Raw genomic sequence first — 56,410 nt, 5'->3', positions numbered from 1 at the left:
CCGGTGTGAAGTGGACAACGCTCGTACCACGTACAGCCGTTGGCGGGCACGCGGCCAACGGCTTCGTCGTCGCGGCCGAGCAGCGTGTCACCCATCTGCGGGTCAATCAGCACCCCGACGGCGGGATCGCCCGACTCCGGGTGTACGGCGAGGTCGCCCCCGACCCCGCCTGGCTGGCCGCCCTCGGCACCTTTGATCTGGTCGCCCTGGAGAACGGCGGCATGGTCGAGGACGCCTCCGACCGCTTCTACTCCCCGGCCACCAACACCATCCAGCCGGGCAGGTCCCGCAAGATGGACGACGGCTGGGAGACCCGCCGCCGACGCGACAAGGGCAACGACTGGATCCGCTACCGGCTCGTCGAGCAGGCGGAGATCCGCGCCGTCGAGATCGACACCGCGTATCTGAAGGGCAACTCGGCAGGCTGGGCGAGCCTTTCCGCATGCGACGGGGAGAGCGGCGAGTGGACCGAGGTGCTCCCCCGGACGCGGCTGGAGCCCGACACGAACCACCGCTTCGTCCTGCCGGCGGCGGTGCGGGCCACGCATATCCGGATCGACATCTTCCCCGACGGCGGCATCTCCCGGCTGCGGCTGTTCGGCTCACCGACAAAGGAGGGTGCCACGCGACTGGCCGCGCGCCACCGCGAGCTCGGCGGTTAGGGCCGCTGGTCCGCCCGAGAGCCGGACGGGCCGATATCCAGCCCGTCCGGCTCCATCCGGGTGTGCCCGATCGGTCCGCAACCAAGGCATATGGGACCCTAGGGGCATGATCTTCATCGCCGTCAAATTCACCGTCCACAGCGCCGACCGCGACAACTGGCTCCCGGCCGTCGAGGACTTCACCCTCGCCACCCGGAAGGAGCCCGGCAATGTGTTCTTCGAGTGGTCGTACAGCGTCGAGAACCCGGACCAGTTCGTCCTGCTGGAGGCCTTCGCCTCCCCCGAGGCCGGGGAGGCCCATGTGAAGTCGCAGCACTTCGCCGCGGCGATGGACACGATGGCGGATCTCGTCGCCCAGACTCCGGAGATCATCAACGTCGAGGTGCCGGGCGAGGGTTGGTCCCGGATGGCGGAGCTCACCCCGCGCGTGCGGTGATCCGCACGTTCGGTGTGTCCGTGCCGAGTGGCGCGGACACGGCGGCACGGACACACACCGACGCGACAAGCCCCTCAGAACTCCTCGTGGACCTCGGGATCCCCGCCGAACCGCTGCCGCGGCCCGGCCGAGATGCGGGCCAGCTCGTCCGCCGTCAGCTCGAACCCGAACAGGTCCAGGTTCTCGCGCTGCCGCCCCGGATCGGCCGACTTGGGGATCGGTACGGCACCGAGCTGGGTGTGCCAGCGCAGCACGGCCTGAGCGGGCGTCACACCGTGCGAATCGGCGACGGCGACCAGCTCCGGGGCGGCCATCAGATCGCGTCCGCGGCCGAGCGGGCTCCAGCTCTCCGTGACGATGCCCTTGGCGGCGTGCGCGGAGCGCAGTTCGTCCTGCGGCAGGCGCGGGTGCATCTCGATCTGGTTGACGGCCGGCAGCACCCCCGACTCCTGCTCCAGCCGGTCGATCTGGGCCGCGGTGAAGTTGGAGACGCCGATCGAGCGCGCGAGACCGTCCTCACGGAGCCGGATCAGCGCCTTCCAGGTGTCGACGTACAGATCGAGCCGGGGCAACGGCCAGTGGATGAGATACAGGTCCACGTACTCCAGCCCGAGATTGCGCCGCGACTCCTCGAACGACGCCAGCGTCGGCTCGTAGCCGTGATGCCGGCCCGGGACCTTGGTGGTGACGAAGACGTCCTCCCTCCGCACGCCGCTGCGGGCGATCCCGCGTCCGGTACCGGTCTCGTTGCCGTAGCTCAGTGCGGTGTCGACGAGCCGGTAGCCGAGGCCCAGGGCCCCGGCGACGGCCTTCTCCGCCGCGTCGTCGCCCAACGGCCAGGTGCCGAGCCCGACGGCGGGAATGGCGCGGCCGTCGTTCAGGGTGTGAACCGGGGTCTCGGTCATGATCTCCCTTTTCGTTCGGAAACCTCACTCGCCAGGGTAGGGCGGACCGGGGCGCGAGACACGGACCGTGTGGGTGAGCCCGGCTCGCAGCCCCATGGGCCCTGCGCAGTTGGGTGATAGACCTCGTCGCCCCGGTCGTGGCCACAGCCCCGCCGGATCGGACCGAGGACCGGAAGGCCGGCCGGCGGGTTGCCGCTGCGAAGCCGGGTCAAGCGGCGTGGCCCCCGTCCACCGTCACCTCCGTACCCGTGATGTACGCCGCCTCGTCACTGGCCAAGTAGGCGATCAGGGAAGCCACTTCGTCCACGGTGCCGAACCGGTCCAGTGCGGTAGCGGACAGCTGTCCGGCGGCGAACGGGCCGTCGGCCGGGTTGAGGTCCGTGTCGACCGGACCCGGCTGGATCAGGTTGACCGTGATGCCGCGCGGGCCGAGTTCGCGGGCGAGCGGCTTGGTCAGGCCGGCCAGCGCCGACTTGCTCATCGTGTAGAGGGTGGAGCCGGGACCGCCCGCGTGCCGGCTGAGAGCCGTGCCGAGGGAGATGATGCGGCCACCGTTCCCCATCAGTCCCGCCGCCGCGCGGCAGGCCAGGAAGACCGCCCGTACGTTGACCGCGAGCACCCGGTCGACGTCGGCGGGGGTGAGGGTTTCGATGGGGCCGAGGACGCCGATGCCCGCGTTGTTGACCAGGATGTCGAGCCGGCCGAACGCGTCGGCGGCACGGCGCACGGCCGCGGGGGCGGCATCCGGGTCGGCCGAGTCGGCGCGCAGGGCGATTCCGCGACGGCCGTACGACTGGATCCTCTTGACGACCGCCTGCGCGCCGTCCTCGTCCCGCACGTATGTCAGCGCCACATCGGCGCCGTCCCGGGCCAGCCGCAGGGCGGTCGCGGCACCGATGCCCCGGCTGCCGCCGGTGACGAGTGCGGCCCTGTTCGAGCCGGTGGGCGTGGTGGTGCTGGTCGTGGTCATGGTGGGTCTCCTGGTCCGTGAGGCCGGGTCCTGCCCGGCGTCGGGTCCTGCGGCGCCCGTGTCTTTCGGCGCCCGGGTCTTTCGACATGGACAAGGAAAGATCTTCTGCGCAGCGGAAACCGGCGGGAATCGGACGCCCACCCCGATGCGCCCGGGAGCGGGGGCTTCTGCCGGGTGGACCGATGAGTTCCGGACCAGAGTGAGGTCAGAAGAGGGAAGCGATCGATTTCCGGACCAGGAGAAGGACCATGACGAAGCTGACTCTCACCACATTTCTCTCGCTCGACGGAGTCATGCAGGCGCCGGGTGGCCCCGACGAGGACACCAGCGGCGGGTTCGAGTACGGCGGCTGGCTCGTACCGTTCGCGGACGAGGGCATGGGGCAGTTCATGACCGAGGTGTTCGACCGGTGCTCCGCGTTTCTGCTGGGCCGCCGTACGTACGACATCTTCGCCGCGCACTGGCCCAAGGTGACCGACCCTGACGACCCGGTCGCCGGCCGCCTCAACCGGTACCCCAAGTACGTCGTCTCGACCACCCTGGAGAAGGCGGACTGGCAGAACACGACCGTCATCTCCACCGACGTCGTCGAGGAGGTCGCCCGGATCAAGGAGCGGACGGATGGCGGCGAACTCCAGATCCAACGAGCAGCAACCGCCAAGGTCACCCATTCGGCCCCAGAACCCCCGTTCCCACCACCACGTACCCACCGACAGGACTCACCCCCACTCACTACAACGCACTTCAACGCAGCAAACCGACAGCAGCTCGCAACCCCTGCGGCCCGGATCGTCGACTCGGTGCGGCGGGTGGCGGCCGGTGATCCGGTGCTGTCGCCGGCGGTGACCCGCAGGCTCATGGCCCGAGCCGCCGGGACCGGGCCCGGGGGCGGCCGGGACGGCCGGGTGGACCGCGCCGACCGGGCACGACGGCGGATCGCCACGCTCGCCGACCGGGAACGCGAGGTCGCGATCGCCGTCGGACGCGGCCGTTCCAACGCCGAGATCGCCGCCACGCTCTATCTGAGCGTGGCGACCGTGAAGACACAGGTCTCCCGGATCCTGGCCAAATTCGATTTCAACAACCGTGTCCAGATCGCGCTGTTGGTGCACGACGCGGGCCTGCTGGACGACGACGGCGCAGGCCCGGCGGCATAGGCTGAACCGTCGATCGCGAGCGATCGAGTCGATCAGACCGGGAGGGGCGATCCCATGTCCGATGCCAGCAGCCACGTCGATGTCGATCTGCGCGGGGTCAAGGACTTCACCGCGAATCCGTATCCGTACTACGAGAAGCTGCGCGCCGCAGGACCCGTGCACACCATCCGTACCGACGAATTCGAGCGGATCTGGCTCGTGGTCGGGTACGGCGAGGGCCGCGCGGCCCTCGCCGACCAGCGGCTCGGCAAGGAGTGGCAGGGGCTGGTGGACCGGCCCGAGGGGAACGATCCGATCTTCGCCAACATGCTGGAGCTGGACGCACCCCACCACACCCGGCTGCGCAAGCTCGTCACCCGGGAGTTCACCGCACGCCGTGTCGAGGCCCTGCGCCCGCGCGTCCAGCAGATCACCGACGAGCTCCTCGACGCGATGGTGCCCAGCGGGCGCGCCGATCTCGTGGACGCGCTCGCCTTCCCGCTGCCGATGACCGTCATCTGCGAACTGATCGGTGTGCCGGACCTGGACCGCGACACCTTCCGCAAACTGTCGAACGACGTCGTCACCCCCTCCACGCCGGAGCAGGAGCGCGAGGCGGTGACCGCCATGGGCGTGTATCTCGCCGAGCTCATCGAGGACAAGCGGTGCTCGCCGGGTGACGATCTGATGAGCGCCCTGGTCAGGACACGCGACGAGGAGGGGGACGGGCTGTCGCCCGACGAGCTCGTGGGCATGGCCTTCCTGCTGCTCGTCGCCGGCCATGAGACCACGGTCAACCTGATCTCCAACGGGGTACGGGCATTGCTTCACCACCCGGACCAACTGGCCGCACTTCGCGCGGACTTCGGTCTGATCGGCGGCGCGGTCGAGGAGATGCTGCGCTATGACGGACCGGTGGAGACCGCCACGTTCCGCTTCCCCCGCGAACCGGTCGAGATCGGGCAGAGGGTCATTCCGGCGGGCGAGCCGGTTCTGATCTCTCTGGCGGGCGCCGACCGCGACCCCGGCCGCTACCCGGAACCGGACCGCTTCGACATCCGCCGCGACACCCAGGGGCATCTGGCCTTCGGGCACGGCCTGCACTTCTGTCTGGGTGCGCCGCTGGCCCGGATGGAGGGCCGGATCGCGATCCGTACGCTGCTGGAGCGGTGCCCAGGTCTCGCACTGGACGCGGACGCGGGGGAGCCGGACTGGCTCCCGGGGATGCTGATCCGTGGGGTCCGCGAGCTGCCCGTCCGCTGGTGAGGTAAGAAGCTCTGTCATGACCGGACTTGATTTGCAGATGGCGCAGAAGGTCCTCGACAGCCAGCCGTTCAGCGGGCTCGTCGGGGCGCGGATCACCGCCTTCGGGGACGGCGCCGCCACACTCGAAGTGGACATCCGTCGGGAACTCCAGCAGCAGAACGGCTTTCTGCACGGCGGAGTCCTGGCCTACGCCGCCGACAACTCGATCACCTTCGCCGCCGGGACTACCCTCGGCCCAGCCGTGCTGACCGGCGGTTTCTCCATCCAGTACATACGGCCCGCCACCGGCCGCACGCTCATCGCCCACGCCGATGTCGTGCACACCGGCCGCCGTCAGGCCGTGGTCCGCTGCGAGCTGTTCGCCGCGGGGGAGGGCGGGGCGAAGACGCTCTGCGCGGTCGCCCAGGGGACCGTACTGTCCGCCGCACCGTCCTGAAGTGCCCTGACCGCGCCCCTGGCGGCCGGTCAGCGGCAGTTCATCCGGCGGCGCGAGCGCCGGACCGGACGGCTGCTCCGTCGGCGATCTCCGCGATCCGCACGGGGCGCCGCTGCCGGCGGGACACCTCGCACGCCTCCGCGATCAGCAGCGCGTACCACGCTTCCCGCCCGTCGCACGGATTGGGCAGTTCGCCCCGCACCACCCGTACGAACGCGTCCAGTTCCGCCTCGTACGCCGGGGCGAACCGTTCCAGGAAGCCCGGCCAGGGGCGGAGCGGCGCGGTGGGGCCCTGCGGCTCCGCCGAGGTGACCGGTGTTCGGTCGTCCAGGCCGACCGTGATCTGGTCCAGTTCGCCCGCCAGTTCCATCCGTACGTCATAACCGGCGCCGTTGCAGCGGGTGGCCGTCGCCGTGGCCAGGGTGCCGTCGTCGAGGGTCAGCAGGGCCGCCGCCGTGTCCACGTCGCCGGCCACCCGGAACATCTCCGGCCCGGCATCCGATCCGGTGGCGTACACCTCGGTCACCTCGCGGCCCGTCACCCATCGCAGCATGTCGAAGTCATGGACCAGACAGTCCCGGTACAGCCCCCCGGAGAGCGGCAGATACGCGGCGGGCGGCGGTGCGGGGTCCATGGTCATCGCCCGTACGGTGTGCAGCCTGCCCAGCGTCCCTGCCCGCACGGCGGCGCGCGCTGCTGCGTACCCCGCGTCGAACCTGCGCATGAAGCCCAGTTGGAGGATGCTCCCCGCCCGGTCGACCTCGCACAGCGCGTTCAGTGTCCCCGGCAGGTCCAGTGCGATCGGTTTCTCGCAGAACGCGGGCAGTCCCGCTCGTGCGGCCCGCCCGATCAGTTCCGCGTGCGCCGAAGTGGCCGAGGCGATCACCACGGCGTCCACCCCCGTGCCGAACATCTCGGCGGCGCCGACCGCGGCCGTCGCGCCGACGCGGTCCGCGACCTCGGCAGCCCGCGCCCGGTCGGTGTCCGTCACCACCAGGGCATCCACCTCGGGATGGCGGGCCAGCACGCCCGCGTGGAAGGAACCGATCCGGCCGGTGCCGATGAGTCCGATACGCATGGACCCAACGTGCCGCCCACCGACTGCTCTGTCAACTATATGTCCTGACAAAGTGCGGATTTGTTCGGTGTTCATGCTGTCCGGACAACAGAACGACCTGACTACCGGAGGTTCTGACGTGAGGGATACCCTCCACGCGTGCCCAAACCCACCACCGACCCGGCCGCACTCGAACTCGGCGTGGACCGCTCCAGTCCGGTTCCCCTCTACTACCAGCTGGCCCAGCAGCTGGAAGCGGCCATCGAGCAGGGCCGGCTCGCCCCCGGCAGCCTCCTCGGCAACGAGATCGCACTCGCGGCCCGGCTCGGCCTGTCCCGGCCCACTGTCCGCCAGGCCATCCAGTCACTGGTCGACAAGGGGCTGATGGTCCGTCGCCGCGGCGTCGGCACCCAGGTCGTGCACAGCAGGGTCAGGCGCCCGCTCGAACTGAGCAGCCTCTACGACGACCTGGAGGCCGCGGGCGGGCACCCCACGACCCGAGTCCTGCGCAACACCGTCGAGCCCGCCGACGCCTCCGTCGCCGACGCACTCGCAGTCGCGGAGGGCACCGACGTACACCTCGTCGAGCGGCTGCGGTACGCGCACGACGAGCCGCTGGCACTCCTGCGCAACCACCTGCCCCTCGGGATCGTCGACCTGGGCACCGAACGGCTGGAGACCACCGGCCTCTACCGGATGATGCGTGGCGCGGGCATCACCCTGCACAGCGCCCGCCAGACCGTCGGCGCCCGGCTCGCCACCGCCGACGAGGCGGCCTCACTCGCCGAGACCGAGGGGGCCGCGCTGCTGACGATGGAGCGCACCACCTTCGACGACACCGGGCGGGCGGTCGAATTCGGCTCCCACATCTACCGGGCCTCGCGCTACTCCTTCGATTTCCAGCTGCTCGTGCGTTGACGACGGCCACGGGGCCCGTTGACGTCCAAGGCGCCCACCGCTAGAACTGCCGCCAGCCGCATTCGGGCGGCGGGGAGAGAGGGCGGACCCACGATGCGCAGCTTTCGCAAGTCGGCAATCCTGATCGCCACGGCCGCCATCGGCATCGGCCTCACCGTCACCGGATGCAGCAGCTCCGGCGGCAAGAGCGCCGAGGAGAAGCCCCAGGACGCAAGCGGCAGCGGGGGCAAGGCGGTATCCACACCCCGGATGAAGATCGCGATGGTCACGCACTCCGGGGAGGGCGACACCTTCTGGGACATCGTGCAGAGCGGCGCGAAACAGGCGGCGGCCAAGGACAACGTCGAGTTCCTGTACTCGGCGAACAAGGAGGGCAAGGAACAGGCCCAGCTCGTCCAGGCCGCCATCGACCAGAAGGTCGACGGCATCGTTGTCACCCTCGCCAAGCCGGAAGCGGTCAAGGACGTCGTCGCCAAGGCTGTGCAGACCGGCATACCCGTCGTGACCATCAACTCGGGCGCGCAGTTCGCCAAGGAGATCGGCGCGCTCGGGCACATCGGGCAGGACGAGAAGGTCGCCGGTGAGGCCGTCGGCGAGGAGCTCAATGCGCGGGGCCGCAAGAAGGCCGTCTGCGTCATCCACGAGCAGGGCAATGTGTCGCTGGAGGAGCGCTGCGCAGGTGTGCGCAAGACCTTCAGGGGCACCGTGGAGAACCTCAATGTGGAGGGCACCAACATGCCCGCCTCCACCTCCTCGATCGAAGCGAAGCTCCAGGCCGACAAGGGCATCGACGCGGTCGTCACCCTGGGCGCACCCTTCGCCGCCGCCTCCGTCAAGGCCAAAGAGGGCTCCGGCAGCAGGGCGGAGGTCGACACATTCGATCTGAACGCCGAGGTCGTCAAGCGGCTGAAGGCCGATGAGGTCGGCTTCGCCGTCGACCAGCAGCCCTACCTCCAGGGCTATCTCGCCATCGACGAACTGTGGCTGAACAAGACCAACGGAAACGTCATCGGCGGCGGAAAGCCGGTGCTCACCGGCCCGGCGGTCGTCACCGCCGACGACGTGCCGCAGCTGGAGGAATACACCGCGCGCGGCACCCGATGACCCTCCCGCGCGCCGCTGTGCACACACAGTGCCGACGTACGTGCCCCGCCCCTGCCGGGCGGCGCAGTCGGCGGCTCGGGGATACTTGGCCAGCCGGGCAGGGTGCGAATGGTCCCCGGCCCCACCAAGCAGCACAGCGAGCAGCACAAGAAGGGCACGGCGTCGTGGCAAGGGTTCGGACAGGGGTACGTGCGATGGGCGCCGTGCTTGCGGCGGTGCTCGGGGCTTCCCTCGTGGGATGCAGCAGCACCGGTGGCAAGCGGGCGGAGGAGCGCGCGGCCCAGGCCGCCGCCGAGGGCCGGTCCGCGGTGAACACGCCCCGCTGGACCTTCGCCATGGTCACCCACTCGGGCGACGGCGACACCTTCTGGGACATCGTCCAGCGGGGCGCCGAGCAGGCGGCCGTCAAGGACAACATCAAGTTCCTGTACTCGCACAACGACGAGGCGCAGCAGCAGGCCCAGCTCGTCCAGGCCGCCATCGACCAGAAGGTCGACGGGCTGATCGTCACACTCGCCAAGCCCGACGCGATGAAGGACGTCGTCGCCAAGGCCACCAAGGCCGGTATCCCGGTGATCACGGTGAATTCGGGCTCCGCGGAGTCCAAGCGGTTCGGCGCGCTCACGCATATCGGCCAGGACGAGTCGATCGCGGGTGAGGCCGTGGGCGACGAGCTCAACGCGCGGGGCCGCAAGAAGGCCCTGTGCATCCTGCACGAGCAGGGCAACGTCGGCCACGAGCAGCGCTGCGCCGGAGCGAAGAAGACGTTCGACGGGCAGATGCAGAACCTGTACGTCGAAGGCACCAACATGCCCGACGTCCAGGCGTCCATCGAGGCCAAGCTCCAGGCCGACAAGAACATCGACGCGGTCGTCACCCTCGGGGCGCCGTTCGCGGACGCCGCCGTCAAGGCGAAGAAGACCGCGGGCAGCAAGGCCGAGATCGACACGTTCGACCTGAACGCCAAGGTCGCCACGGCGCTCCAGGACAAGACCCTCGGCTTCGCGGTCGACCAGCAGCCCTACCTCCAGGGGTACGAGGCCGTGGACCTGCTGTGGCTGTACCGCTTCAACGGCAATGTGCTCGGCGGCGGACGCCCGGTCCTCACCGGCCCGCAGATCATCACCTCGAAGGACGCCGCCGAGCTGGCGGAATACACGAAGCGGGGGACCCGATGAGCACGGTTGCAGGGCCGTCCGCCCCGGCCGGGGCCGACGAGCGGCTGCTGCGCACCTCGCCGCTGCGCAGACTGCTCGGCCGCCCCGAACTCGGCTCGGTGGTCGGCGCCGCGGCCGTCTTCATCTTCTTCTCGATCGTCGCCGACAGCTTCCTGCGCACCTCCAGCCTCGGCACGGTGCTGTACGCGGCCTCCACCATCGGGATCATGGCCGCGCCCGTGGCGCTGCTGATGATCGGCGGCGAGTTCGATCTCTCCGCCGGTGTGCTGGTCACCAGCTCCGCGCTGATCTCGTCGATGTTCAGCTATCAGATGACGGCCAACGTCTGGGTCGGCGTGTTGGTGTCGCTGCTGGTCACGCTGGCCATCGGGGCGTTCAACGGCTTCATGCTGACCCGTACCAAACTGCCGAGTTTCATCATCACGCTCGGTACGTTCCTGATGCTGACCGGCCTCAATCTGGGCTTCACCAAGCTGATCAGCGGGACCGTGTCGACGAAGTCCATCGCCGACATGGAGGGCTTCGACTCGGCCCGGCAGGTCTTCGCCTCGCAGTGGACCATCGGCGGTGTCGAGCTGAAGGTCACCATTCTGTGGTGGGCCATGCTCGTCGCGATCGCCACCTGGATCCTGCTCCGTACCCGCTTCGGCAACTGGATCTTCGCGGTCGGCGGCGAGGCCGACGCGGCCCGCGCGGTCGGCGTCCCGGTGATCCGTACCAAGATCGGGCTCTACCTCGGGGTCGCCTTCGCCGCCTGGGTCTCCGGGCAGCATCTGCTGTTCTCGTTCGACGTGGTGCAGTCCGGCGAGGGCGTCGGCAACGAGCTGATCTACATCATCGCGGCCGTCATCGGCGGCTGCCTGATCACCGGCGGCTACGGCTCCGCGATCGGCTCCGCGGTCGGTGCCTTCATCTTCGGCATGACCAGCAAGGGCATCGTGTACGCGGAGTGGAACCCGGACTGGTTCAAGTTCTTCCTCGGAGCCATGCTGCTCCTGGCCACCCTGCTCAACGCATGGGTACGCAAGCGCGCGGAGGCGACGAAATGACGGCCCCCCAGGCACCGGCCGACCGGGAGACGTCCCACCGGGCGCTCGTCGAGCTGGATCACGTCAGCAAGTTCTACGGCAACATCAAGGCCCTGACGGACGTCTCGCTGGAGGTGCACGCGGGGGAGATCTCCTGCGTCCTCGGTGACAACGGCGCCGGCAAGTCCACCCTGATCAAGATCATCGCGGGGCTGCACCGGCACGACGCGGGGACCTTCCTCATCGAGGGCGAGGAGACCACCCTCGCCAACCCGCGCGACGCCCTCGACCGCGGCATCGCCACGGTCTACCAGGACCTGGCCGTCGTCCCCCTGATGCCGGTCTGGCGGAACTTCTTCCTCGGCTCCGAGCCGACCACCGGCGCGGGCCCCTTCAAGCGCCTCGACGTGCGGCTGATGCGCGAGACGACCCGCTCCGAGCTGCTGCGCATGGGCATCGACCTGCGCGACGTCGACCAGCCGATCGGCACGCTCTCCGGCGGCGAGCGCCAGTGCGTCGCCATCGCGCGGGCCGTCTACTTCGGCGCCAAGGTCCTCGTCCTGGACGAGCCCACCGCCGCGCTCGGCGTCAAGCAGTCCGGGGTCGTCCTCAAGTACGTCGCGGCTGCCCGCGACGCGGGGCTCGGCGTGGTCCTCATCACGCACAACCCGCACCACGCGTATCTCGTCGGTGACCGGTTCGTCCTGCTCAAGCGGGGCGCCATGTCCGGCAGCCACACCAAGGCGAGCATCACTCTGGACGAGCTGACCCGCCAGATGGCGGGCGGCAGCGAGCTGGAGGAGCTCAGCCACGAGCTGGAGCGGGCCCCGGGTCCGACCCATCTGGGCGGCCACCCGGTCGCCGACGACCCCCAGTAGCCCCGGGCCGGTACCGGCCCTCAAGCACCCGGTCCGCCAGCCGCAGTGCCCCGGCAGTGGCAGAATCGAGCCCGACGGGCGCAGTCCGCCGCCGGGAGCACCGCCCCCGGCCCCCCCCAGACCCCGCAGGGACGATGAGCACGTACCGCGACTTCACACACCGCGGCTCCGCCCGCGCCACCGTCCTGCGGACCGTAGGCACCCGGGAGCGGCGCTCGCACCTCACGGCGCCGCGGGTACCCACCGTCGGCATCGACATCGGGGGCACGAAGGTGATGGCCGGCGTCGTCGACGCCGACGGCAACATCCTGGAGCAGCTGCGCACCGAGACGCCGGACAAGTCCAAGAGCCCCAAGGTCGTCGAGGACACCATCGTCGAGCTGGTCCTGGACCTCTCCGACCGGCACGATGTGCACGCCGTCGGCATCGGGGCGGCCGGATGGGTCGACGCGGACCGCTCCAAGGTGCTCTTCGCCCCGCACCTCGCCTGGCGCGACGAACCACTGCGCGACGCCCTCGCCTCCCGCCTCGTCGTCCCCGTCATGGTCGACAACGACGCCAACACCGCCGCCTGGGCGGAGTGGCGTTTCGGAGCGGGCCGCGGCGAGGACCACCTCGTCATGATCACGCTCGGTACCGGCATCGGCGGCGCGATCCTGGAGGACGGTCAGGTCAAGCGCGGCAAGTACGGTGTCGCCGGTGAGTTCGGCCACATGCAGGTGGTGCCCGGCGGGCACCGCTGCCCCTGCGGGAACCGCGGCTGCTGGGAGCAGTACAGCTCCGGCAACGCTCTGGTCCGCGAGGCGAAGGAGCTGGCCGCGGCCGACTCCCCGGTGGCGCACGGGATCATCGAGCGGGTCAAGGGGAACATCCCCGACATCACCGGGCCCCTCATCACCGAACTGGCCCGCGAGGGCGATGCGATGTGTATCGAACTCCTCCAGGACATCGGCCAGTGGCTCGGCGTCGGCATCGCCAATCTGGCCGCCGCGCTCGACCCCTCCTGCTTCGTCATCGGGGGCGGCGTCAGCGCTGCCGACGACCTGCTGATCGGCCCCGCCAGGGATGCCTTCAAGCGCCACCTCACCGGCCGGGGCTACCGCCCCGAGGCCCGGATCGCAAAGGCGCAGCTCGGCCCGGAGGCAGGTATGGTCGGCGCCGCCGACCTCGCCAGGCTGGTGGCCCGCAGATTCCGCCGTACCAACCGTCGCCGCGTCGAGCGGTACGAGCGGTACGCGCAGATCTACGACCAGGCCGCGAGCACCATCCGTAACACGCGCAACACTCGCACCTCCTAGGGATCTCCACAGACATGACCGCAGCCGAGCACCCCGTCCTGCCGCGCCAGTCCTCGCCGCCCGACGACGACAAGCCGCCGCAGGACCGGCGCAGGGTGATCCGCCGCCGCCTGATCACGGCGACGATCATCGTGCTGCTCATCGGCATCCCGGCCGGCTATCTGCTGATCTCCGCGGGGCAGAGCCGCCGCTCCGGCCAGAACAAGGAGGCCGAGGCCTCCGTACAAGGGCTCAGGGAGGGCTGGCCGTCCCGGGTGCAGCGCCGGATCTTCGAGCTGCCGATGCCCGGCAACTCCCTGGACGTGCAGTACTACGAGACCAACAACTGGAAGGCCAGCCGGCTGTACGTGGAGTTCCGTACCACGTCCGCCGGGCTCGACCGGTTCCTGAGCCGGCTGGGCAGCGGCCGCGCCGCCCTGGAGGCCGGCAAGGTCACCATCGGCGACCGCGACCAGAAGGTCTCGGGCTGGAGCTTCGGCCCCGGCGTCGAGTGGGCGGGCACCACGCATACCAACAAGGACCCGCGGCCCACCCAGGACATCACCGTCAACATGTCCGATCCGATGAACCCTGTCGTATATGTCGTATCTGCGGCGACCCCCTGACCGGAAGCCGGCAGACCGCTCACTGGCCTGGAGCGAGTGAGCGACGCCAGTGACATGAATACCCCGCACCCCGGACCGGTCCCGCAGACCGCACAGCAGGGGCAGCCGGTAAAGGCCGCCGTCGGCCGCACCACGGTGATCGCGGACGGCGGCTTTTGAGGTGAGCGGGGTATCTGAATCGCTGCCCGTGAACGGCGATTACCGGGTAGGCAGGCCCTCCGAACACGGGAAGAAAGCCTGGTGGCGAAGTCACTCTCAGCCGAGGTGGGCGTCGAGAAAGCGCAAGACTTCAAGGTCCTCTGTGCTGCCGCCGCCTCCATGGCCGCCGTACTTCCAGATGCGAAGCTCCTTGCCGCCCGCATACGCGTCAAATGCACTGGCGACCGTCGGCGCCGGACACACTGTGTCGCGTAGCCCGGCAGAGAAGAGCGCCGGCGCTGTCGCGCGGGGGCCGAAGTTGACCGCATCCACATATGACAAGGCGCGCATCGCCTCTTGTTCTCGGTGGACATGGGTCTCCAACCATTTCACGATCTCCATGTATGGCCCGGATTCCGCGAGGGTGAGCGCACGCGGGATGTCGCACAGGAACGGGACCTTCGCCACGACCGCAGCGAGATCGGGGACCAGGCCCGCGACTGCGAGCGCGACTCCGCCGCCTTGGCTTGCCCCGAAGAGCGCAACACGCGACGGATCGATCCCGTCGAGACTCCGCATCGCGTCGACCGCACGGACGGCGTCGACAATGAGCCGACGGTAGTAGTAGTCGGACGGGTCCGTGATGCCCCGCGATGCGAAACCGGGGACAGACGGACCCGATCCATGGGGGTCGGCGGTGTGCCCGAGGCTGTGCACGCTCCCCTGCCCGCGGGTGTCCATCGTGAGGTGCGCGTATCCGGCCGAAGACCACAGCAGGTTGTCGATGTGCTCGCCGCGCCCATTGCCATAGCCCACGAACTCAACGACGGCCCCGGCCTGTTCCGACAGCCCTTTCGGCTTGCGGAGCCAGCCCTTGACCGCTTCACCCTGAAAGCCGGAGAAGGACACGTCGAACACATCGATGGTCTTCACCGGCGAGTCGATGCGGTCGATTCGGACGCTGAGCTCGAAGCTGCGTGCCTCGGCAAGTGTCTTTTCCCAGAAGTCGTCGAAGTCGGCGGAGGAAGCCGCCTCGTCATGCTCTCGACTCACTGGGGTCATCGGGTGGGTAAGGCGGGCCTGGGTCATTTTCCGTAGATCTCCACTTCGAGAACGCGTGCATTTGTGTACCCGGGTGCCGCACATGCTTTCGTGATGTGCAATCGCACACGCTTCGTCGTGACAGGAACGAAGGAGAGGTCGTTGAAGGTCCCCACGTAGACATCCCGATCACTGTCGGCAACTGCGGTGACGGTTTGCCACGTGGCGCCGTCCCACTGTTGCACCTCGAAATCCGCCACTTGGAATCCTCGGTTGGCCATGAACCCTGTGTGCACGCACACCCGACCGATTGTCTTCGCGCTCGACCAGGCGAACTCGAGGTCGTGCGGCTCGCCGGGTTGGGAAACCCACCGGCTCGAGTCCAGGTTTGTGATGCCGTCGACGAGCTTCGCGGTGGCGGTGCCGGCGAGGGTGGAGCTCGCCGTGATCGTCGCGTCACGCGCGACGTTCTTGAGTCGGGACGGAGCGGGGTGCGAGGCATCGGCTGATCGGACTTCGCCGGTTACGGCAACGACCTTGTAGTAGTTGTCTGCACTGGAGCTCGCCGTGTCGACCAGACTCTGGTCCGGATGGTTGCTTGCAACGACGGCGTACGGACCGGCTGGACCCTCGGCACGGAGCACATCAAAACCGGTCGCGGTGTCTGCCTCGACGTGCAGGCGATCAACGTTCACGGACGATCCGTTGGAGATGACACCGGCGCGGCCCGGTGCGGATTCCTGGAGGCTGCCTGAGCTCACCCGGAGCACTTCGCTGCCGTCGCGGAAGAGTGCGAGCGTCGCTGCGTTGAGTTCGAAGCGATAGGTGACCTGTCGTCCGGCTGTCGGCATCGCATACGGGTCGGTGATCGCGGGAGTCGAGCCGAGAATCGTCGTCTCGCCGTTGAGTACGCGGCCGATGCTGTGCTTCGTCGTCACGAAGTCGAAAACGGCGAACAGGTAGTTGGCGGCGTCCGAGTATCGGAGCACGAGTCCGGCCGAGCCGGACAAGGGTTGTGAGAACGCGAGTTCAGCACCGACGAAGTGGTTCGCGACAACGTCAGGACCGAACAGAGCCGTGCCGGAACCACTGATGGCGAGCCGCTTCGACATCCCGATTCCGTTGGCGAGTGGACCGTCAGCCCCCGGCAGGCTCACGACCTCCCACGGGCCGCTCAGGGCCCAATCGGCGGAGCCACTCTCCAGGTTCGAGCTCGCGATGCGCTTGTACGACGGCTTCCACCACACCGCGGTGCCACCGTTCCCGGCAGCCGCGAGCACGGTGTGTGGCGCGTAGGGCACATCCGCACTGGGGGTCGCCACCAGGGCGTTGGATGCCGAAGACTCGCCGTAGCCGTTCACCGCATGCACCGTGAATGTGCGCGCCTCGCCGTTCGCGATGCCACGCACGCGCAGGCCGATCGCGTTGCCGGCATCGATGGTGTTCTCATTTCCGACAGCACCGTGACGCACGATATAGCTGTTCGCCCCGACAACGGGCTGCCACGACACGTTGACGGAGCCATCGCCGGGCGCCGCCGCCTCAAGAAGCGGGGCGGCGGGTGCGGCGAGGAGCACATGACAGGGTTGTGATGCGGTGCCTTGTCGCTTCTTGGCCAGTGGCGCAACAGTGAACTCATAGGCCTTGCCCAACGCAAGCCCGGCGAAGGTCGCTTCGGTCTTCCTCGTCACTCGACGTCTCACAACGGTTCCGTTTGCGTCCCGGCAGAGTACGAGATAGTCACCGGTGCCGAGGGCAGGGGTCCATGCCACTTTGACGCGTCTGCCGTTCGGCCGGGCGCTGAGGATATTGGCTCCGTTGCGAGTGACGAGAGCCGGGTCAAGACTTGTGCGGGTCCGCTTCCAGCGCACCCTCATCACGCAGTACGCCGGCACCGCCACGACGCCGGATACGCTTCCCTCGGTCATGACGATGGAGCCCGGCACGGCGGCTGTGTTCTCCGCACGGGGGTCGTCCGAGCTTATGAACAGAGTGTCGAACGGACCGGGCAGCGTCACGCCGCCCCACTGGAGAGTGAGCGAATGCGCGGTGGCCGACTTGTTCGTGATCACGAGCGAGTCGTATCCGTCGAGTCCGACATACGCCTGCGTGTGCACGGCCGGAACTGTTCCACCATGCTTCGGCACGGTGACGACAGCCTCGGAAGTGGAGGTGGTGAGAGTGTGTGAACTCCGATTGATTGCGTCGAGGCACACGGCGAGGGCCAGCGCAGAGCCGTGTCTGACGATCCCGTACTCGAAGCCGGCGGTGTCCAGAGTCTCGCCGCGTTCGTAGACGGACTTCATCGTGTCGAGGTAGGGCTTGGTGAAGGTGGTGCCGAACTGCACCAAACCGTGCAGCATGACTCGATCGACATTCGGATGCGCCGAGAGCCGTGTGACGAATTCAGCCGCGAAGATCCCGTTGTACAGCGTGCGGATGATTCCGGATGTTGACAGGGCAGTCATTGTGCTTGGAGTCGAGTTGAACTCGCTGACGAACACACGCATGTCCGGGCGGCCCTTGGCGAGATAATAGCTGTCGATGTAGGAGTTCGTACGGTCGGCGAGGCGGGTGTTGAGGTCTTTCGCTGCGTCGTCGAACGTGCTGTATCGATCACCGCCGCCGTACATGTGGAAGGAGATCCCGTCCCAGTACTTGTCCGGGTAGGCGCCCAGCGCCTGATCCCACGCCGGGGCCTCGCCTTGCGAGAACATGACGTTCACCTGGGCGGCGGGATCAACCGCCTTGATGGCGTCGTAGTACGGCTTCATTCGCGTGGCGTAGTCCGTCGCGTCCATGAAGAAGGTCGGCAGCAGCCACCCTTCGTTGCTCAGCTCGAATGCCGCGACCCTGATGTTGTTGGCCAGGCAGTAGCCGGCGACTGCAGCGGCGGATTCCGGGGTGTCGGTGAAACCGTTGATGATGATCACCGTGTCGGCCTGAACGTCGTCGAGCAGGGCCTTGTAGCCCGCGAGGCGATGCAGATCCGGCTTGGCGCCGATGACCTGTGCATCGTCCTGCGACGTGTCGAATGCTGTCATCTTGCCGAAGAACTGTGCGGCCCACTCCGGGCGCACGTCTCCACTGCGAAGGTCGAAGTAGTCCGAATCCGTGCCGGAGGGGTACCGGAGTGTTCCGGTGCGGAGTTCTCTCGCAAGACTCGCTGCCTGCGGATCCCCGAAATTCATTCCGACCACCTGGAAGTCGGGGTTGTAACCGCCGAAGTTCGGCGCAAGGGGGGCAGCAGTACCCGGGTCGATGCTCACGGTGAGCGGCTCCCCGGCACTCGCGTTTGCCGCGGACGCACGCCCTGGCGCTCCATTCACCGAGATGAGTGCCGCGCCGGCACCCGCCAGCCCTGCTTTGATAACTGTTCTGCGTGATGCTTCCATGATCTCGACTCCCTTGTCTCGAACAGGTGTTGATGCGCAGCGGTGCTGCCGACCCGGCTGAGCCCTCGCCCGCACGATCCGGCCGGGCGTGCGGCCTGGGCTGGGTGCAAGCCGGGCTGCGACGGAGGCGTTCAGGCTCTTCGTGCAGCCCAGCTGCGATATATATATGGAACTTCCGGCCCTGCTGCTGCGCTGTCGCATTGCCGTCGGGTGGTGACGACTATTGGTGATCCCTGCGGTATGCGGGTGGGATGCCGTACGCGGAGGGTGGACGCCTGACTGCTGAGCGGCGGGCGCTTCGCGAACAGGTGCGGCTGAGGCAGGCGGGCGGTTCGCGGCGGATGAGAAAACCGCGGTGATCGCTCAGGAGTTGCGGGTGAGCGAGCGTTCGGTGGAACGCTGACGTCGAGCTCGGCGGGAGGGTGGTCCGCAGGCCCTGCGTTCCGCTCGGCCTGTGAAGGTGCCGAGGATCTCGGATGCCCAATTTGCGGTGCTGGAAGGAGAACTGGGCAAGGGCCCGGTCGCCCGTGGCCTCGAAAATTTCAGTGGTGCACCTACGGGCCGGGTTCAGGCGGTGATCGACCGCCGTTTCCGGGTGAGTGTGTCGGTGGCGACTGTGTGGCGGCTACTGAAAAGGCCGGCTGGTCACGGCAGGTGCCGGCGCGCAGGGCTCTGGAACGGGACTGACAGGCGGTGAGCTTGTGGGAGAGGAGATGTGGACGCAGGTAAGGCGCCGAGGCGGCGCTCGGTGCCTGGACCGACTACCGCGACCTGCTGGTCCGCGCGCACATCCGGCTCGGCGGACCGATCGTGGTGGTCCGGGAGAACCTCAACACCCATCGCGCAGCCGGCATGAGGAAGTACGCGGCCGAACACGACCGGCTCAGCGTCTTCCAGCCGCCCTCGCATGCTCCGGACCTCAACCCCGTCGCGTACTTCTTCGGGGCGGCCCGACGGCGAACTCCGCCTTCGAGGACCCGGACCACCTCATCCGAACGCTCCCCGAGGCCTCAGACACCTCCAACTCCAGCACCGACTCGTCGACGTATGCCCTGGCCGGGGCCGGACTGACGTTCACCACACCGACACCACCCTCAAAACCTCAGGAATTGGCGCGCGAGAAGTTCTTCACGTCAATCTGACCGGCGTCCACGGCATCCTTGAATGCGCTGTTGTAGGTCTTCGCGACGGTCGCGAGCCCCGAATCGATGTCCTCGGTGCCGAGAATCAGGCGCGCGAGGGAATCCCGGAAGTTCTCACCCTGCACATTCAAGAGCGCCGTCGGAGCGACGGACCACACCTCATCGGACTTTGACGGTGTATAATCAGAGTACTGGGGCCAGGTCGCGGATGCCTCTGCGGTCGCGGCCGCATCTTTACGGATCGGGAAGGTCAGCCCAGTCTTGCCGAGTTCCGCGTTGAGGTCGGAACCGATGAGCGTCTTGAGCACTTTCGCGGCGTCGGCCGCGTTCTCACTCGCAGCATTGATGGCGTAGGGCGTGCCCGCGTTCATGGCCTGACGGACCGGCTTCGTTTTGTCTGGAGCCGGCACTGCGGCAGCAGCCCAATCGACCTTCGTCGCGTTGGTCTCGTTGAGCACCCCGACATCCCATGAAGTGGAGATGAACATCCCGATCTTACCGTTCGAGAATGCCGCCCTCATGGCGTCGTTCTCCAGAGAGCTCGCTCCCGGGTATGCCCATTTCTTCGCGATGAGTTCCCGGTACAGCTCGACACCGGGCTTGTACTTCTCGCTCTGATACTCCTGTGCGTTCACGTTGAAGATGCCCTTGCCCGTGAGGTCGGCATCGCTGTTCGTGATGGCGGGGTCCAGCATCCAACTGGCCCAACCAACCCACTTGAGCGGGAGACCGAAACAGTAGGCGCCTTGGCCGCTTGCTTCGATGGCCGCACAGGCTGACGTCACTTCGGAGAAGGTTGTCGGCGGCTTCTCCGGGTCGAGACCGGCCTTGGCGAAGATGTCTTTGTTGTAGGCGAGCCTGGTCGTATCGGCGGTGGTGGGAACCGCGTATGTCTTGTCGTTGTAGATGTACGGCGACGGCTTCTGGAGCGCGCTCTCGTATGCCGCCAGGTCGTCACCGCTCAAGACATCGTCGAGCGGCTTGAGGAACCCCGCCGGGGCCAGCGCCTGCGCATTCGAGGCATCGAAGACATCGGGGCCCTTGCCGGTCTTGAGCGCCAGCTGGAGCGCGTCGAGGTAGGAGTCCGAAGCCTGAACCGTAACCTCGATCTCGGTGTGGTTGTCCTTGCCCCACTCCTCGAGGAAACTCTGGATCGCCTTGGACTGGGCGCCGTTCTGAATCCACACACTGACCGCCTGGTCGGACGATGTGGTACCGGAGCTGCATGCGGCGAGAAGAACCATTGATGCGCCTGCCCCTGCAACCGCTGCCCAACGCGTGAAGTGCCGTGTTCTCATTGCGTGATTCCCTTTGGTGTGTATTGCGGGATTGTCCGGACGAATATTCGAGGGCTTGGCCCCGTACGGCCGGGGATGAGTATCGCCACGCTGCCGACAGCGCCGAGGCTGATGGCGACGAACGCGAAGATGATGACGAGCTGTGGCGGGCAGATCGTGAAGATGATCAAGGATGCCGCCCAGGGGGTGAGTGCGGCGACAGTGCGGATCGGCCGGGTCACGGCCAGGACTCCGATCTGTCGAATAACCCCCTCCGGCGTGGGTGCGGTGAGGCATGCGACGGGGGCGACCGCCATCAACACGGCCGTGACAGCCGTTGCGGCCAGAGCGGCGCCGGATGCCGCGGGGCCTGCCCCGCTTCGCGCCAGCCATGCAAGGCTCAGTGTCAGCGCACCGGGTATCCCGATGAACGCCATGGCGAAGATGGTCGTCGTGGCCCGGTTCCACATAGTGAACAGGAATCGACGCCAGCTCGGTCCGTCGCCGTCCAGCAGACGTGTTGCACCGTCGTAGAGTGCCACCGTTGCGAATGGGGTGGTGACGAGAGGCAACGAGCAGAGTGCCCAGAGCACGGTGAGCCAGGCAAGCGAGCTGAAAATTGAACACGCTCTGGCGATCCCGCCGACGATCACTGAGCGATTCATCCCTTGACGCTCCCCTCGGTCATCCCCTGGATGAAGAAGCGTTGGAAAACGAAGAAGAGGATGACGATGGGCACGACGATCAGCATCGCTCCGGCAAGCATCAGGTCGTACGCCTGCGTTCCCTCCGAGGTGCTCCTGAGTGCGAACACGCCCACCACCAGCGTCCTGAGCTCTTGATCGCTGATCGTGAACACATACGGAATCTGGAAGTTGTTCCATGCTTCCTGGAATGCGAGGACCCCGGTCGTTGCGAGAATCGGGCGCATGAGCGGCAGTGCAAGCCGCGAGTACACCCCGAAGAGCCCGAGGCCGTCCAGCCGGCCGGCTTCCTCAAGCTCGATCGGCAAACTCTCGCAGAATGCTCGGATGAGGAACACGTGAATGATCCCAATACCGGAGAGCTCAACAAGAATGACGCCGAGGAGGTTGTCGACGCCCAGGATCTGCGCGATCTCGAGCCGCGGATAGAGAGTGGCTGTGCCCACGCCGACGAAGAGCGTGAATGACATCACGGCGAAGATCGTACGATGGAAGGGAACGGCTCGTCTGGCCAGGAGGTAGCCGAGCATGGAAGAGGCGAAGATGTCGATTCCGACAACACCGGCTGCAACGACCACAGAGTTGAGGAGGTACTGACTGAAGCCGCCCTTCTCCCACGCGCGCACGTAGTTGTCGAGCGTCCATGTGGTCGGGAAGAGCTGCGAGCCACTCGTCAGAATCTCAGCTGACGGTTTGAATGACGCGAAGAATGCATAGACCAAAGGGACGAGCGTGATGATCGCAACCGTGGTCAGGAACAGGTAGACAAGCAGTCGCAGTGCGGCTCTTGAGGTCTTTCGACGACTCATCGCTTGCCTTTCTTGGCTGTCGCGGTCTGTTCCCGTGCCGCCCTGTCACGGGACACCGCCATGTACACGAGTGACACGATCGCCGCAATGATGCTGGCGACGACGGCGAGTGCAGACGCATACCCGTACTGGCTCCCGCGGTCGGTGCCGAAGAAATAGTCGAAAAGGTAGGTGTACATGACGTCAGTCTGACCGGCCGGCCCCCCATCGGTGAGCGTCTTCACGAGGTCGAATGAACGAAGGGAGAAGACGATCGAGAGCACGACGACGACGCGAGTGATGGGCGCGAGCAGCGGCAGTGAAACGTGCCGGAACCGTTGGATCGCATTCGCGCCATCCAGCTGGGCGCTCTCCAGAAGGTCTTTCGAAACCGTCTGCAACGCAACGAGGAAGAACACCATGTTGATTCCGAAGTTCGACCATACCCCGACAAGGACCAGGCTCGCGAGGGCCGTTCCCTGGCTGCCCAGCCAATCGACGTCAGTCGAGAGCAAGTTCAGCGCTTGGAGTATCCCGTTGATCACCCCGTTGTCGGGCCGGAGGAGAAAGTAGAACACGATGCCGATGATGGCAATGGATATGACATAGGGCAGGAAGAAGAGCCCCCGAAACAGTCCCATCCCTTTGATCCCGCTGTTGAGCACCATGGCCAGAAGCAATGAGAGCGGAAGCCCGATCACGATCTGTCCGACAGCGAAAACCAAGGTGATCAGAACCGCCTGCCACCAGGACTGGTCCTTGAACATGAGTTGGTAGTTGTCCAGGCCGATCCACTGGGGTGACGTCACGCCGTTGTACCGCGTGAAGCTCAGGAACACCACATACGCGACGGGAAGCAACGCGAACAGCACGAGTGGGATCAGCGACGGCAGCGCCATGAAAGTACCAACGAGGCGTTCCCGCGACTGCCACCGTGGGCGCCGCGATTGGACCAGCGCGGCGATCTGACGTTCGTCTTCTCGACTGCCGGCTCTTGTCTTCGTCTTGGCTCTGCTCACCAGAGTTCCACCATCGCACTCCCTGCGAGACGGGCGAAGTGCTCCGCTGCGTCCCACGTTCACACGGTCCGACTCAGCACCGCGTCGTCGGAGGCGCGGGCGCAGCCGCAAGCAGAAAACGGCTCGAGCGGCATTGCCCAGTTCTCGTCCGATCGCGCTTCATCGCCCCGATTCCGCCTGATCTGATGCGTAACAGAAAATCAGCAGGAGCAAGCAAAGTCAAGGTTCGAAACCTGAGAGGCAGCCGTTAGTGTCGAGGCATGGCAAACAAACCGAAGCGACCAGTGCGCCAAGCCGACATCGCCCGACTTGCTGGCGTATCCCAGGCGACCGTGTCCTCCGTGATCACCGGCAGTGGCGATCGTTACGGCATCGCCCAGGAGACTCGGGACAAGGTGATGGCTGCGGTTGAAGCACTCGGCTACGTGCCGAGTGCCGCGGCTCGTCAGCTGCGAGGAGCACGCAACCGGCTCATCGGCGTGCACACTTTTGAACCGATCTTTCCCATTAGCCAGATGAACTTCTACCACGAGTTCCTGGTCGGGATCGAGGAGCAGGCGGTGCTCGATGGCTACAACCTGTTGCTCTTCACTGCCACAGACAGCGCGACAGGAAGGCGCCCCCTCTTCGTCAAGGGCGCTTCCCAACTCTCTGTTGCCGATGGGACGATCTTGCTCGGTCTCGACAGGGAGCGAAGCGAACTCGAGCGCCTGGCGGAAAGCGGCTATCCCTTCGTTCACATCGGTCGGAGAACGATCGAGGGCGTCGACATCCCGTTCGTCAGCCCCGACTACGAGGCGGGTGTGTACAACGCCGTCGAGAAGCTCATCACGCTCGGGCACACCGAGATCGCCTACCTCGAGGACGACGTGAGATTCGAGGCGACCACGGCGAGGCGCGAGGGGTACCACCAGGCGATGGCGCGGCACCGACTGCGCGCCCGTGTGATTGAGACCGCGCAACATGACGCCGCTTCCTTCGACTTGCGTGGAGCGACCGCCGTGTTCGCCGAGGAGTCTCCGCAACTGCGTTGGGTCACCACGCTCGCTGACAGTCAACGTCTGGCGATTCCTCGCGACCTCTCGGTCGTCGCACTTTCGGAAGCAGCCGGCGACACAACAAGACAGTGGACAACGCTCGCGGCACCCAGACGGCAGCTCGGCGCGGAGGCTGTGCAGCTTCTCGTGAGCGTCCTCGACGGTGTCGACAGCCCGACACACCGCTTGCTACCGTGCCTCCCGCTCAAGGACGACACGTTCGACAAGCCTCGGGGTTGACGCACGGACGAGCTCCCGCGCGCCGCCCGTTGTTGGCGTACGGACTTTCCTGCCCAGTTGTGTCCGGACGAATGTCCCCAGCTGCCAGGCCGCTTCATTCTCTCGCTCGTTTGCCCTGAGGCGGTTCTTGAGCCGGCAGTTGGGGCTGTTGACGGAGATCGCTTCACGGCGGTGCAGGATCCGGTCGAGATCGCGGTGGCGACGACTTCGCCGCCGAAGACCTGGCCCCCACTCGCTGACGTCTTGTTCGACATCAGGATGATCGAGCCCTTTTCCTGACGTTTCGAGATCACCTGGAAGGCCAGGTTCGCCTCTGCCTCCTTCGAGGGGCTGGTAGCCAACCTCGTCGCCAACGAGGACGCTCGGCCGCAGGTGAGCGCCGAGCTTGTTGTTGGTCAGCCGCCCGGCGGCCTCGGCGGCCTTGAGGTTGCGGACCACGTCGTCGAGGCCGGTGAAGTAGCTCGGTACCCGGCCCGGCAGTCCGCGAGGGCGACGGCAATGTGCGTGTTCGGCGACCGGCGAGCAGGCGTCTTTGGCCGCGGTGCCGAGAGGTACTTGCGGACCGTCTTCCGGTCCAGCCCCGTCTCCCCGGCGATCTCCGACAGGCCGATCGTGCCGGACTCCAACAGGCCACGGAAGCGGCGCAGTTCCGACCAGCGATGCGGAGCCAAGACCGTCGCAAGCCCCTTCCTCCACCCGAAACGGCCGAGCAACGGAGTGCCGGGCAGGAGGTCTCACCGTGTCAACAACTGTCACCTTTCAGCCGTTCGCGGGTGGGGACGTTCACGGGTACGCCGACACCCGTCACGCGAAAACGCGAAGAGGGAGGCGATTCGCTCACACCGTGGTCTAGTCTGATACGCATCAGTAGAGAGACTGATGACGCCAGGAGGAGTCAAAAACAGTGACGTCGACACAAGCAGCCCATCACAACAACCGACGGGACACCCGTGAACCCCTGACCAATCCCGTTGGCAGGCGGCCACGTGTCGAAGGGGAAGAGCGTTGAGTGAGCGGGAGATCTCAGCGGACGTCGCCGTCATCGGCGGTGGCCTCGGGGGAGTTGCCGCGGCCCTGACTGCGACCGCCCTCGGACGAACAGTCGTGCTCACAGAGGCAACAGATTGGCTCGGCGGCCAGATGACGTCACAGGCAGTCCCGCCGGACGAGCATCCGTGGATCGAGACCCGCTCAAGCACCACCTACCGCACCCTTCGCAACCGAATCCGCGACTACTACAAGCGCGCCTACCCGTTGAGGGCGAACGCAGCCGCAGACCCGCTCTTGAACCCCGGTTTGGGCTTCGTCAGTGACCTCTGCCATGAGCCAAGAGTCGCCGTCGCCGCGATTGACGAGTTGCTGGCCCCCGCGCGAGCTGCAGGTCTTCTCACCGTGCTCCTCCACCACGCACCCGTCGCAGTCGAGGGTGACTGCGACCGCGTGCTCTCTGCGACCGTGGCGGATGCGAGCGGGAACAGGGTCGTCATTCGTGCCCCCTACTTCATCGACGCGACGGAGTTCGGCGATCTGCTCCCCCTTGCCGGGATCGAGCACGTGATCGGGGCCGAGAGCCGCGACGACACCGGTGAACCGAACGCTTCGGAGCACGCGGACTACCGCGACCAGCAGGCCCCATCGTGGTGTTTCGCACTCGAGTACCGGCCGGGTGAGGACCACACCGTCGATCGTCCGGAGCGTTTCGAGCACTGGAAACGCAACCGTGATTCATTCTGGCCCGGCCCGCAGCTCTCGTGGACAGATCTCGATCCTCAGACCCTCGAACCACGCGTCCGACGCATTTTCGACGGGGACCCTGACGACGATTCGCAGAAGGACCTCTGGCGCTACCGTCGAATTCTCGCCAAGAGACAGTTCGATACGTCGTTCACTGGCAACGACGTGACGCTCGTCAACTGGCCCCAGACCGACTACTGGGAAGCCCCGGTCATCACGAGTGACTCGGCCGTCGATACGACAGCCATGGAGCGGTCCAAAGAGTTGTCGTTGTCGTTCTTGTACTGGCTGCAAACCGAGGCGCCTCGGCACGACGGTGGGACCGGCTACCCCGAGCTGCGCCTCCGCCCCGACATCATGGGCACGGCCGACGGGCTGGCCAAGGCCATCTACGTGCGCGAATCACGGCGGATCGCCGCCGAATTCACGGTCTTGGAGCAGCACATCGGGCTCGACGCCACCGAAGGGCGGGGTTCCGCGATCTTCCGCGACACTGTGGGAATCGGGGGATACAGAATCGACCTGCATCCGACGGCCGCCGGCCGCAGCTATGTGGATGTCGCCTGCCACCCGTTCCAGATACCGATGGGCGCGTTGATCCCGGTGCGGGTGCGAAACGTGCTCGCGGCGAACAAGAACATCGGCACGACACACGTGACGAACGGCGCATACCGCCTCCACCCTGTCGAGTGGAGCATCGGCGAGGCCGCGGGCGCCCTGCTCGCCTACTGCATCACCAACGGCCGGACGCCGAGCGGGGTGAGATCAAGCGAGATTCATCTCGCGGACTTCCAGTCCCTGCTCACCACCCGGCTCGGCATTCCGCTCGCGTGGCCGGATGACATCAGAACGAGGAACACACGATGACGAAAGGCGTGCGCACGACGATTCCCCTCTCGGACTCCTGGACGGTGAGTAGGGAGCCTGCGACCCACTCGGGAGCCGGTATCGATGTCAGCGGCGTCCCCGCCACCGTTCCCGGTTCTGTACACACCGATTTGCTTGCGGCCGGGCTCATCGCCGACCCATACATCGGCGACAACGAGCGCCTGACCGACTGGATCGGACACAGCAACTGGATCTACCGCTGCGAGCTGCCCGCGGTGACCGCGGAGAACGGGCGCATCGAGCTGCACTTCCAGGGTCTCGACACCTTCGCTGAAGTGCGGCTGAACGGCACCCTGATCGGCGAGACGACATCAATGTTCACGAGCTTGCGCATCGATGTGACGAACAAGCTCACGGGAAACGCAGACCTGCTCGAGGTGCGCTTCCAGTCACCCTACGCGCGAGCGCTTGCGCGCTGCGACGAGATCGGGCCGCTGCCGAATCCCTACGACGAGCCGTACCCGTTCATCAGGAAGACTGCGAGCAACTTCGGCTGGGATTGGGGCCCGACACTCGTCACCGCGGGAATCTGGAAACCCGTTGCCATTGAGATCTGGAGCGCAGCGCGGATCGGAACGGTCGTTCCCACCGTCACAGTCGAGGGCGGCGTCGGCGCTGTTGCCGCTCAGGTGGAACTGCTTCGACAGCCGGGCGCCGACTCCGCCGGGCTCAGCCTCCTGCTCGAGCTCGGCGAGAGTGTTCTGTCGTTCCCGGTGAACGGCGTCGAGAACGCCGTCACCGTTCGGGCGGAGGTTGCGTCGCCTGAGCTGTGGTGGCCACGTGGATACGGCGAGGCCGCGCGCTATGACCTCACCATCACCCTCGTCGATCGGTCGGGCCGGCCGATCGACCGCTGGGAGAGGAAAATCGGCTTCCGCACCGTGGAGATCGAATCAGAACCGGACGCCGAGGGATCTCCATTCACGATCGTGGTGAACGGTGTGCGTGTCTTCGCGCGCGGTGTCAACTGGATTCCCGACGATTGCTTTCCCACCAGGGTAGGCCGACGGGAGTACCGCGAGCGCCTCGAGCAGGCGGCGGCGGCGAACGTCAATTTCGTGCGCGTGTGGGGCGGAGGAAATTACGAGGCGGAGGAATTCTACGATGTCGCCGATCAGTTGGGCCTCCTGATTGCTCAAGACTTCTTGTTCGCATGCGCTGCCTACCCCGAGACCCCCGAGCTCATCGGGGAGGTCGATTCGGAGGTGCGCGAGAACGTCGTGCGCCTCGCCTCGCATCCGAGCCTGGCGCTCTGGTTCGGCGGCAACGAGACGCTCTGGGGCTACCAGGACTGGGAGTGGAAGCCGGTGCTCGGCGATCGTGACTGGGGCGAGCGGTACTGGATGGAGCTCCTCCCGCAGTGGCTGGCCGAGCTCGACCCGACTCGGCCATACTGGCCGAACAGCCCGTACTCCGGCAGCCCCGACGTGCACCCGAACGACTCGGCGCACGGCACGTCACACGCCTGGGAAGTATGGAACTCCGAGGACTACCTCGCCTATCGCGATCTGCGACCACGGTTCGTGGCGGAGTTCGGCTATCAGGCACCCGCCGCGTATCGCACGCTCCTCGATTCGGTCGGAGAGGCTGAACTGAGCCGACACTCGGCAACACTGCAGCACCACCAGAAGGCCGCGGACGGCGAGCTCAAGCTGCAGAGGGGACTCGACGCCCACTTCGGCGATCTGGATGGGTTCGACGACTGGTTGTTCGCGACACAGCTCAACCAGGCGAGGGCCATCACCACAGGCGTCGAGCATTTCCGGTCGCTGGCACCGCTGTGTGCGGGGACAGTGTTGTGGCAGCTCAATGACTGCTGGCCGGCGCTGTCGTGGTCTGTCGTCGACAGCGCATCCCGACTCAAGCCGTCGTGGTACGCGCTTCGGAATGCCTACGCTGACCGGCTTCTTACCGTGCAGCCGCTCGGTGCGGCGCTTCAGCTGGTGGCGATCAACGAGCGCGACGAGCCATGGGATGTGACTGCAAGCGTGTGTCGGATGAGCTTCGACGGAGCCGAATCGGCCACGCAGCACGTCGAATGCACGGTCGAGGGCAGATCAGTCGCCCGTCTCGCACTCGAGCCGACCGTCAGCGAGGCAGTAAACCCCGCCCGCGAACTCATTGTCGCCGACGCCGACGGATACCGGGCCACCTGGTACTTCGACGCCGACAAGAACCTCGAGTACCCGGAGCCCGTCTACTCGGCGGCCGTCATCGCCGAACCGAACGGCTACCGCATCGACATCGAAGCGAAGAGCCTACTGCGGGACGTTTCGCTCTTCGCAGATCGAATCGACCCCGCGGCTGTCGCTGGCGACATGCTCCTCACTCTGCTTCCGGGCGAGCGGGCGTCGATTTCAGTCACCACGGAGTTCTCAGGCAACCCCGATCGGTTTACCCGTTCGCCGCAATTGCGTTGCGCAAACGACCTCAGAAGCAAGTAGGGGCAAGCATGACTTCAATCAGCCGCGAAGCCGTTCTCGGATGTTGGCTCGGGAAAGCGATCGGAGGAACACTCGGTCAGCCGTTCGAGGGCCTCGACGGTCCGCTGGCCGCAACGTTCTACGAGCCCGTACCGACCGAGATGGTGCCGAACGATGATCTCGATCTTCAGGTCGTCTGGGCGTGCGTTCTCGCCGAGCAGGCAGAGCCGTCGGTCACCTCAAGTGCACTCGCTGCGGCGTGGACGACGCATGTGGAGTTCCCCTTCAACGAGTACGGGGTCGCCAAGCGCAACCTTCGCGAGGGAATCCTCCCCCCGTTCAGTGGTTCGTTCGACAATTGGTTCACAAAGGGCGAGGGCGCGGCCATCCGCAGTGAGATCTGGGCCTGTCTGGCACCGTCCGACCCGGCAACAGCCGCCGAGTACGCCTACCGCGACGCCTGCGTCGATCACGCCGGCGACGGCATCGTCGCTCCCATGTTCTTGGCGGCGCTGCAGAGCAGGGCCTTCTCGAGCGGCACTGTCGATGATCTGCTCGACGCGGGTCTCAGCGTCATTCCCCGCGATTCCGGAATAGGCCAGGTCGTCATCGCCACGCGCACATGGTTCGAGGAGTTCCCGGACTGGCGAGACGTTCGGTCACGGATCCTGAGCCGATTCGAGTCGCAGGACTTCACCGATGTGCTCATGAACACAGGCTTCGTCGTGCTAGGCCTATTGGCGGGGCGCGGTGATTTCGCGAAGTCGATCCTCATCACATCGAACTGCGGAAAAGACACGGACAGCTCGGCCGCGTCGGTTGGTGCAACGCTCGGAATTCTCGCGCCGGAGTCGATCCCGAGAGAATGGCTCGCACCCATCGGCTCAGATCTCGTGCTCAGCCCGGGAATCGTGAACCTCAACGCTCCGGCGACGATCGAGGAGTTCACCGATCTCGTTCTCGGGTTGCGCGAGCGCGTCACCTTCGTGCCTCGCGAAGCCGAACACGACTGGGACCCGCGCTCGAAAGCGGTGCGGGTCACTCGGAGCTGGTCGACGCGCGCGGGCGAACTCGGCGCACTGAACGACTGGTTCATGCCCGCCTCTCACGCGCCGGCGCCCGAGTTGGCAGGCGAGAGCACCAGCGTCGAGCTGGAAGGCACGTGGTCGCAGTTGGCTGCTGAGGGCTTCGAGAATGACCTGATGCTCCTTCGCTATCCGCTTGACGCCCAAGGCGTTCAGAACGTGCGCGTCATGGTCGCGAGCAACCTTCTGGTCCGCGTCTGGCTGGACGGCAACTGGCTGTTCGGTCGTGACGGCGGTGCGATGTTCCCGACCCCGCACATGCCGCGAATGAACACCTTCGCCGACGTCGAACTCAGTGAAGGACCTCATGAGCTGACAGTGGTGCTTCACCGCCCGGAAGCCGGCCACGTGGGTGAGTGGGTCGTGGCGATCGCAGATTCCCGGACGAAGGAGTGGATCCCGGACGCATTGCGCGTTCCTTCGCAAAAGAGTGCAGCCTGAATGCACGCAAGATGGCCACGGCGCAAAGTGCCGTGGCCATCATTGTGAGAGCTCAAGCCTGCAGAGCCCACGCTCCGTATCGATCCCCGGGGGTTTGGATGCGAGTCCACCATTTGGCGGTACGGCTTTGCCCGTTGCAGGAGACGGCACCGCCAGCCACGAACACTCGCGAGGCGGCCCAATCGCGGTGCCGTGGCCTTCTCCTGAGCGCCCTGTCGGATTCGAACCGACGACCTATGCATTACAAGCCGCGCAATGCTTGTGTCCGGGATCCACAGGCAGGACCGCACCTGCTCCAGTGGCCTGAGCAACCGCGCCGGCGCTGCCGGTTCGCCCGCGGTGACACCGCGACGTATTCGCCACGCGGCGATACGGCGTCCGATCGGGGCGGGACCGTTGCCGTCCATCTCCAGCGTCACCAGGGTGCTTGCATGGCCACGGCCGGGCTACGTGCTCGTCCTCGGGCGGCAGAGTGCCGGTCGCGGGTCGGACCCCTCCACGGGACCACATGGGCTTCGCGGCGACACAGTAGCCACACGGAACCGGCCGGAGCGAATATGCCAGGTCGATGCGTAAACGAATGAGGGAGGCTGCCGAAGGGGCTCACCGCGCCGGCTGCCGGGAACCCAAGCCCGAGGCCGTGATCGATCTCGCCGACAGCAATGCTACCGGGGCCGTCAGGAGTGAAGTTCCCCCTCTGAAGTGGACAGCCTGATACTGGGACGGATCAGTCCCGGAGGAAGCAGTCCAGGTTGAGTGGCAAGAGCAACATGAGCAAGCGGTACACGTCGGAGTTCAAGCGGGACGCGGTGGCACTGGTCCGGTCGTCAGGGCGGAACGTCACCGAGGTCGCCCGGGAACTCGGTGTGAGTGCGGAGGGGCTTCGCGGCTGGGTGAAGCAGGCGAAGGTCGACTGCGGCGAGGGGGCGCCCGGCGCGCTGACCACGGCGGAGAAGGATGAGCTCCAGCGGCTGCGCAGGGAGAACCGGGAACAGCAGCAGACGATCGAGATCTTGAAAAAAGCAGCGGCCTTCTTCGCGAAGGAGACGATGAAGTAGGCACGCTGTGCCGTTTCATCGACGCGGAGAAGGCCGCCGAGGCCAACCCTGGCGGCTACAGCGTGGCTTTGCTGTGCCGTGTCACGGGGATCAACCGCTCCACCTTCTACTCCTGGCTGGCGGCCCGGCCGACAGCGGCCGAACGACAGTGCGCCGAGGACGAGTTGAGCGAGGAGATCCGTGAGATCCACGCCTCCTCGCGGGGTGCCTACGGCGCCCCGCGCGTGCACGCCGCGCTGCGGCGCAAGGGACATGCGATCAACCGGAAGAAGGTCGAGCGGATCATGCGCGAGCGCGACATCCGCGGCATCACCCGCCGCAGACGCCGCCACCTGACGCAACAGGACACCAAGGCCGCACCGGCTCCGGACCTGGTCGGCCGCGACTTCACCGCTAACCGGCCCGGCATGAAGCTCGTCGGTGACATCACCTATCTGCCGACGATCGACGGCTGGTGGTATCTCGCGACCGTCATCGACCTGGCGACGCGCGAGGTGATCGGTTACGCGATGGCCGAACACCATCGTGCCGAGCTGGTCACCGACGCGCTGCGGATGGCCGCCGGCCGCGGTGACCTTCAGGGTGGCTGCATCATGCACACCGATCGCGGAAGCGAGTACACGAGTGGCGAATTCCGCCGCGAACTACAGGAGTTGAACCTGAGGCAGAGCATGGGAAGAACCGGCATATGCTACGATAACGCCGCAGCCGAGAGCTTCTTCGGACTGCTGAAAGCGGAGATCGGCACCGCCGTCTGGGAGAGCCGCGAGGCGGCCCGCGCTGACATCTTCCGCTTCATCGAGGTCGAGTACAACCGCACCAGGCTCCGCAAGCACCCCGAGTTCGGGTACCTCACCCCACTCGAAACCCGAGCCAGGCTGCAGCACGACTTCACCCCCGCAGCGTAAGCAACCGCTGTCCAAGACCAGGGGGGAACTTCAGGAGTGACGGAATCCTCGGTCAAGGTCGCGGGCGTGAGCGGCGCCGGCCATGAGAGCGGCGTTCGTCGCAGGTTGTGGCGTCGGCCACGCGTGCGTGTGACAAGACCGCCGTCTCGCACGAGACGGCGGTCTGTCCGGTCGTACGCGTGCTCCGGTCCGTCAGGGTGTCACGGCTTGCGGGCGAGGCCGCCGTGCTCGCCGATGGGTTCCGGGGTGGGGGAAGTCGGGTCCGGGCGCCAGAAGGGGACCGACACGACCCCGGGGTCCAAAAGTTCCAGACCGTCGAAGAACGCCGCGATTTCGTCGACGGGGCGCAGGAAGTACGGTACGGCGCCGGTTTCGTTGTACGCGTCCTGGGCCTGTTCGTAGTCGGCGTCGGTGCCCCGTGAACCGTCGTTGATGGAGAGGTAGCTGCCGGACGGCAATCCGTCCATCAGACGGGTGACGGTGCCGCGCGCGTGGTCGTAGTCGGCGACGTGGCCCAGGATGTTGCTGAGAATCAGGGCGGTCGGGCGGGTGAGGTCCAGCGTCTCGGCGGCAGCCGCCAGGATTCGATCAGGGTCGGACAGGTTGGCGTCGACGTAGGCGGTTGCCCCCTCGGGGGTGGAGGTGAGCAGGGCACGGGCGTGCGCGAGGACCAACGGGTCGTGGTCGACGTAGACGATCCTGGTCTCGGGGGCGAGCCGCTGGGCGACCTCATGGGTGTTGTTCACGGTCGGCAGGCCGGTCCCGACGTCCAGGAACTGCCGGATGCCCCTCTCGGTGACCAGGTACGTGAGGGTGCGGCGCAGGAAGGCGCGGCTGCTGCGGGCGATGGTGACGATGCCGGGGAAGACGGCGCTGTATGCGTCGCCGGCTTCCTCGTCAACGGGGTAGTTGTCTTTCCCGCCCAGCCAGTAGTTCCAGATCCGGGCCGAGTGCGGCACCGACGTATCGATCTTCTGATGCGCCGCCGGTCCGGGCGACGTGGCGTGGTCGTTCATGGGTACCGTCCGTCTTTCAACCGAGGCGTGAACTGTCAACGCACAACCTACGTCGCAACAACCTGGATACGTACACCAGTTCACGTCTCCGGTGGGTTCGATCAGCGCTGATTCCCCGAACAGGTATCCACCCGGCCGGTATGAGAGCCCACACTGGCAGCCTCGCAGCCGGCCCGATCCATCCCTCTATTCGGAGGGAATCCCCGACTTCAGGCGGGGAGGGAATCCGATCTCGGGACTGCTCTGACTCTCAGGCTGAAGCGGACGTTTTTGCTGCTCGATGTACTGCTTGACGATATCCAACGGTGCGCCACCGCAGGACCCGGCGAAGTAGGAGCCCGACCAGAAACGGCCGTGCATGATGAAGCGGTTGACACGGCCGGTGAACTCCTGCCGCAGGTAGCGGGAGGACACGCCCTTGAGCGAGTTCACCAGGGCCGACAGGGCGACCTTCGGCGGGTAGTGCACCAGGAGGTGCACGTGATCCTCTTCGCCGTTGAACTCGATCAGCTCCGCGCCGAAGTCCGTGCAGACGTCCCTCATGATCTCCTCGCAGCGCGTCAGCATGGCGTCGTTGAAGACTTCGCACCGATACTTTGTCACGAACACCAAGTGTGCGTGGAGGTTGTAGACGACGTGGCGGCCCCGACGGACCTCGGGATTTGGTTCCCAGCGTGGTGACATAAACCAAGCGTAGTATGCTCGAGCGAGCTCGACCGGAAGGGGGTGGGCCGGTGATCCGTACGTACAAATTCCTCATGCGGCCCACCGTGGGTCAGGCAGCCGCGCTCGGTGAGATGCTGCGCGACCACTGTTCGCTCTACAACGGGGCGCTCCAAGAGCGTCGGGACGCTTACCGGCACGACCGGAAGATTCTTGCTGAGCTGCAGCGCGATGGTCGCCTCACGATCACCGAGCTGGCCGCGCGGGTGCAGCTCAGCGTCTCGCCCTGTCACCGCCGCCTGCGCGACCTCGAAGCCCAGGGCGCGATCCGCGGCTACCGGGCGGTGGTGGACCCCGCCGCCCTTGGCCTGAACTTCGAGACCCTCGTCTTCGCCACCCTGCGCTGGGAAGCACCCGACACCGTCACCGCCTTCGAAGAAGCGGTGACCGCCATCCCCCACGTCCTCCAGGCCCAGCGCCTGTTCGGAGAACCCGACTACCTGCTGCGCGTGGCCACCACCGACCTGGCCGCCTTCCAGCAGCTCTACGACCAGCAGCTCGCACGCCTTCCCGGCGTCCAGCGCCTGACCTCCACCCTCGTCATGAAGCACGTCGTCGAAGACCGCCCCCTCCCCGGATGACCCCGCCGCCGGTCTTGGGGACGCTTGGATGACACCACCCGGTCTCGGGGCTCCCAGACCCGGGCGAAGACCGGCGGGACTGTGCGACATCTCGCGAGTTCCCCTGAGCCCCGCTGCGTCCCTATGCCGTGGCCAGGGGAACTCGCGGGATGTCGCACAATCGAGGCGCTGGACGGCAAGGGATGCGTATGGGGCCGGGAGAGCGAGGAAGCCGCAGTTCAGGGCTGGGCTTGCTGTATTCGGATGAGACGGTGCGATGGGCCTGTCCAGGTACGGGAGCACGTGCCCCTACCGGCGGAGTCCCGGAGGAACAACCCATCCGGCCCTTAGTGCTTTTGCTGCGCGATGGGTACGGGTGAAGCATGACCGGCACCTTCACCACCCGCACCATCAACATTGCAACCGGCGCCACTGAGACCATGCACGACCTGACCAACGCATGCTCCGCGTTCCTCCGGGAGGTCGCTTATGGGCGAAACGGACTGCTGAACGTTTTCACCCCCCACGCGACATCCGGCCTGGCGATCATCGAGACCGGCGCGGGCAGTGACGATGACCTGTTGGCAGCCCTCCGCGAAATTCTTCCCGCGGACGACCGTTGGCGAGCCCGCCACGGTCGTCCAGGCCACGGCAGTGACCACGTGCTCCCGGCACTGGTACCACCACACGCCACGCTGCCCGTAGTCAATGGTGAGCTGGAGCTGGGGGCCTCGCAGTCGGTTGTACTGGTGAACTCCAACCGGGAGAGCCCCGAACGCCAAGTCCGGCTGTCCTTCATCGGCTGACCACACCGCCCACGCGGTCCTGCGGCTGACAGTCCTCTGTTGGCAGCCGATGTCGAAATAGTCGGCGACGGCCTTTGAGCCGTCGCCCCATCCGCCTTCGCGACACGTTGCGATCGTGTCGGCGCCCTTCTCGCGTGGCGAATCCTCAGCGTAGGGGGTGACCGGTCCAGCGGGCGGGCAGGTCGGGGAGCCAACAGATCGTTCGGCCTTGCAGTGAGGCCAGCGCGGGCGACGGCGCGGGTGACGATTTCCGCGATGCCCTCGCCGGCCATGCGGCCGGACGGGTCGCCGCTTTCCTCGCCGTTGCGGAACTTCCGGTGGCTGATGCTGCCGTGGCGGTCGATGCGGATGAAGATCGGGCCGGTGGCTGGCAGCCGCGGTCGATGAGGCACTGCCGCCATGCGCGAAGGGCCCGCACGGGGCAGATGCCGGGGAACGTGCCGTACGGTACGCCGTGCGCGTCGTCCTTGTTGACCTTCGGCCGCCAGAGCTGGAATTCGAGGCCCTGCTCGACCTCGATGACGTCGGTCCAGCCGAGGAGCCGTGCCTCGGAGCTGCAAGCGGCGAGGGCGAATCCGGTCAGCAATGCGGCCGTGTCGCGGAGGCCGATCAGATAGGGGGCTGCGGCGCGGTCATCTCGCGGAGCAGCAGCACCCCTGTCCCGCCCGGGGCGTGCAAATGCTGCGCTGCACCACGAACCACCATCCCAGCCACCACCACGACGATCAGCAGCAACACTATGCAGCAGCCGCAGGCCCTGGCCGACGGCTGCTCTCACAGGGCAGCGCGCCTACCTGGGGAAATGGGCTGTGAGACTCACAGATTTCAAAGCGCGCGGGGGCGGCCGGCGCACACCCACGATTCCTGTCTGTCTCACTGGACGCTGCCGCGCATCTGACCTGCCGCACTGGCGCGCGAAGCGATCTCAGCCGCGAGGGTCAGGGGCACGGGAGCATGCTTCTCAGGAGTGGGGTGTCATTCCTTGCGGGTCGTTCTGCGGGGCGTACGTCTTCATTGTCTTGTCTGTCATGAGTGCTGAGATCCGGAGCCATTCCTGGTGTTCCACTTCGGCGGTGCGGAGCCATTCCTCGGCTCGGTAGCTGTCCAGTGCCTGCCCGGCGATGTCGCGCTGGTATTCCTGTGCGTCCTCAGCAGCGCGAGCAACGTCCTGGGCCGTCATCCCGGTGGCCTGTGCCTGTACCCGGGCGCGGTAGAACCGGGCGGTGCTGGGGGCGAGGGGGACGGGTTCTTCGAGGGGATGCAGCCAGACGGCGGGCAGGACGGTGTAGGTGGTGGCGGCGGGGAGGGTGACCTCGTTGCCGTCGGTGTCGGTGACGAAGCCGTCGATCTCGTACTCGGGGCCGGCGGGGAGGTCCAGAAGTTCGATCTGGTCGGCGGTGAGGCGCAGGGTGACCCGGTTGGTGGTGGTGGCCTCGTAGCCGTCGACGGTGGCGCCCTCGGGGTCGGTACCGGTGACGGTGAGGTCGAAGCGGTCGCCGCGGCGCAGGTTCAGTCGCATGTCGGCGGCGAAGTCGGCATGGGTGCGGGGGATACGGTGGCGGAGGGCCGGCGGCAGTCGCTGGGGGACCTTGACCTGGTAGGTCTCGCCGATCCGGATGTCCTGGACGCGCATGACGGCCTCCTGCCCCCTCTCCAGCCTCCCTCGCGCCGTCCCCAACCGCCAAGGCCGGGGGACGGGGAAGCACCGCGCGGCGGCCTGGTACGGCCTCGGTACTGGCGGGCTCGCGTATTCAACTGTCGCGGGTACTGCTGCCCAAGCGTCAAGTGCAGTCACTGTCTGTGTTCTGTCCTGTGCAGCGGCTCGCGTTCTGGCCGTTGATGGCTAACTGTTGCTGGCAAGCAGGTTCTTGACGCCTTGCACTAGCCGCAGCAGTGGAGTTCGTCGGCGACGGCGAACATGCCGACCGCGACAAGGCCACCGTCGGGCGGGAACCGCGCTCGTCGTCGCCGGCCTGTTCGACTGAGCTAACCGGGATCGGGTTCGTCGTGGATGGTCAATGCTCCGGCGAGGTCGAGGTCGGTGACAGTGCCGTGTGCCCCGGCCCGGACGAGCAGCACTGCGCCGAGCGCGGTGCTCCAGAACGTCCTGACCTCCACGTTGAGCGGTCGACGGGCCCTCCAGCCGCGACCGTCGATGAGCTGGCTCACGAAGCGCTCGGATTGCCGGAATAGCAACTGGAGGTGCCGGTCGACCACGGGGGCGAGTTCGGGCTTGGAGATCCCGGCGGCGAGTGCTCGCGCGACTGACGGGAGCGAGGGCATGGCCAGTACGGCGCGGGCGATGTTGCGCCTAAATGTCGCCGCATCGGGGGCTTGGCGACCGATGCGCTCAATCCGTCGGGCGTCGTGCAGCAAGCCGAGAAAGGCGGCGTGCACGAGCAGCGAGTCCTTGGAGCCGAAGTAGTAGGTGACCTGATTGGGGAAGACGCCTGCCGCGTTCGCGATCTCCGCGACGCTCACCTCAGCGCCGGGCCGCTCCTTGCAGAGCCGTGCAGTTGCCTCAATCAGCCGGAGCCTCGTCGCGCGACCGCGGTCACGCGACCGAGCCGACGTTGACCGAGCTTCGGTTCGCTTCTTCTCCACACCCAAATTGTATGTGATACAACAAGACTCTGTTCGCTTGTATCGCATACAAGAAAGGTTGATGGGCATGCACCGGACTGAAGTCGTCGTGACCGGACTCGGCGCGATCACACCACTCGGTGGAGACGTGGAGTCCACCTGGAAAGCCCTGCTTGCCGGCAAGTCGGGCATCCGCGGCGGCGTCCTGCGCGGCCACGAGGATGCTGGCCTTCCCGACACCGTCGCGGGGACGATGGCGATCGACCCCGCCGAGTCGCTGCTGCCGGTGCAGGCCAGGCGGCTCGACCGCTCGCAGCAGGCAGCCTTCACCGCGGCGGCCGAAGCCTGGGCCGATGCCGGTGCCCCGCGGGTCGACCCGGACCGGCTCGCATCAGCGATCGGCACGGGCATCGGGGGCGTACGGACGCTGCTGAAGGAAGACGACGTACTGGAGGCGGCCGGGACGCGGCGCGTCTCGCCACGCACGGTACCGATGCTCATGCCCAATGCGGCGGCGGCGCTGATCAGTATCGAATACGGCGCACGGGCCGGGGTCTACACGCCTGTCTCGGCGTGCTCTTCCGGTGCCGAGGCGATCGCCCTGGGGGCCAGGCTCATCCGTGCCGGCGAGGCGGACGTGGTCATCGCGGGCGGGACCGAGGCCGCGATCACCCCGATCACCGTCGCCGGCTTCGTCCAGGCACAAGCACTGTCGCGGTACACCGCCGAACCCGCTTCAGCGTCCCGGCCGTTCGCCGCGGACCGCAGCGGATTCGTCCTCAGTGAAGGCGCCGCTGTCGTGGTGCTCGAAAGCGCTGAGCATGCCAGCGCCCGGTGTGCGCGCGTCCACGCGGTGCTCGCGGGAGCCGGCATCGCCGCCGACGCACACCACATCACGGCACCCGCTCCCGACGGTTCCGGTCAGGTCTCCGCCATGCGGAAGGCCCTTGCACAAGCCGGTTTGGCTCCCGAGCAGATCAGCCACATCAACGCCCACGCCACCGGAACCCCGGTCGGCGACGTCGCCGAGGCGCACGCGATCGGGGAGGTCTTCGGCCGCGCTACCGTGACAGCCCCCAAGGCGGCACTCGGTCATCTCTTTGGCGCGGCTGGTGCGATCGAGGCGCTCATCGCCGTCCTCAGTGTGGAGCACGGCGTCATCCCGCCGACCCGCAACCTCACCGCGGCCGGCGTCGGGCCCGACATCGATCTCGATGTCGTCGCAGAGCGACGAGACGTCCCCCAGGAGGCCGTGCTCAGCAATTCCTTCGGCTTCGGCGGACAGAACGTCTCACTCATCGTCACCGGCGCACGGCACCACGCGTCCCGTACGGTCTCGACGACACCATGAACCACGCGAACGCACCATTGTCCGTGGAGGGTCGCCGCCGATTGATCGAACGTTGCAAGACTCGTCCGATCGCGCATGTTGCCGCAGAGATGGGGATTTCCCGAGCAACGGCGTCGAAGTGGGTGAACCGGCACCGGCGACACGGCGAACTCGGGTTGGTTGATCGAAGCTCGGCGCCGCACCATCAGCCGAGTGCGACACCAGTCGACGTGGTCACACGCATTGAGGAGATGCGGCGTGCCCACAAGTGGTCGGCCACTCGCATCGCCCACGAGCTCGCCGTCGACGGGATTGTGATCTCGCGCCGCACGGTCACCCGCCACCTGGCCGCCCTCGGTCTGAACCGGCGGAAGTTCATCGACCCCAACGGCAAGACCAACCGAGAGCTGCGGACGATCACTGCTCGACGGCCCGGCCACATGGTGCACGTGGACGTGAAGAAGGCCGGCCGGATCCCCGACGGTGGTGGCTGGCGTATCCACGGTCGCGGAAGTCAACAAGCAAAGGCAGTCGAGCGCCGCAAGGGCAAGAGCGAGCGCGGCGGCTACGTGTACCTCCATTCCGCCATCGACGGGCACTCCAGGCTCGCCTACACCGAAGAGCTCCCCGACGAGAAGGCGGCCACTGCCGTCGCGTTCCTCCACCCGGCGCGAGTCTGGTTCGCTGCCCACGGCATCACCCACATCGAGCGAGTCGTGACCGACAACGGTGTCTGCTACCGCGCTGACGCATTCGCTCGGGCCCTGCTCGGGTCACGCCACCAGCGGATCACCCCGTACACGCCTCGACACAACGGGAAGGTGGAGAGATACAACCCATCCTTGCCGAGGAGTTCTTCTACGCCCGCGCCTGGGCATCCGAAAACCAGCGTCGAGAAGCGCTCGCGATCTGGAACATCCACTACAACTTCCACCGCCCCCACAGCGCCGCTGATGGAGAACCTCCTGCGTGGCGGCTACGCCAGGGCGTCAGTAATGTCCTGGCCTCCTACAGCTAACCTGCTCTCATGCCGGAGAAGGTGCCCAATGCGATCAAGCGTGTGAGTAAGCAGGACCTCGTGGGACTGAGTTCGAAGAGCGAGCGCCTCAACCTCGGCAGGGGGCGTGAGCCTGGATGGCTTGATCAGTACCTGACGCACGATGCGACGGGTTCTCTGCGAGCGATCCTTCTTGAGCGTCCTCCCAAGCTCTGTTATCGCTGCCTCGTCCTGATCAAGCGGGCCGATCGGGAAGTCGAGCACTTCCTGCTCGACGTGCTGCCGGAGGACTTCGACCGGCTTGAGGAGATCACTGGCGAGGCTCTGCTGACCTTCACCCGTTGGGAGTTGATGGAGATTCCGTTGAGTCCCCTTCCTGCGGAGTAGCAGGTTCAATCGACCCGCAGGTTCAGGTGGTGCCCCGTGGGGTCCAGCCTGGTGGCGACCGCCAGTGGTTGCCAGAGGCGTATCGGCTCCAGGTGCCTCCGGCCTCGGAGCCAGCTTGGCCGTGGTCACCCGGTGGTAGCTCAGAGCCTCCGCGACGACCGGGGCAGGCATCTCCAGCACGTGCTGCCGGATCGCAGCGGTGCGGCCGGCGGTGGTGGGGATGCCGATGTCGTTGAGGAGGGCCGCAAGGACGTCGGGGTGGAGCGGTTGCCCGGCTCGGTGGCCCGGGAACAGCCACCGGCAGGCGTGGTTGGTCGCGGTGTTCATGTTGTCCCGGCTGTCGATCCAGCGGGACAGGAGTTCCGCGAGCGGTTCGGGAACAGGAGAAGGAGTCCCTGTGGGGATGAAGCACTACCCCGCCGAGTTCAAGGCGGACGCGGTCGCGTTGTACCGGTCCCGTCCAGGAGCGACGATCAAGTCGGTCGCCACCGACCTTGGAGTGAACACCGAGACGCTGCGGAACTGGATCCGGGCCGCTGACGGACGCCGGTCCGGCGCTCACTCCACACCTGCGACGGCGTCGCGGCCTGAGGGTGACGGGGTTCAGGCGGAGCTGGCCGTCGCGAGGAAGAGGATCTGCGAGCTGGAGGAGGAGCGGGACATCCTCCGCAAGGCAGCCCGGTATTTCGCGGGAGAGACGCGCTGGTGAGGAGCCGTCAATCAACTACTGCCTGTTTTGATCTTGTTGTCGTGGTCGTTGATCACCTTTTGCGGAGCTTCGAGTGTGCGTGGTGGATGCGTCTGTGGGGTGAGTGTGGGGGTGAGGTCGGTTCCTGCGAAGGCCAGCAGTGGCCTGCTCGTCATGGCGTGGTAGCTCAGCGTGTTGCGGTCGTGTCCGAGGATCTTGCCCATCAGGGTCAGGGTGACGGTGTTGCGGCTTCTGAGTACGGCGACCAGGACGCGGTGGTGGTCGAGGATGCCGAATCCGGGGTTGCGGCCGCGCCGGTCCCGCCCTTCGCTCTGGCGCTGGGCCTCGGCCAGGATCTGGCGGCACGGTTCGAGTTGGAGCACGAGCTGGTCGAACTCCTCGCGTGTCAGGCCGGTCAGGACGGGGTGGGTGAGGAGGAAAGTCGCCTCGGCTGGGATCGGCGGCGGTGCTGGCTCGGGTGCGGACCGGGCATGCCTGCTCGGTGGCGCGATCGGCGCCACCAAGGCACTCGCCGGCATCCTGGCCAACCTCCAGCATCGAGACCTGCTGTCGAAGGAGCATTTCGTCGACGGCGGATATCTCTCCGTCGCACTCAAGCAGCAAGTCGCCCGCGAACACGGTGTTGGCCTGGTCGGACCGATCCGGGCCAGGAGCACCCGCCAGTCCCGCAAGGGCACCGTCTTCCACCGTGAAGCTTTCAACATCGACTGGGACGCAAAGCAGGTCACCTGCCCACAGGGCAAGGTGAGCCGCCGGTGGTCGACGCCACCCTCCCTCGCGCCCTACGCCAACGTCGAGTTCTCCCCAGATGACTGCCGCCAGTGCCCGGTGAAGACCGCCTGCACCCGCACCGACGCCCGGAAGGTGTCCTTCCTGCCGCGCGATCTCTACGACATCCAGTCCGAGGCCCGGACTGAGCAGCAGACCCAGGAGTGGCTGTCGCGGTACTCGCTGCGGGCTGCCATCGAGAGCACGATCGGCGAGTTCGTCAACGGCCACGGCATGCGCCAATGCCGCTACCGCAGCCAGGACAAGGCTCACGTCCAGCACGTCCTGACCGCCATCGCGATCAACCTCGAACGCATCAGTACCCACCTGCCGCCAGCACCACCTCGGCAGCCCCGGAACCCAACCGCTCTCCAGGACTTCCTCGACTGGCAGCACATCCCGCGACCCCGGTCCTGGCGCGTTGCCACCCACCCCGCAGACTGACTTGATCACTCGGTGGTGCCCACCACCTTGCCCCGGAACCTGCCAAAGCCGATTCCGGCGAAGGACCAGCCTCCAACCTGCGGCCGGGAGCGTGACCTCAGCTCATCTGGTCTCCGTGATCACTGGACAGGCCAGCTGCAGCCGCCCAGAAGAAGACGTGCCCGCACGTGGGGGATGGCATTCGCGAGCGTTCGGCGAGGACGATCAGCGCACGGCGCAGTTCCGTGCCCAGTCGGATGAGCTGGAGGCTGTACTGCCCACCCCTGTAGGCGTACAGCCGGAAGACCTTGACGGCCAGTTCGTCGCGGCCGTCGGCGAAGGTGTCCGGGAGTCCGGCGAGCAGTTCGAAGTCGCGTTTACCGGTCGCCGCGTCAGCCACCGCGCTCAGAGGTAGGACGTCAAGTTCTGCGGCAGATACGGAAGTGTCGATCGCGACGGCATGGGCGGCCAAGGCCGCAAATACCTCGATCAGCCGCTCGCCTTCCACGATGTTGATGCCCCAGGCTCCCAGGTGCTCGTGGCGGCGGGCCTGGCGCCACGCCTCCTGGTCCACCACAGGCAGCAGGACACGGCCCAGGTGCGCGCAGCGACGCCACAGCAGGTCGTGATCGGAGGCCACGGTCGATCCTCCTTAGGTGAGTGGAACACATGGGGCTGAGGACCAGGCCGACCGCCGCAGGCCCTCCAGCTTCCCACTACGCGCAATGCACGTACAGACCGGAAACCAAGATCCCCGACAGCGTCAGGTACTGAGTGGCTGGGGGTCACGTGCGCTGCCCGGCGCAGCCTGCGGTGGTTCAGGAGCGCGGGATGAGCTCGGGCATGGATGAGGCGGCGGTTCTCGGCCATGTCACAGCGTCGGGGCCTCGGTCGTGGCCTGCGTGACCGTCCTCTGCCCTGTGCGCCGCACGGACGCGGTCCAGAAGGGTGGTGAGAGCTGGAGGCTCAAACGTCGCCCGTGCCTTGTCGGTCAGTTCATGGAGGATTGCGCTCAGGCCGGCGCATCCGAAGGTGCGGTGGGCGTAGTCGATCGCCGCCAGCACCAGGTCCTGGCACGCGGTCATGCCGGCGGCAACGGTGCTCAGGGCGTTCCGGGTGAGGTCGTGGCCGTCCAGTACGAGCCGGCTGCAATCGCAGAACTCCTGGCGCTTGACCAGGGCGATGGGCACCTCCTCGGGGGAGGAAGTCCGCGACGGCGTCGGCAGCGACGAAGCCGAAGTCGACCGCGAGCTGGAACGCCTGATGGCAGGTGGCCGGGTGGGTGGCGAACTCGCGGGTCAGCGGGGCGTGGGGGTGGGTGACGACAGGCGGCCGCACAGGGCGGCGGCGAGGGCGGCGAGAGGACGGCATGCAGCCTTCAACAGCTCGATGCGCGGGCCGGTATCCGCCGGATCGTCCACTTGCAGTACTGCAAAAGTTCCGCGCCTTTCATTGAACAGCTTTGGATGGGCCGCCTCCGGCCCGGGAAGGAGGGTCCCAAGGCTCTGACCCAGTGCACCGTCGACCCCACCCGTCACCAGGTCTGACGCCCCGCCGCATCGCCCCCCATAGGACTGGCAGCCCTGGGAGCTGCCCGGCTCGGGCGCGTGACGGAACGGGCAGCATATGAGGGGTGGGGGAGGGTGGTGGTTCTCGTGCAGTCCGAGGTACTTCGAGCGTTCCGGTTCACGCTGGACCCGACGTCTGCTCCCGGATAGCAACGGATCTGAGCCCTGACGCACGAATCCCGCCCCAGCGAGCGTGTCGCGGGGCGGGCGTCGCGCGTCAGGGCTCAGGCAGGGGTGATGTTCTCCGCCTGAGGGCCCTTCTGGCCCTGGGTGATGTCGAAGTTCACCCTCTGACCTTCCTGGAGCTCACGGAAACCCTGAGCGGCGATGTTCGAGTAGTGGGCGAAGACGTCCGGGCCGCCGCCGTCCTGCTCAATAAAGCCGAAGCCCTTTTCCGCGTTGAACCACTTGACGGTTCCGCTGGCCATTTTGTCCTCCAAGGGGACTCGAAGCCGGCCCCGCACCGTGTGGGGCCGGAGGTGATCGCCCTGGCCCTCGATGACTCTGAACAGCAGGGCCGCCCGTAGGCGACGGGTACTTCGGAGCCATGACAGCTGGCCCTGACGCTACACCGGCCCCTCCGCCCTCACCGCGAGAACGCACAGGCGGAAAGGAGCACGAATCCTCCGTTCGGCGGTGTGACCCTGACCAGCAGCGGGTTACCACGGGAGCGTTGAGCGCCCGGACCCTGGCTCCCGCAGCGTAGGCCTGACCAGGACTTGGAATCGGTGCCATGGATCACCTCGAACAGGTCAAGCACATCCTTGCCATCGACGCGCTTCATCGCCTGCCGGGAGATGCGGTACCGCAGCCACCAGCCCCAGGCTGTCCACAGCACTGCCATCACACCAAGTACGAGGAGCACCGGACAGGGCGCGCCTTCCAGCAGTCCCGGAAATTGCTGCACAGTCGAGGAGCTTTGGACCTCCGCCTCAGCCCTCTTCCGCTGGGTCGAGGTCGAAGACCATCTGGTCGGGCCGCTCCAGCCGATCCGCCCCGACTGCGACCGACCCCCAGGAACGTCAGAAGCTTCAGGAGCAGGCCCGCCACCTGCTGGAACAGAGCAAGCAGCAGGGGCAGAATGCCGGTGCGAACAGGTCCAAGGGCGCTGGCGGCGGCAGGGGGCAGCAGCCGCCCGAATGACGCACGGCCACTTAACCTTGATCCACCGAGGTGGTTTGAGAGTGGTCTTTTGATCGGCTTGGGGTCGGGTGGTCGGGTGAGGGCAGGTTGTTTCCGCTGGTCTGCCCAGCATTTCCACGGTTCGGTTCCGGTCGGGCCCTTGCGGGCGGGGTGGGCAGGGGCTGTTCGTATCAGCCGGCCGGTCCGTGGGCCGTGGAGAACAGGTGTGTCCAGGCGTGCTGCCAGGGCCAGTTGTGCGGTAGGTGCAGTGTGATGCGGCGGGCGGAGTGGGCGATCCGGGCCGGAACATGGACCAGGTGGGTGCGGATCGTGGCGGTGGTGGCCCTGGCGTGGAAGGCGGAGGCTTGTGCGCCGGTGGCCCGCAGCAGGTTGTAGGTCATCGCCCACAGGGTGAGCCATGCTGCGTTGGCGTGGAAGTGTGCGGAGGGCAGGTGGGCCAGGGCGGAGGCTTTGCTGTCGGCGATGACCTGCTCGATGACCGCGTGGTGGCGGTGTTCGCGTTCGGCCTGGAGGGTTTGTGCAGGCTGGTCGGTGAAGAACGGGTGGTAGCGCCAGACGGGAAACAACTCGCCCTGCTCACCCACAATGGCGGGTTTGGCCAGGTCACGGACCCGGCGCACGATCAGCCGCGCGGTGACCCGCTCCGCTTTCGTGCGGCTGGCGAAGGCGGTGTAGGCGGGTATCTCGGCGACTTCGGCGTCCGAGACGAGCTCACCGGTTGCAGGATCGGGCACCGCGGTCGGGTATGTGATCTGCTGCCAGGCCTGGTCGGGAATGCCGAGGACGGCCCGTTTGATGGAGGGGTTCAACCCGCAGGTAATCGAGAAGTGGGCTCCGGCCCGGCGGCAGGCCGAGATCACCCCGGCGTTGTAGAACTGCGAGTCCGCTCGCAGGATCCGGGTGCCGGTGCAGCCCGCCTCGACGGCGGTGGACAGCGCCTCACTGACGAACTTCGGGGCCCCACGGGAATCGGCTGCCTTGCCGCGGCGCATCCGTACTGTGGCGATCACCGGCCGCGCGTGCGGGGTGCAGATCGTGGCGAGCAGGGGGTGCAGGGTGCGGATGCCCTTGAACCGGCCGTACTCGGCACCCTGCTTGGCCCGGCCGTAGACCCGCTTGTGGGTGGAGTCGATATCAATGAACGCCTTGTCGCCGGCACCGGGCAGCAGCGGGGCGTGCGCGGCCAGTTGACCGAGGAACCTGCGGTGGACAGCGTGGAGTTGGAGTGCGTGACCGTGGGTGAACGAACGGAGGAAGGTGCCCAGCGTGGACGGCGCACGGGCCCCCGGAACAGGGCCGGCATCGCGCCGTGCCGCAGGATATGGAGGTCGTCGATACTGTCCGCGCCCGCCGCCATGCCGGCCACGATGCTGCTGACCTTGACGTCCGCCGACGCACCCGCGCCGTTCCTCGTCCCGCTCAGCTTCACCTTCTGCGCCACCAGGCCCGACAGCCCGCACCGTTCGGCCAGCCGCATCACCGGAACCAGCCCGGCATGCGCGACCAGATTCGGGTCATCGAACGCAGCGGAGACCGCCGCTGGAGTATGGGAAACTTGCATCTCGGAAGTGCCTTGCCGATCGTGCGTGCTGGAAGCCTCAAGAACTCCCATCATCGCAGGTCACAAGGCACTTCCTTGTTTCTCGAAGAGTCATCCACAGCCATCAGATCGGTGGATCAAGGCTTAATGAGCGCCCACGCGCCCAAGTTCGCCGAAGAGAGGCAGACTGGCGAGACCAGATACGTTGAGCAGGTCTCCAGGTGCCAGGCAACCGCACATGCGACCCGGGAAGCGACCCTCGGGCCAGCGTCGCGTTCTTCCAGGGCAGGCTTGTGAAGTAGTACCCCTCGATCTGCACGGACGTCGTCCCGCTTGGCCGAGGAAGAGGCAGCGCGCTTCCGCCGCTACGGCCCGACTATCGGCCAGACACCGGAACGACCAGCAGTTCGCCCGCCGCTGATAGTGGCCTCTCGCCGAGGAGACGTAGCACCAAGGTTGTCTTCCTGATCCCGCTTGTTCGCCGCGGCGACCTTCCCGCCCACTTTCAGCGCAGACCCACGCCTTGATGCCGGGAAGAGGCGCCGAGTCATGTGCTGGTGGGCCCCGGTGGCACGGAGGTGACACCGGCCACCTGCCCGTTGGTCACCGACGTCACCAGGCACCCCCGCATCCAACGCGGCGGAAGGCCCGCACGCCAGAGGCGGACTCCCGACTCACCCCGGTACAGCGAGGGCACGCGCCGCCGGACACTCGATTCCGCCCCCTTCCCCGAAGGGGGCGGAATTGCTGCCCGGTCACGGTCAGCCGCTAACAGATGCGCAGTCCGGACAGCAGCAGCTAACCACCTTGCACCGGTGCGTCCCAAAAGCCGCTCGGCCACACGGGTGTACGGCGCTTGGAACGTCGCCTCGAACTGCCCAGAGGGCACTTCCGCGCGGAGGTCATCGTGATGCGAACGGCGGGGTCGGTGATGGGTGTCGGATCTCGGTGCTCAGAGCCGGGGTGAGGAGCGCCATGTGGCACGATCTGCTGTCTGTTCAGGTCCCTATCGCGGAGAAGGTGCTGCGTACTGTTGGTGTCTACGCACTCATCGTGATTCTGTTCCGGTTGAGTGGCAAGCGCGGCCTGGCAAACCTGAACACCTTCGACTTCGTTGTGATCTTCCTGCTGTCCAACGTCGTCCAGAACGCAGTCATCGGCAACGACAACAGCCTGCTCGGTGGCGCGATCGGCGCCACCACCCTGGTCGCGGTTAACGCGGCACTGAACCGGTGGCTGGCCGTCAACGAGCGTGCCGTACGCCTGGTGGAGGGAAAGCCGACAACAATCATCGAGGACGGCCGACTGCTCACGGGTGCGCTCAGGCACCTGGCGCTGCGCCCCACAGAAGTCGAGCACGCAGTGCGTCTGCAGAACGGCGACGACATCAGCATGGTCGCCGTGGGGCGCCTTGAGCCGGACGGCCAATTGGTGATCGTGCTCAAGCCGTCCGAACAGAACGCCACCCGCGCGGACGTCCAAAGGCTGGAGACACGCCTCGAGGCGATCGAGAACCTCCTGGCATCGCCGGCCACTGATCCTGGTCACCATCCGACCGAATCGTGAGACCAGGTCTCCTCCCCACACCAGTACAGGCCATCTGCAATTCCATCGCCACCTTCAGCAACCACAACGAGATCCGCCTCGGCGCTTGCCCCTTTCCTGTCGTGAGAGCGCGCTCGGCCAGCACATAGCCGGAACGAGCGAGGCAAGTGCGCGGGGCTGGAGTTCAGTGAGCGTCTACGGCGAGCACTGCATCGATCTCTTGGAGGAACGGCTCCAGGTCACCTGGGTTGCGCGAGGTTATGAGGGTCCATCCGCGGGAGTCGTCCTTGATGACCGGCTCGTCGGCCCGTTCGCCACCGGCATTGCCGATGTCTGTCCTCAACGAGGGGTAGGAAGTGAGCCTCTTGCCTTCGATGACACCCGCCTCGACCAAGGCCCAGGGGCCGTGGCAGATGGCCGCTACGGGGCGACCGGTGGACGTGAAGGAGCGGACGATCTCCGTCGTTGAACCCTGCTGGCGCAGTGCGTCGGCGTTCAACGTGCCACCCGGCACGAGCAGGAGGTCGTAATCGGCCGGGTCGACGTCGCTCAGAGCAAGTTCGGGGCGGATGGTCTTTCCGGGAGCCTTGTCGCCGACCAGGGTCTGAACGTCGCCCGCCGACACGGCAGCGACGTCCACATCGGCGCCCCAGCCCCGCAGGTGTTCGAGGGGCACCAGGAGTTCGTCCTGTTCGACGCCGTAGTTCGTGACGATTGCCAGCACCTTCCGCATGCTCAGGTCGTTGTCAGACATTCCCAGGTCCTCTCGGGTTGGAACGGTCCGCCGGGAGTGTTTTGCTGTCGTGGGTTCCCCGTAATCTTTGCACTTATGTGGTCCCTGTCAGGCCTCCCGGATCGGAACCTGAGCCGGGCCGGAGTCCGACCGCAGCGGTGATTATCACGGAGCTGCGTGGAGACTCGGCGCCGAAGACCGCGCCGTGCGGGTCGTACAACAGGGGCGTGCGTTGATCACCCTCTACGGCCTGGCCGAGGGTTCCGCCACCGTGCATGCTCGCCCAGCAAGGGGCACCGACAGTGCAGCTGGCCAGTTCCGTGACCTCTGCCGGTGGCCTGTCGGGCCGGGGCGGGCTGCGCGTGGAAACCATGGCGTTGCCTTGCGAGGTGGACGCGACCCTTTTGCCAGCATGCTCGTTCGGCGCCTCTGGCGGCGAGCGTACAGCGGGCGGCCGAAGCGGGAAGCCACTGTGTTGTTCCTCCGCCCATGCGCTGAGCAGGCATAAGAGGCCTCGCCTCGGAGAGAGCGTTCTCCGTCCTCCGTGTCGCGGCCGGACAGGGGCCGACACTCCCACTCTGGCGCCGAGAGTAACCGGGGGAGACGGATCGCCCCGCAGGACGGCACGGTCAGCACCAGAGGAGACACCATTCAGGGCTGAAGTGGTATGTGTCATGTCCGCATCGCATCGCAGCTAATCGACGTCGACGACATCTGGCCAGGTCAAAGACACATCACGCCTGCCGGCTGGAGCAAGAAGCGTGAGCGTCAGTACGAGCAGGTGAACGTCAGTACGAGCACAGGAGGGTGCCGAGGAAAGAGGTGAGTCCACAAAGTGAGCGAAGGAAATTGCCGCGCGCACGGTGGAGCAGGGGCGCTCGGCGAGTCGAAGACCTCCAGAAAGGTCTCCGCTCAAAACAGGAAGTCCGCCTCACAACGTGGAGGCGAACAGTCCCACAGCGGATCGCAAGGACCGACGAAGGATCAGCTGTACGAGGAGGCGAAGAATCGCAACATCGACGGCCGCTCCTCGATGAACAAGCAGCTTCGGAACGCCCTGGGCCGCTGATACGTCATTGCGTGGTTCAGCCGGCGCCGGGCAGCTTTACGTGGACGGTGCCGTCGCTGTCCACGCTCACCTGGAAGGACGGCTGCGGTGCGGTGGCCGGCCCGCGTACGTTCGCTCCGTCCGACAGCCGGAAGACACTGCCGTGCCAGGGGCATTCCACGCAGCCGTCGGCAATCTTCCCGTCCGACAGGGGCCCTGACAGGTGGCTGCACCGCTCCGCGAGGACATGAATGCGGCCGCCCGGCTGACGGAACACCAGCAACGGCACCTCGCCCAACTCCCGCCGCACGGCCTCGCCGACTGGGAAGTCCTCCACTCTGCCGACCGGGTGCCACCCCTCTTCCAACAGATGCGGGACCGCTGCCGTCTTGTTGGCGCCTGCGGCCTGGCGATAGGCGAGGTGGCCACCAAGCATCCCGCCGGTGCCGGCCATACACAGCCCCGCAAAGCCCAGCGCCTTGCCCAATGCCGTATGTCCACGGCCGCGATGCACCCAGGATCCCGCGTAGAGTCCGATGGTCGCGGCGATCGACGTCGCGTGCACCAGTCCGGTACGCATCTGTTCCTCGTGCTGCTCAGCCCAGTCCACCCAGCCGGCCAATGCGGCCGGCGCGGCCCCCAGGAGGCCCACACCCACCAAGATGCGGGCACTGCGCCGGGTGCCGGGCACGACGTCCAGCACTGCGGCGGAAAACCACGCGCCCATCGGAACCTGCACCAGCGCGGGATGCAGGGGATGGCCGATCGGCAGACCGTGCAGCACATCGCGGTAGCGCCCCAGAGGCACGCCGCGCACCAACCGCCGCACGGGGCTGATCACCACATCAAGTTTCTTCAGGCGGCCCAGCGCGTCGAGGGACCTCAGAAAGAGGTCCTCGGTGCGGACGGCCGCCACTTTCACCGTGCCGATGCTTGGAGCGAGAACCGCGAATTTCGTATACCCCGCTGAAAGCCGCATGATGAGCGGTTTGCCATGTGCGGCCGATTCCCAAACAGGCGTCGGCTCCGTTCCACTCTGGTGGCTGCAGGAGTCTCGGGCGGGATCTGCTCGCTAAAGCCAGGTGGTTCTCGACGACGGAAGCGTGTCCCCGTAAGCACTGGCCGTCGCCAGTGTGTTCTGAGCGTCGGCGGGTACCCGAAAGAACATGTCCGTTGCAAAGATAAGTGTCCTCGTTCTGGACTGCGCGGAGCCCGAAGCCTGGCGGAGTTCTACGCGTCACTGCGCACTGCTCGATGCAGAAATTCAGGTGGTGAGCGATCCTGATTTTGTAGAAATTATCGGCAATAAGGCGTGCACCTGGCAATCCGCCGGGACCACGGCTACGACGCTCCCGCCGGCCGCGGCCGGATGGCGCCCGGCAGGCGCATCTTCGGATACTCGTCGCACACGGTGATCTGGACGAGGCGGAACGAGAAGGGGTGAGCCTCGGGGCAATGCCGATGGAGGCGAAGGTCGGCGGTGCGCTGCGCGGCGTTCGCTTTCGCCGATCTCGCCGGGCACTCCTTCTCCCTCGCGGTGCCCCCACGGAACGAGCCGACGGACCGAGGAGAGGAAGGACCATGAAGCTGCCGGAGACCCGGGGTGAGGTGTCTGCCGCTCTGATCGAGGCGCTCGGCCGGGAACCGGGTCGGCGCAGCCTGCCGGACACGTCCCTGGTAGCGGGTGCCGACCCGTACGGCGATGACCTGCAGCTCGCCCTGTACCTCTGCTACGAGTTGCACTACCGCGGCTTCGACGGTGTGGACGGCGCCTGGGAGTGGGATCCGGAACTGCTCAGGGTGCGTGCCGCGCTGGACCGGGAGTTCATGGCGGCTTTGCGCGCTGACGTGCCGGTGGCCGAGGACGTCGGTATGGCGCTGGACGAACTCGTTCTGGAGCCGGTGGACGGCGACGGCGTGTCGTACTTCCTGCGGGACGAGGGCGAGCTGTGGCATCTGCGCGAGTACGCCGCACACCGCTCGCTTTACCACCTCAAGGAGGCCGATCCGCACGTGTGGGTGATCCCGCGCCTGACGGGCCGGGCCAAGGCGGGAATGGCGGCTGTGGAGTACGACGAATTCGGAGCGGGACGGGCGGAGCGGGTCCACTCGAAGCTGTTCGCCGATCTGATGGCGGACCTTCAGTTGGACACCTCGTATGGGCGCTACCTCGACGCCGGCTCTCGGCAGATGCTCGCGACCGTCAACCTCATGTCACTCTTTGGACTCCACCGCTCACACCGTGGTGCGCTGGTCGGTCACTTCGCCTCGGTGGAGACCACATCGCCACCAGGGTCGCGGCGCCTCGCTCAGGCGTTGGAGCGGGCCGGTGCCGGGCCTGCGGCCATCCGCTTCTACGCGGAGCATGTGGAGGCCGACGCCGTGCATGAGCAGCTGGTACGGCATGAGGTCGTCGCCGGTCTGCTCCAGGAGGAGCCGGATCTGGCACAGGACGTCGCCTTCGGTATCGGGGCCACCGGATGGTTGGAAGACCGGTTCGGGGAGCAGTTGCTCCGCGCATGGCGGGGTGGCGAGTCCTCACTCCGTGTGCCGCTCTGAGGCCGGCGGCGGGGCTTTCTTCGGCCTCTTCCGGCCGCGGTGGCTCGTGTCGCACCAAGGGAAGATGTGGCTCCGCCGACAGGTACACAGTGCGACGACAGGCCGGTCCGAGCGGGCAATGGTGCCGTCCTCCTGGACCACTTCGACCGGCCCCTCCACGAGCATGGGTCCGCCCGGCTCCTGCATGACGCGCCGTGCAGCTGCCCGAGGTGCGGTCTCCGGTTCAGTACGGCCGTTCTGCACGGATCACCACCAGTTCCTCTTTCTCCTGGCCGGACTCGATCAGGCCCTGGGTCTCCAGCCAGCCGGCCCGTTCTCGCAGGACAGGCCCGAAGGGAACGAACCGGCGGTCGGTCACAGCCACGTCCAATCCGGCTTCAGCCAGCCGCGCCAGCGTCATCGCTGGGTTACTCAGCGCGGAGTGGACCGCAAGCAGCACACCTCCAGGGCGCAGCAGAGCGGGGACCTTGACACAGAGCCGGTCGAGCACCGCCCGGCCGTCGATCCCCGCCTCCCAGGCCCGAGCAATACCGCGACGCGGCATGCGGACGTTCGCGGACGGTACGTACGGCGGGTTCGCCAGCACCAGGTCGAACCTCAAGCCGGTCACAGGCTCCGTCAAGTCGCCCCGGCTGGCCCGGATCACCCGCGCATACCCGGACAGCAGCGCGTTCAGTCGTGTCGTGAGCACCGCCGCGGCCGAAGTGTCGATGGCGGTCACGTGGGCGGCGCCGTAGCAGGCGGCGGCGATCGCCACTGCGCCGGTACCGGTACCCACGTCGAGTACCTCCGCTCCGGGTGACAGATGTTCGCGCCGCAGAGCGGATATCAACATGGCTGTGTCTTCCTGCGGCGCGTAGACACCCGGAGGCTTGAGGAACTTCAATGTCGCGACCGACCTTCAGAGATCACCCAGGGCGGGCAGCCTCCCAGTTCGTACGCCCGGACGACATCGCGGATTCCATCCCGTGCGGTGACAACGTCGGCACCTTTGTCGAGGCGGTGCGTGCCTACGCCGCGGCGGCCTTCACGGAGATCGCCCTGGTTCAGGTCGGCGGTGACCATCAGCAGCCCTTCCTCGACTGGGCGGAGAAGACCCCGCCCGCCCACCACGTGCTCGTTGAGGTTCTCGCCGAAGCCGGGACAGAGTCATGCCCCTGGCACAGCTGCTGCATCGTCACGGCCTTCTGAGCAACAACCGCAGGGTGGTATCGCACGGTGGGCCGCGTCACGACACCACTCGGCTCCGGGGGGTAACCCCGAGTCGATACGGCGGCACTTTCCTCAAGGGGAGGCAGGATGAAAACCAGGTGAGGCAATCAGCCTCGGCGACCCGGCGATGCAATCGCCCGAAACCGCCGAACCTCAGCGAACTTTCACCGAGCAACGAAACCTGACGCCCGGTGCCGGCCCGCAAGGCCAGCACCAAGCCGCGCCCCGCCGACCGTGAAACCTCACAATGCAGGTCCTACCGTCCGGACTTCTTCAGCCGCTCAGCTGCCCTTGCCGCGGTCTCCTGGGCCTTGCCCGTCAATTCCTCGCCGCGGCCCTCTGCCTGCATGCCCTTGTTGTCCGTAGCACCGCCGGCGGTTTCCTTCAGCTTGCCCTTGACTTGCTTGGCCTTCGCCTTCGCCTTACCCATGACGTTTGTGCCCTTCACTGGGGGATGACGTATCCACCTTGCGCCGATCACTCTGAGGCCGCAATCGGTGAGGTGTCGCGCTCACGCCGCGTCTGGCTGGGTCTGGGGTTCGCTGGGGCCTGGTACGGACGGCAGCTGCGGGTCGTGTGGCACCGGATCCGGCCCACTGGGGATTGGCCCGGACCCTGCGTGTGGCCGGGGTTATCGGGGGGCGGGCCGGTGCCCGAACAGATGCCACCTGCTCCGGTGGCCGCCGTCGGGGGCGACAGGGCGGTCGTCGTGGGGTCGGTCGCTTCCCCGCGCAGGTGCAGTCTCCGCGCGGTCGGTCTGGTGGCGACCGATTGCGTCGTTGTGATCTGCGGCCGGCTCGCGGCCGGGCTGTCCAGGGGCCCGACGCGAGGTTCTGGAATGGTGGGATGGGCGGCGTGCAGCGGCGATGAGCAGGCTCAGCCCCAGGAGGGCCAGGGCTCCGACGACGATGCCGTAGAGGAATAGCGTGCCGGTGGAACCGGTCACGTGGTAACCGAATACGGAGAAGCCGTCGGTGAGCTGGTGTGCGCTGCCGGCGTTGGTGAGAACGCCGGCCACGGCGACGACTACCGCGGCGATCAGGATGATGAGTCCCAAGATGACGATCATGGCGTGCTCCGAGAATTTGCGGCGTACAACCACGCTAAGTCCGCAGAAGCCAGGGAGCGTCAGACCTTGACGTCAGGCTCGGCGAGAAGGAGGTTGCGCGCTCCGCACCACCGCGTCACTTTCGGATCTTGGTGGTGTCGCGAGATTGGCGTCGGCTCGGCGGCTCGCCAGGGACGGCGCCGTTCGGGGTCGGTGGGTTCAGTCGGAGTCGGTGCGCGGTTCCTGCGGGTCGACCCCTGTGGATGCGGAGGCGTCCCGGGTGCCGCTGGGGCGTTGGGACCGGCCCCTGGGGCCGGTGTCGTGCATGCCGCTCTCGCCGGATTTCCCGGCGCGTTCCTGACCCGGGCGATGTGTGCTCTTGACTGTGTTGCCGGGGACTTCCTCGGTTTCCTCCTTGGAGACCTTCCTGCCAGGGCCGGGCTTCGGCGCGTACTCATCGGGATGGAAGGACCGGTGCGCGCTGTCGTTGGCCTCCTGATGGGTCTCGTCCACATCC

At 66.7% G+C, this 56,410-nt stretch carries 51 protein-coding genes and 8 pseudogenes (2 of these 59 cut by a window edge); 31 read left to right on the top strand and 28 right to left on the bottom strand.

The window, feature by feature from the left end:
* Together alc and OG609_RS07380 are read left to right on the top strand one after the other, a co-directional pair.
* Positions 1-662, top strand: the 3' portion of a protein-coding gene (alc, locus tag OG609_RS07385) for an allantoicase (RefSeq protein WP_327272049.1). Its footprint begins 454 nt before the window's first position; only the last 662 of its 1,116 coding nucleotides appear in the window; the start codon falls outside the window, past its left edge; its stop codon occupies positions 660-662.
* 106 nt (positions 663-768) lie between these two features.
* Positions 769-1,098: a putative quinol monooxygenase gene (locus OG609_RS07380; protein WP_327272048.1), complete on the top strand. Its 330-nt coding sequence runs from the start codon at positions 769-771 to the stop codon at positions 1,096-1,098.
* Positions 1,099-1,172: 74 nt separating this feature from the next.
* Here OG609_RS07380 and OG609_RS07375 read toward each other — a convergent pair whose 3' ends face one another.
* Complete coding sequence (locus OG609_RS07375) at positions 1,173-2,003, bottom strand: aldo/keto reductase (RefSeq protein ID WP_327272047.1); 831 nt, start codon at positions 2,001-2,003, stop codon at positions 1,173-1,175.
* A 208-nt stretch (positions 2,004-2,211) separates the two neighbouring features.
* Entirely contained in the window at positions 2,212-2,973 is a 762-nt protein-coding gene (locus OG609_RS07370) for an SDR family NAD(P)-dependent oxidoreductase (RefSeq protein ID WP_327272046.1), read from the bottom strand.
* A 248-nt stretch (positions 2,974-3,221) separates the two neighbouring features.
* On the opposite strand from OG609_RS07370, the gene OG609_RS07365 reads away from it, so the two are divergent.
* The 3 genes from OG609_RS07365 to OG609_RS07355 are packed head-to-tail and all read left to right on the top strand — an operon-like array spanning position 3,222 to position 5,811.
* Entirely contained in the window at positions 3,222-4,130 is a 909-nt protein-coding gene (locus tag OG609_RS07365; protein WP_327272045.1) for a LuxR C-terminal-related transcriptional regulator, read from the top strand.
* A 54-nt stretch (positions 4,131-4,184) separates the two neighbouring features.
* Positions 4,185-5,375, top strand: coding sequence for a cytochrome P450 family protein (locus OG609_RS07360; protein ID WP_327272044.1), 1,191 nt, complete (start codon positions 4,185-4,187; stop codon positions 5,373-5,375).
* Between the two features lie 16 nt (positions 5,376-5,391).
* Positions 5,392-5,811 carry a PaaI family thioesterase gene (locus tag OG609_RS07355; RefSeq protein WP_327272043.1) on the top strand — a complete coding sequence of 140 codons (420 nt, stop codon included), beginning with the start codon at positions 5,392-5,394 and terminating at the stop codon, positions 5,809-5,811.
* A 40-nt stretch (positions 5,812-5,851) separates the two neighbouring features.
* Here the strand turns inward: OG609_RS07355 and OG609_RS07350 are convergent, their stop codons facing one another.
* Positions 5,852-6,889: a Gfo/Idh/MocA family protein gene (locus OG609_RS07350; protein ID WP_327272042.1), complete on the bottom strand. Its 1,038-nt coding sequence runs from the start codon at positions 6,887-6,889 to the stop codon at positions 5,852-5,854.
* A 138-nt stretch (positions 6,890-7,027) separates the two neighbouring features.
* On the opposite strand from OG609_RS07350, the gene OG609_RS07345 reads away from it, so the two are divergent.
* The 7 genes from OG609_RS07345 to OG609_RS07315 all read left to right on the top strand — a co-directional run bounded on the left by OG609_RS07345 (position 7,028) and on the right by OG609_RS07315 (position 13,877).
* Positions 7,028-7,786 (top strand): GntR family transcriptional regulator, encoded by a 759-nt coding sequence (locus OG609_RS07345; RefSeq protein WP_327272041.1) that lies wholly within the window; start codon positions 7,028-7,030, stop codon positions 7,784-7,786.
* A gap of 93 nt (positions 7,787-7,879) precedes the next feature.
* Positions 7,880-8,890: a sugar ABC transporter substrate-binding protein gene (locus OG609_RS07340; RefSeq protein ID WP_327272040.1), complete on the top strand. Its 1,011-nt coding sequence runs from the start codon at positions 7,880-7,882 to the stop codon at positions 8,888-8,890.
* Positions 8,891-9,054: 164 nt separating this feature from the next.
* Positions 9,055-10,068 carry a sugar ABC transporter substrate-binding protein gene (locus OG609_RS07335; protein WP_442817947.1) on the top strand — a complete coding sequence of 338 codons (1,014 nt, stop codon included), beginning with the start codon at positions 9,055-9,057 and terminating at the stop codon, positions 10,066-10,068.
* Positions 10,065-11,117, top strand: coding sequence for an ABC transporter permease (locus tag OG609_RS07330; protein WP_327272038.1), 1,053 nt, complete (start codon positions 10,065-10,067; stop codon positions 11,115-11,117). The genes OG609_RS07335 and OG609_RS07330 overlap by 4 nt, the downstream gene beginning before the upstream one ends.
* Complete coding sequence (locus tag OG609_RS07325; protein ID WP_327272037.1) at positions 11,114-11,974, top strand: ATP-binding cassette domain-containing protein; 861 nt, start codon at positions 11,114-11,116, stop codon at positions 11,972-11,974. Before OG609_RS07330 ends, OG609_RS07325 begins: the two co-directional genes overlap by 4 nt.
* Positions 11,975-12,108: 134 nt before the next feature.
* Positions 12,109-13,272, top strand: a complete 1,164-nt coding sequence (locus OG609_RS07320; RefSeq protein ID WP_327272036.1) for an ROK family glucokinase — start codon at positions 12,109-12,111, stop codon at positions 13,270-13,272.
* Between the two features lie 14 nt (positions 13,273-13,286).
* On the top strand, positions 13,287-13,877 hold the full coding sequence (locus tag OG609_RS07315) for a hypothetical protein (RefSeq protein WP_327272035.1): 591 nt from the start codon (positions 13,287-13,289) through the stop codon (positions 13,875-13,877).
* Between the two features lie 255 nt (positions 13,878-14,132).
* Here OG609_RS07315 and OG609_RS07310 read toward each other — a convergent pair whose 3' ends face one another.
* Together OG609_RS07310 and OG609_RS07305 are read right to left on the bottom strand one after the other, a co-directional pair.
* Positions 14,133-15,104: an acetylxylan esterase gene (locus tag OG609_RS07310; protein WP_327272034.1), complete on the bottom strand. Its 972-nt coding sequence runs from the start codon at positions 15,102-15,104 to the stop codon at positions 14,133-14,135.
* Positions 15,101-18,325, bottom strand: coding sequence for a discoidin domain-containing protein (locus OG609_RS07305; RefSeq protein ID WP_327272033.1), 3,225 nt, complete (start codon positions 18,323-18,325; stop codon positions 15,101-15,103). Before OG609_RS07305 ends, OG609_RS07310 begins: the two co-directional genes overlap by 4 nt.
* Before the next feature lie 377 nt (positions 18,326-18,702).
* Here OG609_RS07305 and OG609_RS46115 point away from each other — a divergent pair.
* Positions 18,703-19,593: pseudogene (locus OG609_RS46115) on the top strand (winged helix-turn-helix domain-containing protein).
* On the opposite strand, the gene OG609_RS07295 reads toward OG609_RS46115, so the two are convergent.
* The 4 genes from OG609_RS07295 to OG609_RS07280 are packed head-to-tail and all read right to left on the bottom strand — an operon-like array spanning position 19,554 to position 23,381.
* Positions 19,554-20,837: an ABC transporter substrate-binding protein gene (locus OG609_RS07295; protein ID WP_327272032.1), complete on the bottom strand. Its 1,284-nt coding sequence runs from the start codon at positions 20,835-20,837 to the stop codon at positions 19,554-19,556. The pseudogene OG609_RS46115 and the gene OG609_RS07295 sit on opposite strands and share 40 nt — an antisense overlap.
* Positions 20,838-20,887: 50 nt before the next feature.
* Positions 20,888-21,523: a hypothetical protein gene (locus tag OG609_RS07290; protein ID WP_327272031.1), complete on the bottom strand. Its 636-nt coding sequence runs from the start codon at positions 21,521-21,523 to the stop codon at positions 20,888-20,890.
* Between the two features lie 8 nt (positions 21,524-21,531).
* Complete coding sequence (locus OG609_RS07285; protein ID WP_327272030.1) at positions 21,532-22,383, bottom strand: carbohydrate ABC transporter permease; 852 nt, start codon at positions 22,381-22,383, stop codon at positions 21,532-21,534.
* Positions 22,380-23,381: a carbohydrate ABC transporter permease gene (locus OG609_RS07280; protein ID WP_327272029.1), complete on the bottom strand. Its 1,002-nt coding sequence runs from the start codon at positions 23,379-23,381 to the stop codon at positions 22,380-22,382. The genes OG609_RS07285 and OG609_RS07280 overlap by 4 nt, the downstream gene beginning before the upstream one ends.
* Positions 23,382-23,641: 260 nt before the next feature.
* Here OG609_RS07280 and OG609_RS07275 point away from each other — a divergent pair, with 260 nt between their 5' ends.
* Positions 23,642-24,658 carry a LacI family DNA-binding transcriptional regulator gene (locus OG609_RS07275; RefSeq protein ID WP_327272028.1) on the top strand — a complete coding sequence of 339 codons (1,017 nt, stop codon included), beginning with the start codon at positions 23,642-23,644 and terminating at the stop codon, positions 24,656-24,658.
* A gap of 87 nt (positions 24,659-24,745) precedes the next feature.
* Here OG609_RS07275 and OG609_RS07270 read toward each other — a convergent pair.
* Positions 24,746-25,164: pseudogene (locus tag OG609_RS07270) on the bottom strand (ATP-binding protein); the annotation flags it as partial.
* A 499-nt stretch (positions 25,165-25,663) separates the two neighbouring features.
* On the opposite strand from OG609_RS07270, the gene OG609_RS07260 reads away from it, so the two are divergent.
* The 5 genes from OG609_RS07260 (at position 25,664) to OG609_RS07240 (ending at position 33,195) form a co-directional block, all read left to right on the top strand.
* Positions 25,664-27,259 (top strand): FAD-dependent oxidoreductase, encoded by a 1,596-nt coding sequence (locus OG609_RS07260; RefSeq protein ID WP_327272027.1) that lies wholly within the window; start codon positions 25,664-25,666, stop codon positions 27,257-27,259.
* Complete coding sequence (locus OG609_RS07255) at positions 27,256-29,724, top strand: glycoside hydrolase family 2 protein (RefSeq protein ID WP_327272026.1); 2,469 nt, start codon at positions 27,256-27,258, stop codon at positions 29,722-29,724. The genes OG609_RS07260 and OG609_RS07255 overlap by 4 nt, the downstream gene beginning before the upstream one ends.
* A gap of 8 nt (positions 29,725-29,732) precedes the next feature.
* Positions 29,733-31,229 carry an ADP-ribosylglycohydrolase family protein gene (locus tag OG609_RS07250; protein ID WP_327272025.1) on the top strand — a complete coding sequence of 499 codons (1,497 nt, stop codon included), beginning with the start codon at positions 29,733-29,735 and terminating at the stop codon, positions 31,227-31,229.
* Between the two features lie 770 nt (positions 31,230-31,999).
* Complete coding sequence (locus tag OG609_RS07245) at positions 32,000-32,287, top strand: transposase (protein ID WP_327270990.1); 288 nt, start codon at positions 32,000-32,002, stop codon at positions 32,285-32,287.
* 5 nt (positions 32,288-32,292) lie between these two features.
* A complete protein-coding gene (locus OG609_RS07240; RefSeq protein WP_327277901.1) occupies positions 32,293-33,195 on the top strand; it encodes an IS3 family transposase in 903 nt (300 codons plus the stop codon).
* 200 nt (positions 33,196-33,395) lie between these two features.
* Here the strand turns inward: OG609_RS07240 and OG609_RS07235 are convergent, their stop codons facing one another.
* Together OG609_RS07235 and tnpA are read right to left on the bottom strand one after the other, a co-directional pair.
* A complete protein-coding gene (locus OG609_RS07235; protein WP_327272024.1) occupies positions 33,396-34,211 on the bottom strand; it encodes an SAM-dependent methyltransferase in 816 nt (271 codons plus the stop codon).
* A 261-nt stretch (positions 34,212-34,472) separates the two neighbouring features.
* A pseudogene (gene tnpA, locus OG609_RS07230) lies at positions 34,473-34,895 on the bottom strand (IS200/IS605 family transposase); the annotation flags it as partial.
* 74 nt (positions 34,896-34,969) lie between these two features.
* On the opposite strand from tnpA, the gene OG609_RS07225 reads away from it, so the two are divergent.
* Entirely contained in the window at positions 34,970-35,515 is a 546-nt protein-coding gene (locus tag OG609_RS07225; protein ID WP_327272022.1) for an Lrp/AsnC family transcriptional regulator, read from the top strand.
* 362 nt (positions 35,516-35,877) lie between these two features.
* Positions 35,878-36,300, top strand: coding sequence for a YjbQ family protein (locus tag OG609_RS07220; RefSeq protein ID WP_327272021.1), 423 nt, complete (start codon positions 35,878-35,880; stop codon positions 36,298-36,300).
* A gap of 961 nt (positions 36,301-37,261) precedes the next feature.
* On the opposite strand, the gene OG609_RS07215 is transcribed toward OG609_RS07220, so the two are convergent.
* Positions 37,262-37,933 carry a hypothetical protein gene (locus tag OG609_RS07215; protein ID WP_327272020.1) on the bottom strand — a complete coding sequence of 224 codons (672 nt, stop codon included), beginning with the start codon at positions 37,931-37,933 and terminating at the stop codon, positions 37,262-37,264.
* Positions 37,934-38,286: 353 nt separating this feature from the next.
* Positions 38,287-38,952, bottom strand: a complete 666-nt coding sequence (locus OG609_RS07210; RefSeq protein WP_327277965.1) for a TetR/AcrR family transcriptional regulator C-terminal domain-containing protein — start codon at positions 38,950-38,952, stop codon at positions 38,287-38,289.
* A 19-nt stretch (positions 38,953-38,971) separates the two neighbouring features.
* On the opposite strand from OG609_RS07210, the gene OG609_RS07205 reads away from it, so the two are divergent.
* The 4 genes and pseudogenes from OG609_RS07205 to OG609_RS07190 all read left to right on the top strand — a co-directional run bounded on the left by OG609_RS07205 (position 38,972) and on the right by OG609_RS07190 (position 42,306).
* Positions 38,972-40,234 carry a beta-ketoacyl-[acyl-carrier-protein] synthase family protein gene (locus OG609_RS07205; protein WP_327272019.1) on the top strand — a complete coding sequence of 421 codons (1,263 nt, stop codon included), beginning with the start codon at positions 38,972-38,974 and terminating at the stop codon, positions 40,232-40,234.
* Positions 40,231-41,231: pseudogene (locus OG609_RS07200) on the top strand (IS481 family transposase). Before OG609_RS07205 ends, OG609_RS07200 begins: the two are co-directional and overlap by 4 nt.
* A gap of 9 nt (positions 41,232-41,240) precedes the next feature.
* The gene (locus tag OG609_RS07195) at positions 41,241-41,597 is read left to right on the top strand and encodes a hypothetical protein (protein ID WP_327272018.1); all 357 of its coding nucleotides are present in this window, start codon (positions 41,241-41,243) and stop codon (positions 41,595-41,597) included.
* A 403-nt stretch (positions 41,598-42,000) separates the two neighbouring features.
* Positions 42,001-42,306, top strand: coding sequence for a transposase (locus OG609_RS07190; RefSeq protein WP_327272017.1), 306 nt, complete (start codon positions 42,001-42,003; stop codon positions 42,304-42,306).
* A gap of 11 nt (positions 42,307-42,317) precedes the next feature.
* On the opposite strand, the gene OG609_RS07185 is transcribed toward OG609_RS07190, so the two are convergent.
* Complete coding sequence (locus OG609_RS07185; protein ID WP_327272016.1) at positions 42,318-42,668, bottom strand: hypothetical protein; 351 nt, start codon at positions 42,666-42,668, stop codon at positions 42,318-42,320.
* Between the two features lie 46 nt (positions 42,669-42,714).
* On the opposite strand from OG609_RS07185, the gene OG609_RS07180 reads away from it, so the two are divergent.
* Complete coding sequence (locus OG609_RS07180; RefSeq protein WP_327272015.1) at positions 42,715-43,518, top strand: transposase; 804 nt, start codon at positions 42,715-42,717, stop codon at positions 43,516-43,518.
* Positions 43,519-43,615: 97 nt separating this feature from the next.
* Here the strand turns inward: OG609_RS07180 and OG609_RS07175 are convergent, their stop codons facing one another.
* The 4 genes from OG609_RS07175 to OG609_RS07160 all read right to left on the bottom strand — a co-directional run bounded on the left by OG609_RS07175 (position 43,616) and on the right by OG609_RS07160 (position 45,972).
* The gene (locus tag OG609_RS07175; protein WP_327272014.1) at positions 43,616-44,137 is read right to left on the bottom strand and encodes a hypothetical protein; all 522 of its coding nucleotides are present in this window, start codon (positions 44,135-44,137) and stop codon (positions 43,616-43,618) included.
* Between the two features lie 178 nt (positions 44,138-44,315).
* Positions 44,316-44,687 carry a hypothetical protein gene (locus OG609_RS07170; protein ID WP_327272013.1) on the bottom strand — a complete coding sequence of 124 codons (372 nt, stop codon included), beginning with the start codon at positions 44,685-44,687 and terminating at the stop codon, positions 44,316-44,318.
* A 602-nt stretch (positions 44,688-45,289) separates the two neighbouring features.
* Complete coding sequence (locus OG609_RS07165) at positions 45,290-45,493, bottom strand: cold-shock protein (protein ID WP_267009397.1); 204 nt, start codon at positions 45,491-45,493, stop codon at positions 45,290-45,292.
* 158 nt (positions 45,494-45,651) lie between these two features.
* Entirely contained in the window at positions 45,652-45,972 is a 321-nt protein-coding gene (locus OG609_RS07160; protein ID WP_327272012.1) for a hypothetical protein, read from the bottom strand.
* On the opposite strand from OG609_RS07160, the gene OG609_RS07155 reads away from it, so the two are divergent.
* Positions 45,891-46,208 (top strand): DUF6381 family protein, encoded by a 318-nt coding sequence (locus OG609_RS07155; RefSeq protein WP_327277964.1) that lies wholly within the window; start codon positions 45,891-45,893, stop codon positions 46,206-46,208. The two genes, OG609_RS07160 and OG609_RS07155, sit on opposite strands and share 82 nt — an antisense overlap.
* A 170-nt stretch (positions 46,209-46,378) precedes the next feature.
* Here OG609_RS07155 and OG609_RS07150 read toward each other — a convergent pair.
* Positions 46,379-47,769 (bottom strand): annotated as a pseudogene (locus OG609_RS07150) (IS1380 family transposase).
* A 954-nt stretch (positions 47,770-48,723) separates the two neighbouring features.
* Here OG609_RS07150 and OG609_RS07145 point away from each other — a divergent pair.
* On the top strand, positions 48,724-49,314 hold the full coding sequence (locus OG609_RS07145) for a DUF421 domain-containing protein (RefSeq protein WP_327272011.1): 591 nt from the start codon (positions 48,724-48,726) through the stop codon (positions 49,312-49,314).
* 163 nt (positions 49,315-49,477) lie between these two features.
* Here OG609_RS07145 and OG609_RS07140 read toward each other — a convergent pair whose 3' ends face one another.
* A complete protein-coding gene (locus OG609_RS07140; protein WP_327272010.1) occupies positions 49,478-50,047 on the bottom strand; it encodes a DJ-1/PfpI/YhbO family deglycase/protease in 570 nt (189 codons plus the stop codon).
* Between the two features lie 646 nt (positions 50,048-50,693).
* Between OG609_RS07140 and OG609_RS07135 the strand changes: the two are divergent.
* Positions 50,694-51,095, top strand: a pseudogene (locus OG609_RS07135) (plasmid stabilization protein).
* A 16-nt stretch (positions 51,096-51,111) separates the two neighbouring features.
* Here the strand turns inward: OG609_RS07135 and OG609_RS07130 are convergent.
* Positions 51,112-52,053: a Rieske (2Fe-2S) protein gene (locus tag OG609_RS07130; protein ID WP_327272009.1), complete on the bottom strand. Its 942-nt coding sequence runs from the start codon at positions 52,051-52,053 to the stop codon at positions 51,112-51,114.
* Positions 52,054-52,655: 602 nt separating this feature from the next.
* On the opposite strand from OG609_RS07130, the gene OG609_RS07125 reads away from it, so the two are divergent.
* Positions 52,656-53,633: an iron-containing redox enzyme family protein gene (locus OG609_RS07125; protein WP_327272008.1), complete on the top strand. Its 978-nt coding sequence runs from the start codon at positions 52,656-52,658 to the stop codon at positions 53,631-53,633.
* Here OG609_RS07125 and OG609_RS07120 read toward each other — a convergent pair.
* On the bottom strand, positions 53,613-53,798 hold the full coding sequence (locus OG609_RS07120; protein WP_327272007.1) for a CDGSH iron-sulfur domain-containing protein: 186 nt from the start codon (positions 53,796-53,798) through the stop codon (positions 53,613-53,615). The genes OG609_RS07125 and OG609_RS07120 overlap by 21 nt on opposite strands.
* 58 nt (positions 53,799-53,856) lie before the next feature.
* Positions 53,857-54,519, bottom strand: coding sequence for a HemK2/MTQ2 family protein methyltransferase (locus OG609_RS07115; RefSeq protein ID WP_327272006.1), 663 nt, complete (start codon positions 54,517-54,519; stop codon positions 53,857-53,859).
* A gap of 38 nt (positions 54,520-54,557) precedes the next feature.
* On the opposite strand from OG609_RS07115, the pseudogene OG609_RS07110 reads away from it, so the two are divergent.
* Positions 54,558-54,728 (top strand): annotated as a pseudogene (locus OG609_RS07110) (LLM class F420-dependent oxidoreductase); the annotation flags it as partial.
* Positions 54,729-54,734: 6 nt separating this feature from the next.
* On the opposite strand, the pseudogene OG609_RS07105 reads toward OG609_RS07110, so the two are convergent.
* The 4 genes and pseudogenes from OG609_RS07105 to OG609_RS07090 form a co-directional block, all read right to left on the bottom strand.
* Positions 54,735-54,865 (bottom strand): annotated as a pseudogene (locus OG609_RS07105) (LLM class F420-dependent oxidoreductase); the annotation flags it as partial.
* A 236-nt stretch (positions 54,866-55,101) separates the two neighbouring features.
* Complete coding sequence (locus OG609_RS07100) at positions 55,102-55,275, bottom strand: CsbD family protein (RefSeq protein ID WP_327272005.1); 174 nt, start codon at positions 55,273-55,275, stop codon at positions 55,102-55,104.
* Between the two features lie 201 nt (positions 55,276-55,476).
* Positions 55,477-55,914, bottom strand: a complete 438-nt coding sequence (locus OG609_RS07095; RefSeq protein ID WP_327272004.1) for a hypothetical protein — start codon at positions 55,912-55,914, stop codon at positions 55,477-55,479.
* 198 nt (positions 55,915-56,112) lie between these two features.
* Positions 56,113-56,410, bottom strand: the 3' portion of a protein-coding gene (locus OG609_RS07090; RefSeq protein WP_327272003.1) for a hypothetical protein. 86 nt of this gene lie beyond the right edge of the window; 298 of the gene's 384 nt are visible here — the last part of the coding sequence; the start codon falls outside the window, past its right edge — the gene reads right to left on this strand; it ends in the stop codon at positions 56,113-56,115.

The organism is Streptomyces sp. NBC_01224, from assembly GCF_036002945.1.
Lineage (GTDB): Bacteria > Actinomycetota > Actinomycetes > Streptomycetales > Streptomycetaceae > Streptomyces.
This window is presented reverse-complemented; position numbering and strand designations above follow the sequence as displayed.

What these genes read in the sequence shown, in the direction of transcription:
- OG609_RS07340 (WP_327272040.1), top strand. Translation starts at nt 7,880, where the DNA reads ATGCGCAGCTTTCGCAAGTCGGCAATCCTGATCGCCACGGCCGCCATC.
- OG609_RS07325 (WP_327272037.1), top strand. Translation starts at nt 11,114, where the DNA reads ATGACGGCCCCCCAGGCACCGGCCGACCGGGAGACGTCCCACCGGGCG.
- OG609_RS07195 (WP_327272018.1), top strand. Translation starts at nt 41,241, where the DNA reads ATGCCGGAGAAGGTGCCCAATGCGATCAAGCGTGTGAGTAAGCAGGAC.
- OG609_RS07365 (WP_327272045.1), top strand. Translation starts at nt 3,222, where the DNA reads ATGACGAAGCTGACTCTCACCACATTTCTCTCGCTCGACGGAGTCATG.
- OG609_RS07235 (WP_327272024.1), bottom strand. Translation starts at nt 34,211, where the DNA reads ATGAACGACCACGCCACGTCGCCCGGACCGGCGGCGCATCAGAAGATC.
- OG609_RS07205 (WP_327272019.1), top strand. Translation starts at nt 38,972, where the DNA reads ATGCACCGGACTGAAGTCGTCGTGACCGGACTCGGCGCGATCACACCA.
- OG609_RS07140 (WP_327272010.1), bottom strand. Translation starts at nt 50,047, where the DNA reads ATGTCTGACAACGACCTGAGCATGCGGAAGGTGCTGGCAATCGTCACG.
- OG609_RS07355 (WP_327272043.1), top strand. Translation starts at nt 5,392, where the DNA reads ATGACCGGACTTGATTTGCAGATGGCGCAGAAGGTCCTCGACAGCCAG.
- OG609_RS07120 (WP_327272007.1), bottom strand. Translation starts at nt 53,798, where the DNA reads ATGCTCGTGGAGGGGCCGGTCGAAGTGGTCCAGGAGGACGGCACCATT.
- OG609_RS07215 (WP_327272020.1), bottom strand. Translation starts at nt 37,933, where the DNA reads ATGCGCGTCCAGGACATCCGGATCGGCGAGACCTACCAGGTCAAGGTC.
- OG609_RS07255 (WP_327272026.1), top strand. Translation starts at nt 27,256, where the DNA reads ATGACGAAAGGCGTGCGCACGACGATTCCCCTCTCGGACTCCTGGACG.
- OG609_RS07295 (WP_327272032.1), bottom strand. Translation starts at nt 20,837, where the DNA reads ATGGTTCTTCTCGCCGCATGCAGCTCCGGTACCACATCGTCCGACCAG.
- OG609_RS07245 (WP_327270990.1), top strand. Translation starts at nt 32,000, where the DNA reads ATGAGCAAGCGGTACACGTCGGAGTTCAAGCGGGACGCGGTGGCACTG.
- OG609_RS07130 (WP_327272009.1), bottom strand. Translation starts at nt 52,053, where the DNA reads ATGCGGCTTTCAGCGGGGTATACGAAATTCGCGGTTCTCGCTCCAAGC.
- OG609_RS07225 (WP_327272022.1), top strand. Translation starts at nt 34,970, where the DNA reads ATGCGGCCCACCGTGGGTCAGGCAGCCGCGCTCGGTGAGATGCTGCGC.
- OG609_RS07350 (WP_327272042.1), bottom strand. Translation starts at nt 6,889, where the DNA reads ATGCGTATCGGACTCATCGGCACCGGCCGGATCGGTTCCTTCCACGCG.
- OG609_RS07165 (WP_267009397.1), bottom strand. Translation starts at nt 45,493, where the DNA reads ATGGCCAGCGGAACCGTCAAGTGGTTCAACGCGGAAAAGGGCTTCGGC.
- OG609_RS07330 (WP_327272038.1), top strand. Translation starts at nt 10,065, where the DNA reads ATGAGCACGGTTGCAGGGCCGTCCGCCCCGGCCGGGGCCGACGAGCGG.
- OG609_RS07380 (WP_327272048.1), top strand. Translation starts at nt 769, where the DNA reads ATGATCTTCATCGCCGTCAAATTCACCGTCCACAGCGCCGACCGCGAC.
- OG609_RS07370 (WP_327272046.1), bottom strand. Translation starts at nt 2,973, where the DNA reads ATGACCACGACCAGCACCACCACGCCCACCGGCTCGAACAGGGCCGCA.
- OG609_RS07100 (WP_327272005.1), bottom strand. Translation starts at nt 55,275, where the DNA reads ATGGGTAAGGCGAAGGCGAAGGCCAAGCAAGTCAAGGGCAAGCTGAAG.
- OG609_RS07220 (WP_327272021.1), top strand. Translation starts at nt 35,878, where the DNA reads ATGACCGGCACCTTCACCACCCGCACCATCAACATTGCAACCGGCGCC.
- OG609_RS07125 (WP_327272008.1), top strand. Translation starts at nt 52,656, where the DNA reads ATGAAGCTGCCGGAGACCCGGGGTGAGGTGTCTGCCGCTCTGATCGAG.
- OG609_RS07210 (WP_327277965.1), bottom strand. Translation starts at nt 38,952, where the DNA reads ATGCGATACAAGCGAACAGAGTCTTGTTGTATCACATACAATTTGGGT.
- OG609_RS07375 (WP_327272047.1), bottom strand. Translation starts at nt 2,003, where the DNA reads ATGACCGAGACCCCGGTTCACACCCTGAACGACGGCCGCGCCATTCCC.
- OG609_RS07190 (WP_327272017.1), top strand. Translation starts at nt 42,001, where the DNA reads ATGAAGCACTACCCCGCCGAGTTCAAGGCGGACGCGGTCGCGTTGTAC.
- OG609_RS07145 (WP_327272011.1), top strand. Translation starts at nt 48,724, where the DNA reads ATGTGGCACGATCTGCTGTCTGTTCAGGTCCCTATCGCGGAGAAGGTG.
- OG609_RS07095 (WP_327272004.1), bottom strand. Translation starts at nt 55,914, where the DNA reads ATGATCGTCATCTTGGGACTCATCATCCTGATCGCCGCGGTAGTCGTC.
- OG609_RS07285 (WP_327272030.1), bottom strand. Translation starts at nt 22,383, where the DNA reads ATGAGTCGTCGAAAGACCTCAAGAGCCGCACTGCGACTGCTTGTCTAC.
- OG609_RS07315 (WP_327272035.1), top strand. Translation starts at nt 13,287, where the DNA reads ATGACCGCAGCCGAGCACCCCGTCCTGCCGCGCCAGTCCTCGCCGCCC.
- OG609_RS07360 (WP_327272044.1), top strand. Translation starts at nt 4,185, where the DNA reads ATGTCCGATGCCAGCAGCCACGTCGATGTCGATCTGCGCGGGGTCAAG.
- OG609_RS07250 (WP_327272025.1), top strand. Translation starts at nt 29,733, where the DNA reads ATGACTTCAATCAGCCGCGAAGCCGTTCTCGGATGTTGGCTCGGGAAA.
- OG609_RS07320 (WP_327272036.1), top strand. Translation starts at nt 12,109, where the DNA reads ATGAGCACGTACCGCGACTTCACACACCGCGGCTCCGCCCGCGCCACC.
- OG609_RS07310 (WP_327272034.1), bottom strand. Translation starts at nt 15,104, where the DNA reads ATGACCCAGGCCCGCCTTACCCACCCGATGACCCCAGTGAGTCGAGAG.
- OG609_RS07275 (WP_327272028.1), top strand. Translation starts at nt 23,642, where the DNA reads ATGGCAAACAAACCGAAGCGACCAGTGCGCCAAGCCGACATCGCCCGA.